General features: G+C 69.4%; 54 protein-coding genes (2 of these 54 only partly in view). 24 read left to right on the top strand and 30 right to left on the bottom strand.

The features are described 5' to 3' along the window. The 7 genes from HDA40_RS22145 to HDA40_RS22175 form a co-directional block, all read right to left on the bottom strand. Positions 1–286, bottom strand: partial view of a flavin reductase family protein gene (locus tag HDA40_RS22145; RefSeq protein WP_253758934.1) — the 5' portion only. The gene continues 227 nt to the left of window position 1, outside the view; only the first 286 of its 513 coding nucleotides appear in the window; it begins with the start codon at positions 284–286; its stop codon lies off the left edge, out of view. Between the two features lie 154 nt (positions 287–440). Next, entirely contained in the window at positions 441–989 is a 549-nt protein-coding gene (locus HDA40_RS22150) for a hypothetical protein (RefSeq protein ID WP_253758936.1), read from the bottom strand. Between the two features lie 29 nt (positions 990–1018). After that, positions 1019–2218: an ABC transporter permease gene (locus tag HDA40_RS22155; protein WP_253758938.1), complete on the bottom strand. Its 1200-nt coding sequence runs from the start codon at positions 2216–2218 to the stop codon at positions 1019–1021. After that, complete coding sequence (locus HDA40_RS22160) at positions 2209–2976, bottom strand: ABC transporter ATP-binding protein (protein WP_253758941.1); 768 nt, start codon at positions 2974–2976, stop codon at positions 2209–2211. Before HDA40_RS22160 ends, HDA40_RS22155 begins: the two co-directional genes overlap by 10 nt. Further along, complete coding sequence (locus HDA40_RS22165; RefSeq protein WP_253758943.1) at positions 2973–4142, bottom strand: efflux RND transporter periplasmic adaptor subunit; 1170 nt, start codon at positions 4140–4142, stop codon at positions 2973–2975. Before HDA40_RS22165 ends, HDA40_RS22160 begins: the two co-directional genes overlap by 4 nt. Before the next feature lie 64 nt (positions 4143–4206). Further along, the gene (locus HDA40_RS22170) at positions 4207–5787 is read right to left on the bottom strand and encodes a sensor histidine kinase (protein WP_253758945.1); all 1581 of its coding nucleotides are present in this window, start codon (positions 5785–5787) and stop codon (positions 4207–4209) included. Between the two features lie 2 nt (positions 5788–5789). Then, positions 5790–6515: a response regulator transcription factor gene (locus HDA40_RS22175; RefSeq protein WP_253758947.1), complete on the bottom strand. Its 726-nt coding sequence runs from the start codon at positions 6513–6515 to the stop codon at positions 5790–5792. Between the two features lie 349 nt (positions 6516–6864). Between HDA40_RS22175 and HDA40_RS22180 the strand changes: the two genes are divergently transcribed. Continuing rightward, the gene (locus tag HDA40_RS22180; RefSeq protein WP_253758949.1) at positions 6865–7596 is read left to right on the top strand and encodes a serine hydrolase; all 732 of its coding nucleotides are present in this window, start codon (positions 6865–6867) and stop codon (positions 7594–7596) included. Positions 7597–7700: 104 nt separating this feature from the next. Here the strand turns inward: HDA40_RS22180 and HDA40_RS22185 are convergent, their stop codons facing one another. After that, positions 7701–8279: a hypothetical protein gene (locus HDA40_RS22185; RefSeq protein WP_253758951.1), complete on the bottom strand. Its 579-nt coding sequence runs from the start codon at positions 8277–8279 to the stop codon at positions 7701–7703. A 176-nt stretch (positions 8280–8455) separates the two neighbouring features. Between HDA40_RS22185 and HDA40_RS22190 the strand changes: the two genes are divergently transcribed. Then, positions 8456–9397 carry an efflux RND transporter periplasmic adaptor subunit gene (locus tag HDA40_RS22190; protein ID WP_253758953.1) on the top strand — a complete coding sequence of 314 codons (942 nt, stop codon included), beginning with the start codon at positions 8456–8458 and terminating at the stop codon, positions 9395–9397. Positions 9398–9512: 115 nt separating this feature from the next. On the opposite strand, the gene HDA40_RS22195 is transcribed toward HDA40_RS22190, so the two are convergent. Beyond that, complete coding sequence (locus HDA40_RS22195; protein ID WP_253763728.1) at positions 9513–10142, bottom strand: TetR/AcrR family transcriptional regulator; 630 nt, start codon at positions 10140–10142, stop codon at positions 9513–9515. Between the two features lie 113 nt (positions 10143–10255). On the opposite strand from HDA40_RS22195, the gene HDA40_RS22200 reads away from it, so the two are divergent. From HDA40_RS22200 to HDA40_RS22210, 3 genes are all read left to right on the top strand, one after another. Continuing rightward, complete coding sequence (locus HDA40_RS22200) at positions 10256–10708, top strand: SCP2 sterol-binding domain-containing protein (protein ID WP_253763729.1); 453 nt, start codon at positions 10256–10258, stop codon at positions 10706–10708. Beyond that, the gene (locus HDA40_RS22205; protein WP_253763730.1) at positions 10708–11922 is read left to right on the top strand and encodes an acyl-CoA dehydrogenase family protein; all 1215 of its coding nucleotides are present in this window, start codon (positions 10708–10710) and stop codon (positions 11920–11922) included. The genes HDA40_RS22200 and HDA40_RS22205 overlap by 1 nt, the downstream gene beginning before the upstream one ends. A 135-nt stretch (positions 11923–12057) precedes the next feature. Next, positions 12058–13572 (top strand): AMP-binding protein, encoded by a 1515-nt coding sequence (locus HDA40_RS22210; RefSeq protein WP_253758954.1) that lies wholly within the window; start codon positions 12058–12060, stop codon positions 13570–13572. A gap of 5 nt (positions 13573–13577) precedes the next feature. On the opposite strand, the gene HDA40_RS22215 is transcribed toward HDA40_RS22210, so the two are convergent. Then, positions 13578–15398: a MinD/ParA family ATP-binding protein gene (locus tag HDA40_RS22215; RefSeq protein ID WP_253758957.1), complete on the bottom strand. Its 1821-nt coding sequence runs from the start codon at positions 15396–15398 to the stop codon at positions 13578–13580. Positions 15399–15823: 425 nt separating this feature from the next. Beyond that, positions 15824–16780, bottom strand: coding sequence for a diacylglycerol kinase family protein (locus tag HDA40_RS22220; RefSeq protein ID WP_253758959.1), 957 nt, complete (start codon positions 16778–16780; stop codon positions 15824–15826). A gap of 168 nt (positions 16781–16948) precedes the next feature. Between HDA40_RS22220 and HDA40_RS22225 the strand changes: the two genes are divergently transcribed. The 3 genes from HDA40_RS22225 to purD all read left to right on the top strand — a co-directional run bounded on the left by HDA40_RS22225 (position 16949) and on the right by purD (position 20756). Continuing rightward, on the top strand, positions 16949–18238 hold the full coding sequence (locus tag HDA40_RS22225; RefSeq protein WP_253758961.1) for an adenylosuccinate synthase: 1290 nt from the start codon (positions 16949–16951) through the stop codon (positions 18236–18238). Between the two features lie 297 nt (positions 18239–18535). Then, positions 18536–19393: a type IV toxin-antitoxin system AbiEi family antitoxin gene (locus tag HDA40_RS42715; protein WP_504928328.1), complete on the top strand. Its 858-nt coding sequence runs from the start codon at positions 18536–18538 to the stop codon at positions 19391–19393. Positions 19394–19529: 136 nt separating this feature from the next. Next, on the top strand, positions 19530–20756 hold the full coding sequence (gene purD, locus HDA40_RS22240) for a phosphoribosylamine--glycine ligase (RefSeq protein ID WP_253758967.1): 1227 nt from the start codon (positions 19530–19532) through the stop codon (positions 20754–20756). Here the strand turns inward: purD and HDA40_RS22245 are convergent. Together HDA40_RS22245 and HDA40_RS22250 are read right to left on the bottom strand one after the other, a co-directional pair. After that, positions 20753–21157: a DUF3151 domain-containing protein gene (locus tag HDA40_RS22245; protein ID WP_253758969.1), complete on the bottom strand. Its 405-nt coding sequence runs from the start codon at positions 21155–21157 to the stop codon at positions 20753–20755. The two genes, purD and HDA40_RS22245, sit on opposite strands and share 4 nt — an antisense overlap. Positions 21158–21201: 44 nt before the next feature. After that, entirely contained in the window at positions 21202–22824 is a 1623-nt protein-coding gene (locus HDA40_RS22250) for a PKD domain-containing protein (protein WP_253758971.1), read from the bottom strand. A gap of 456 nt (positions 22825–23280) precedes the next feature. Between HDA40_RS22250 and HDA40_RS22255 the strand changes: the two genes are divergently transcribed. Together HDA40_RS22255 and HDA40_RS22260 are read left to right on the top strand one after the other, a co-directional pair. After that, on the top strand, positions 23281–24450 hold the full coding sequence (locus HDA40_RS22255; protein WP_253758973.1) for an LOG family protein: 1170 nt from the start codon (positions 23281–23283) through the stop codon (positions 24448–24450). Positions 24451–24480: 30 nt separating this feature from the next. After that, positions 24481–25140: a hypothetical protein gene (locus HDA40_RS22260; RefSeq protein ID WP_253758976.1), complete on the top strand. Its 660-nt coding sequence runs from the start codon at positions 24481–24483 to the stop codon at positions 25138–25140. Here the strand turns inward: HDA40_RS22260 and HDA40_RS22265 are convergent. From HDA40_RS22265 to HDA40_RS22275, 3 genes are all read right to left on the bottom strand, one after another. After that, the gene (locus HDA40_RS22265) at positions 25137–25655 is read right to left on the bottom strand and encodes a hypothetical protein (protein WP_253758978.1); all 519 of its coding nucleotides are present in this window, start codon (positions 25653–25655) and stop codon (positions 25137–25139) included. The two genes, HDA40_RS22260 and HDA40_RS22265, sit on opposite strands and share 4 nt — an antisense overlap. Positions 25656–25765: 110 nt before the next feature. Then, positions 25766–26791 carry a class II fructose-bisphosphate aldolase gene (gene fbaA / locus HDA40_RS22270; RefSeq protein WP_253758980.1) on the bottom strand — a complete coding sequence of 342 codons (1026 nt, stop codon included), beginning with the start codon at positions 26789–26791 and terminating at the stop codon, positions 25766–25768. A gap of 106 nt (positions 26792–26897) precedes the next feature. Further along, positions 26898–27638, bottom strand: a complete 741-nt coding sequence (locus HDA40_RS22275; protein WP_372502912.1) for a DedA family protein — start codon at positions 27636–27638, stop codon at positions 26898–26900. 66 nt (positions 27639–27704) lie between these two features. On the opposite strand from HDA40_RS22275, the gene HDA40_RS22280 reads away from it, so the two are divergent. After that, on the top strand, positions 27705–28205 hold the full coding sequence (locus HDA40_RS22280) for a SigE family RNA polymerase sigma factor (RefSeq protein WP_253758982.1): 501 nt from the start codon (positions 27705–27707) through the stop codon (positions 28203–28205). Further along, positions 28202–29320 carry an LCP family protein gene (locus HDA40_RS22285; protein ID WP_253758984.1) on the top strand — a complete coding sequence of 373 codons (1119 nt, stop codon included), beginning with the start codon at positions 28202–28204 and terminating at the stop codon, positions 29318–29320. The genes HDA40_RS22280 and HDA40_RS22285 overlap by 4 nt, the downstream gene beginning before the upstream one ends. A gap of 36 nt (positions 29321–29356) precedes the next feature. Here HDA40_RS22285 and HDA40_RS22290 read toward each other — a convergent pair whose 3' ends face one another. The 8 genes from HDA40_RS22290 to HDA40_RS22325 form a co-directional block, all read right to left on the bottom strand. Then, positions 29357–31027, bottom strand: a complete 1671-nt coding sequence (locus HDA40_RS22290) for a substrate-binding and VWA domain-containing protein (RefSeq protein ID WP_253758986.1) — start codon at positions 31025–31027, stop codon at positions 29357–29359. A gap of 221 nt (positions 31028–31248) precedes the next feature. After that, complete coding sequence (locus tag HDA40_RS22295; protein ID WP_372503174.1) at positions 31249–31590, bottom strand: ArsR/SmtB family transcription factor; 342 nt, start codon at positions 31588–31590, stop codon at positions 31249–31251. A 94-nt stretch (positions 31591–31684) separates the two neighbouring features. Further along, complete coding sequence (gene pyrE, locus HDA40_RS22300) at positions 31685–32224, bottom strand: orotate phosphoribosyltransferase (RefSeq protein WP_253758990.1); 540 nt, start codon at positions 32222–32224, stop codon at positions 31685–31687. Positions 32225–32257: 33 nt separating this feature from the next. Further along, a complete protein-coding gene (locus HDA40_RS22305) occupies positions 32258–33052 on the bottom strand; it encodes an SDR family NAD(P)-dependent oxidoreductase (protein ID WP_253758992.1) in 795 nt (264 codons plus the stop codon). A gap of 63 nt (positions 33053–33115) precedes the next feature. Next, entirely contained in the window at positions 33116–33745 is a 630-nt protein-coding gene (locus HDA40_RS22310) for a hypothetical protein (RefSeq protein WP_253758994.1), read from the bottom strand. Between the two features lie 76 nt (positions 33746–33821). After that, positions 33822–34448 (bottom strand): hypothetical protein, encoded by a 627-nt coding sequence (locus HDA40_RS22315; protein WP_253758996.1) that lies wholly within the window; start codon positions 34446–34448, stop codon positions 33822–33824. A gap of 43 nt (positions 34449–34491) precedes the next feature. Then, positions 34492–35877, bottom strand: coding sequence for a GTPase (locus HDA40_RS22320; protein ID WP_253758998.1), 1386 nt, complete (start codon positions 35875–35877; stop codon positions 34492–34494). Next, a complete protein-coding gene (locus HDA40_RS22325; RefSeq protein WP_253759000.1) occupies positions 35874–36905 on the bottom strand; it encodes a P-loop NTPase family protein in 1032 nt (343 codons plus the stop codon). The genes HDA40_RS22320 and HDA40_RS22325 overlap by 4 nt, the downstream gene beginning before the upstream one ends. Before the next feature lie 180 nt (positions 36906–37085). Here HDA40_RS22325 and dnaK point away from each other — a divergent pair, with 180 nt between their 5' ends. The 4 genes from dnaK to HDA40_RS22345 all read left to right on the top strand — a co-directional run bounded on the left by dnaK (position 37086) and on the right by HDA40_RS22345 (position 41516). Then, entirely contained in the window at positions 37086–38933 is a 1848-nt protein-coding gene (gene dnaK / locus HDA40_RS22330; RefSeq protein ID WP_253759002.1) for a molecular chaperone DnaK, read from the top strand. Next, the gene (locus tag HDA40_RS22335) at positions 38930–39826 is read left to right on the top strand and encodes a nucleotide exchange factor GrpE (RefSeq protein WP_253759005.1); all 897 of its coding nucleotides are present in this window, start codon (positions 38930–38932) and stop codon (positions 39824–39826) included. Before dnaK ends, HDA40_RS22335 begins: the two co-directional genes overlap by 4 nt. Before the next feature lie 87 nt (positions 39827–39913). Then, a complete protein-coding gene (dnaJ, locus tag HDA40_RS22340) occupies positions 39914–41095 on the top strand; it encodes a molecular chaperone DnaJ (protein WP_253759007.1) in 1182 nt (393 codons plus the stop codon). After that, positions 41088–41516 (top strand): heat shock protein transcriptional repressor HspR, encoded by a 429-nt coding sequence (locus HDA40_RS22345; protein ID WP_253759009.1) that lies wholly within the window; start codon positions 41088–41090, stop codon positions 41514–41516. The genes dnaJ and HDA40_RS22345 overlap by 8 nt, the downstream gene beginning before the upstream one ends. Before the next feature lie 179 nt (positions 41517–41695). Here the strand turns inward: HDA40_RS22345 and HDA40_RS22350 are convergent, their stop codons facing one another. Beyond that, positions 41696–42124, bottom strand: coding sequence for a hypothetical protein (locus HDA40_RS22350; RefSeq protein ID WP_253759011.1), 429 nt, complete (start codon positions 42122–42124; stop codon positions 41696–41698). Positions 42125–42301: 177 nt separating this feature from the next. On the opposite strand from HDA40_RS22350, the gene clpB reads away from it, so the two are divergent. The 3 genes from clpB (at position 42302) to HDA40_RS22365 (ending at position 45875) form a co-directional block, all read left to right on the top strand. Continuing rightward, complete coding sequence (gene clpB / locus HDA40_RS22355) at positions 42302–44884, top strand: ATP-dependent chaperone ClpB (protein WP_253759013.1); 2583 nt, start codon at positions 42302–42304, stop codon at positions 44882–44884. A gap of 80 nt (positions 44885–44964) precedes the next feature. Continuing rightward, positions 44965–45348 carry a hypothetical protein gene (locus HDA40_RS22360; protein ID WP_253759015.1) on the top strand — a complete coding sequence of 128 codons (384 nt, stop codon included), beginning with the start codon at positions 44965–44967 and terminating at the stop codon, positions 45346–45348. Next, entirely contained in the window at positions 45288–45875 is a 588-nt protein-coding gene (locus HDA40_RS22365) for a hypothetical protein (RefSeq protein ID WP_253759017.1), read from the top strand. The genes HDA40_RS22360 and HDA40_RS22365 overlap by 61 nt, the downstream gene beginning before the upstream one ends. Positions 45876–46058: 183 nt before the next feature. On the opposite strand, the gene HDA40_RS22370 is transcribed toward HDA40_RS22365, so the two are convergent. Then, on the bottom strand, positions 46059–46973 hold the full coding sequence (locus HDA40_RS22370) for a hypothetical protein (protein WP_253759019.1): 915 nt from the start codon (positions 46971–46973) through the stop codon (positions 46059–46061). Between the two features lie 335 nt (positions 46974–47308). On the opposite strand from HDA40_RS22370, the gene pdhA reads away from it, so the two are divergent. Genes pdhA through HDA40_RS22385 form a run of 3 tightly spaced genes read left to right on the top strand, consistent with a single transcriptional unit; the run spans position 47309 to position 50879 of the window. Further along, positions 47309–48457 (top strand): pyruvate dehydrogenase (acetyl-transferring) E1 component subunit alpha, encoded by a 1149-nt coding sequence (gene pdhA, locus HDA40_RS22375; RefSeq protein WP_253759020.1) that lies wholly within the window; start codon positions 47309–47311, stop codon positions 48455–48457. Beyond that, on the top strand, positions 48457–49446 hold the full coding sequence (locus tag HDA40_RS22380) for an alpha-ketoacid dehydrogenase subunit beta (RefSeq protein ID WP_253759022.1): 990 nt from the start codon (positions 48457–48459) through the stop codon (positions 49444–49446). Before pdhA ends, HDA40_RS22380 begins: the two co-directional genes overlap by 1 nt. Before the next feature lie 5 nt (positions 49447–49451). Next, positions 49452–50879: a dihydrolipoamide acetyltransferase family protein gene (locus HDA40_RS22385; RefSeq protein ID WP_253759024.1), complete on the top strand. Its 1428-nt coding sequence runs from the start codon at positions 49452–49454 to the stop codon at positions 50877–50879. 56 nt (positions 50880–50935) lie between these two features. Here HDA40_RS22385 and HDA40_RS22390 read toward each other — a convergent pair whose 3' ends face one another. The 3 genes from HDA40_RS22390 to HDA40_RS22400 all read right to left on the bottom strand — a co-directional run bounded on the left by HDA40_RS22390 (position 50936) and on the right by HDA40_RS22400 (position 54055). Then, a complete protein-coding gene (locus HDA40_RS22390; protein ID WP_253759026.1) occupies positions 50936–51877 on the bottom strand; it encodes a hypothetical protein in 942 nt (313 codons plus the stop codon). A gap of 105 nt (positions 51878–51982) precedes the next feature. After that, positions 51983–52693 carry a MaoC family dehydratase gene (locus HDA40_RS22395; RefSeq protein WP_253759028.1) on the bottom strand — a complete coding sequence of 237 codons (711 nt, stop codon included), beginning with the start codon at positions 52691–52693 and terminating at the stop codon, positions 51983–51985. 69 nt (positions 52694–52762) lie between these two features. Further along, positions 52763–54055, bottom strand: coding sequence for a 3-oxoacyl-ACP reductase (locus tag HDA40_RS22400; RefSeq protein WP_253759030.1), 1293 nt, complete (start codon positions 54053–54055; stop codon positions 52763–52765). 47 nt (positions 54056–54102) lie between these two features. Between HDA40_RS22400 and HDA40_RS22405 the strand changes: the two genes are divergently transcribed. Continuing rightward, a complete protein-coding gene (locus HDA40_RS22405) occupies positions 54103–55467 on the top strand; it encodes an acetyl-CoA C-acyltransferase (protein ID WP_253759031.1) in 1365 nt (454 codons plus the stop codon). A 58-nt stretch (positions 55468–55525) separates the two neighbouring features. Beyond that, the gene (locus HDA40_RS22410) at positions 55526–56401 is read left to right on the top strand and encodes a DUF5926 family protein (RefSeq protein WP_253759033.1); all 876 of its coding nucleotides are present in this window, start codon (positions 55526–55528) and stop codon (positions 56399–56401) included. A gap of 99 nt (positions 56402–56500) precedes the next feature. Here HDA40_RS22410 and HDA40_RS22415 read toward each other — a convergent pair whose 3' ends face one another. Next, positions 56501–57192, bottom strand: partial view of an arginine deiminase gene (locus HDA40_RS22415; RefSeq protein WP_253763733.1) — the 3' portion only. 517 nt of this gene lie beyond the right edge of the window; 692 of the gene's 1209 nt are visible here — the last part of the coding sequence; the start codon falls outside the window, past its right edge; the stop codon is at positions 56501–56503.

Consider the following 57192-nt stretch of genomic DNA (forward strand, 5'->3'; position numbering starts at 1 on the left):
CGAACCGGTCGGCGAGCTGCCGATCACTCGGCCCGAGCAGGGTCAGCACGAACCGGCCGGTGTCCTCGGCCGCCGACCAGAACTCCGACTCGTCGTCGACCAGCCCCAGGACGTGGCCGGGATCGCCGTCCGCGATGACAGCCGACGACACGGTGAGCCCTGCCCGGCCCCGGCCCTCGCCGGCCGTCCACAGGGTCACCGTCGACGCCATCCGGCCGCGCAGTCGGCGTACCGGGGAGCGCAGCGCGTCGGGGGTGGCGAACGGGTCCTCCGAGTGGATGGTCACCCGCCCATCTTCCCGCGCCGAACCCTCCCGCCACGCCGCGTCCCGGCTCCCGCCGCGTTGATCATGGAGTTGACTGCGGTCTCGACGGCGTGTCGGCACCGGAAACCCCATGATCAACGCGGCGAAGTGGCCGGCGGCGGCGTGCGTACAAGTGCTATTTGGTGGCGGTGATGGTGCCCGCGGTGATGGTGCCGTCCGAGCCGGTCTGACCCTGGACCGTGACCGAGGCGCCGGCCTTGAGGTCCTTGACCGTGATCGTCGAGGACGACTGCACCTTGGTGCTGTCGCTGACCTTGACGGTGACCACCGTGCCGTCGGTCAGCTCGACGTAGACCGTGTTGCCGTCGATCAGCTTGATCTTGCCGGTGGTGGCGTTGCGGGTGGAGTTGCCCGTGCCCTGCTGGCCGGTGCCGGCGCCCTGCTGGCCGAAGTTGCCGCCGCCCGGGAAGCCGTAGCCGCCGCCGGGGAACCCGTACGCGCCCCGATTGTTGCCGCCGCCCGGCGTGTTCGCGGTCGCCTCGGTGCCGCCGCCGACCTGGAGGCCGCCGATGAATCCGGCGACGACCAGGACCGCTCCCCCGAGGATGAGGGTGCTGCGGGTGAGCCAGGGCTTGCGCTCGGCCTTGGCCAGGCCGACGGCGAGGTCGTCGATCGGCGCGCTGGGGTCGTCGATCCCGGTCGCCTGGTCGCTGTGCTTGCTCATTAGCGCTTTCTCCTATTAATCCCGCGGCGTTACTCGTACCGCAGCGCGTCGATGGGTCGCAGACCGGCCGCCCGGCTGGCGGGGTAGCTGCCGAAGAACAGTCCGATCGCGACGGACACGCCCAGGGCCAGGAAGACCGAGCTGGGCACGATCACCGGGGTGATGCCGGTGATCTGGAAGTTCGCCCCGATGTACGCGCCCGCGACGCCGAGCAGGCCGCCGACCAGGGAGAGCATCGTGGCCTCCAGCAGGAACTGGGTGAGGATGACCCGCCGCGGCGCGCCGAGCGCCTTGCGGATGCCGATCTCCCGGGTCCGCTCGGTGACCGTGACCATCATGATGTTGGTGATGCCGATGCCGCCGACGATCAGCGAGATGCCGGCGACCGCCCCGAGCAGGGTGGTGAAGGTCTCCGCCGTCGCCGTACGCGTCTCCAGCAGCTGCGAGGCCGACCGGATCTGGTAAGGCGTGTTCGATGAGTTGGTGACGTGCATCTTCGTGTTCAGAATGGACGTCGCCTCGGCCTGCGCCGCGCTCACGGCGTCCGCGCTGACCGCCTCGATGACGATCGAGTTGATCGCGCCGTAGCCGGTGAGCGCCTTGCGGACGGAGTTGATCGGGGCGATCGCGGTGTCGTCCGGGTCGTTGAACCCGCTCGACCCCTTCTCCTCCAGTACGCCGATCACGGTGAAGATCTGGCCGCCGACGCTGACCTGTTTGCCGAGCGGATCCTCCGTGCCGAACAGCTCCTCGGCGGTCGTCGACCCGATGACCAGTACGCGATTCGCGTTGGTCAGGTCGTCCTCGGTGAACCACTCGCCCTTGGCGATCGTGGAGTTGTTCGCCTGAAGGTAGTCCCGGCTGGTGCCGGTGACGCTCGTGCTGTGGTCCGTGTCGCCGTAGGTCAGCGTCTGCGATGTGCTCACCACGGGCGAAACGCTCTTGATGTCGGGCGCGGCGTTCTTGTCCTGCAACGCCTCCACGATCGACATCGTCAGATCGGTGCTGTAGGTGGAGCTGCGTACCGCGCGCCCGCTGCTGACCGTCAGCGTGTTGGTGCCGAGGCTCTGCAGGCTCTCCTCGACCGCGACCTTCGAGCCGTTGCCGACCGCGACCAGCAGGATCACCGCGCCGACACCGATCAGGATGCCCAGCATCGTCAGGCCGGAGCGCAGCTTGTTCGCCCCGATGCCGCGCAGGGCGAATTTGAAGATCTCCATCAGGCCCATGGGGCTGCCTCCTGCACCGCGCGTTGCCGCACGTCGCTGATGATCTCGCCGTCCTTCAACCGGATCACCCGGCGGGCGTGGTGCGCGACCTCGTCCTCGTGCGTGATCAGCACGATCGTGCGGCCCTCGCGGTTGATCTCGTCCAGGACGCCCAGGACGTCCGTCGTCGACTTGCTGTCCAGGTTGCCCGTCGGCTCGTCGGCCAACAGCAACGCGGGCTGGCTCACCAACGCGCGGGCCACGGCCACGCGCTGCTGCTGACCACCCGACAACTGGTTCGGGTCATGATCCGCGCGATTGCCCAGACCGACCATCTCCAGCGCCGCCAACGCACGGGTACGCCGCTGGGCCGGCTTGACACCGGCGTACGCGAGCGGCAGTTCCACATTGGCCAGGGCGCTCGTCCGGGGGATGAGGTTGAAGGCCTGGAACACGAAGCCGATCCGCCGGTTGCGTACGAGGGCGAGCTGCTGATCGTTGAGCCGGCTGACGTCCACGCCGTCGAGGTGATAGGTCCCCGACGTCGGAATGTCCAGGCAGCCGAGGATGTGCATCAGGGTCGACTTGCCGGAGCCGGACGACCCCATGATCGCCACGTAGTCGCCGCGCTCGATGACCAGCGACACCCCGGCCAGCGCGTGCACCGTGGCTTCGCCTTCGCCGTACGTCTTGGTCAGGTCGTGCACCTCGATGACGGGCTTGCCGAGCGGGACGTTCCGCAGCCCGTCGAGTACTTGAGTCTGGTCGACGTCGCTCATCGGAAGCCTCCGCCGCCGCCGGCCGCGCCACCGGGGATCTGTCCGCCACCGGGGAACTGACCCCCGCCGGGGAACTGGTTGTTGGTGGTGGAGTTGGTGGTGACGGTCGCGATGACGACCTTCTCGCCCGCGGTCAGCCCCGACTTGATCTCCGTGTACGAGTCGCCCTCGACGCCGATGGTGACCGTCCGGGTCTCCTGGGCGCCGCTGTCGTTCACCACGGTCACGGTCTTGAGGTTGCCAGCCGACTTGACCGCCGCGGCGGGCACGTAGAGCACGTTCTCGACCTTGCTCACCACGACGCTGATCGACACCGACTGGCCGAGCTTGGCCCCGGTCGGCACCGTGTTCAGACTGATCACGATCGGGTAGGAGGTGACGCCGCCGCTCGTCGTGGAGGTCGGCGAGATCGTGGTGACCAGGCCCTCGGCCGTCGTGTTGGCCAGCGCGTTCCAGGTGACCTGCGCGCTCTGCTTCAGCTTGAGCCGGGTGGCGTCGGACTCCGGCACGCTGGCCGAGACCTGCAGCTTGTCCATGTCGGAGAGCACGATGAAGGCGCTGGAACCACTGCTCGACGAGGTCGAGTTGCCGCCGCTGCCGCCCGAGCTGCTCGACGAGCCGGCGGAGGAGCCGCCGACCGTGCCGTTCATCGCCGTGACCGTGCCCGCCATGCCCGCCTTCAAGGTGGTGCCGTCCTGGGCCCGCTTGGCGCTGTCGTACGCGTTCTGCGCGCTGGTCACCGACCGCTGCGCCTGCTCGACCTGATCGGAGTCGTCGTCGAACTCGTCCTTCGCGTCCGCCAGCGCCGACTTGGCGTCGGTGAGGTTGGCCTTGGCCGTGGCGAGGCTCGCCGCCGTCTCGGTGCTGTCGACCGTCGCGAGCACCTGGCCCTTGGTCACCTTGTCGCCGACGGCGACCTTGATCGAAGTGACCGTCCCGGAGGTCACGAAGTTGTGGTTCATGGTGGTCGCACTGGCCACCGTGCCGCTAGCCGTGACGGACGCCGTGACCGTGCCCTGCGCGACGGTGCCGGTACGCGCGGTCGACGTGCCTGTCGAGCCTCCACCGTCCCCGTTGAGCAGCGTGTACGCCCACGCGCCACCACCGACCAGCAACGCGCTGAGCACGCTGTTGACCAGGAAAGTACGCCGTCGCCAGAATCGCATGGCGGCATGCTCGCGGGTCGCGCTCGATGGTGACTCGGCCGAATCTCGGAGCCAGCTCGGAATCCTAGGCGGGCAGGTCCATGAGCGGGAGCAACACCCGGAAGGTCGCACCCTTCCCCGGGCTCGTGTACAACTCCACCCGACCGCCGTGAGCCGCCACGATGGCCGCCACGATCGACAGCCCCAGACCCGATCCGCCCTGCGCCCGCGACCGGCCAGGATCGGCCCGGTAGAGCCGTTCGAAGATCCGCTCGGCGTGCTGCGGCGGTACGCCCGGTCCGCTGTCCTGAACTTCGAGGACGGCGACTCGCGTACCCACCGGCAGGGTCACGCCGACCGTGGCGACCGGCAAGGACGTGACTGCGGCGAGGTTCTCCTCAGCCACCCGGACCTCGACCTTGGCGTGCTCCGGCGTATGCCGGACGGCGTTGCTGATCAGGTTGGTGGCGACCTGGCGCAGCCGATGATCGTCCCCGATCACCGTCACCGGATCGAAGGACGTCAACGCCACGAACCGGGTGGGATTGCGTACGTGGGCGTCGCTGATCGTGTCGGCCGCGACGGCCAGCAGATCGACCGGCTGCGCCCGCAACGGCCGTTCCTCGTCGAGCGCGGCGAGCAGCAGCAGATCCTCGACGAGCAGCCCCATCCGGGCGGCCTCGTGCTCGATCCGCGACATCATCTCGCTCATCTCCGGGCCGCCCTGTGACCCCGTGCGCCGATACAACTCCGCGAAGCCACGGATCGAGGTCAACGGCGTACGCAGTTCGTGCGAGGCGTCGGCGAGGAACTGCCGCAGCTTCTGCTCCGACGCCGCCCGTGCGGCCAGCGCCGACTGGATGCGTTCGAGCATCGTGTTGAGGGCCAGCCCCAGCCGCCCGGCCTCGGTGTGCGGATCGGCGTCCGGTACGCGGCCGGCGACCAGCGAGTCGGCGGCGGTGCCCGACGGCGGATCGGCGCTCGCGATGGAGGTCGCGAGGTTCTCCATGCGAGTCAACGGCCGAAGCCCGATCTTGACCACGTACGCCGACCCGATCGCGAGGATCAGCAGGATCGCTCCGCTGACTCCGATGCCGAGCAGGAGCATCTGGTTGGCGGTGGCGTCGATCTTGTTCAGCGACTCGGCGGACAGGACATACATGGTCTTGTCCTTGCCGGTCGATCGGTCGAACATGGTCGCGTTCTTGACGACGACGCGGTACTTGCCGTCAGTCCCGTCGACGGTGAACGGCTTCCCATCGGCGCGCGCCTTGATCTGCGCGAAGTCTCCCAGCAGCGGAAGCTCGGTGGTGTCGACCGCGCCGAAGCCGCCGCGGCTGTCGCGCGTTCCGTCCTCGGAATACCGGGCCACCACGCGGCCCTCCTCCAGGGGCGGCGGGATCGGAGTGCCGTTGGTCCCGCCAGTGCTGCCATTGGAGCCGTTCGATCCCCAGTTCTGGGAGTTCCCGTAGCCCGGGCCGCCGTTACCGCCGAACTTGCTGAGCTGCTCGTCGAGCTTGTCGGTCAGATAACTCTTGATCAGGGAACTGGCCGCGACGTTGACCACCAGCAGAGCGACCCCCGCCATGAGGACGATCGCGACGACCATGCGCGACCGCAGCGTCCATTGACGCCACCGTCGCGGCCTCAGACGCTGAAGTCGCATGTTCAGGCTGCTTCCGCTCGGGGCAGGCGCAGGGCGTACCCGACGCCTCGGACGGTGTGGATCAGCGGCGGATCGATCTTGTCGATCTTCTTCCGCAGGTAGTAGACGTAGGACTCGACGATCCGGCCGTCGCCGCCGAAGTCGTAGCTCCAGACGCGGTCCAGGATCTGCGCCTTGCTGACGACCCGGCCCGCGTTGACCATCAGGTACCGCAGCAGGTTGAACTCGGTCGGGCTCAGCTCGACGAGCTTGCCGGCCCGGCGTACCTCATGGGCCTCCTCGTCCAGCTCGAGGTCGGCGTAGCGCAGGACGCCGTCGTCGTCGGAGGGCGAGTTGACCTGGCTGCGCCGCAGGATGGCGCGGATCCGCAGGACCACTTCCTCCAGGCTGAACGGCTTGGTCACATAGTCGTCCGCACCGACCGTCAGGCCGGAGATCCGGTCCTCGACGGACTGGCGCGCGGTGAGGAACAGCACGGGCGTGCCTCGGCCGTCGCCGCGCAGCTTGGACGCGATCTGGAAGCCGTCCATGTCCGGCAGCATGACGTCGAGCACGACGAGTTCCGGCTGGAACTCCTCGGCGATGATCAACGCGTCGCGGCCGTTCTCGGCGACCCGGACGTCGAAGCCCGTCAGCCGCAGGGTGGCCTGCAGCAGAGCGCAGATGTTCGGCTCGTCGTCGACGACGAGAACTCGGGTGGACCGAGCGGCCGCCTCTGTGTGTGTCACGTTCCTTCTCCTCACCAGCACCTCGCCTGGATCTCATGGTTGTAGCCGCCTGAGCTTGGAGAAACCTCGGAAGGTGCTGCGAGATTCTCAGCCTTCGCCAAGCTGGGCAAGGCACGTTTCTCGGGTGCAAAGCCGAAAACCCCTCTTATTCGCAGTAGGAGTCGCTTCGCTGGCCGCCGTGGTGGCGCTGGGCGTAGGCGTCGCCACCGCCCACAAGCCGTCCTCAACGGCAGATGTGAGTAGCACCACCTCCACCTCGACGTCGTCTGCGTCACCCTCTTCAGCGCCGGGGACGTCATCCACGTCACCGTCCACCGGGACGTCGTCAGCCGCAGCGGGTCAGGAAGGGGTGATCGACACCGCCGCCGTCGAGACGGCACTCTCGGCATACATCGACGCGCGGGGCGGCGATGCCGCGATCGCCGTGTACGACCGGACGACCGGAACGTCGGTGAGCGTCCGCGGCTCGGCGGAGTTCCAGACCGCGAGCATCGTGAAGGTCGACATCATCGCCGCCCGGATGCTGCAACGGCAGGCCGACGGCGAGAGCCTCAGCAGTCGGGAGAAGGGCTGGGCCGAGGCGGCGATCACCGCGAGCGACAACGACTCGGCCACGGCGCTGTTCAAGGCGATCGGCGGCCGGAGCGGACTGGCCGCGGCCAACACCACGCTGGGCCTGATGGAGACGACGCCGAGCAGCTCCTGGGGGATGACCACGACCACCGTGGACGACCAGGTCCGCCTGCTGAACGCGGTCAGCGACACCGACGGCCCGCTGTCGGCGGCGAACCGCGCGCTGCTTCAGGGCTGGATGGCGAACGTCATCGACGAGCAGCGGTTCGGGGTGACCGTGGGCGCCACGTCGACCGCGAGCGCCGTCTACGTCAAGGTCGGCTGGGTCGATCTGGACGACGAGGGCGGCCTTTACGCCACCAACTCGGTGGGGCGCATCGTCGAGGACGATCACGACTGGGTGATCGCCGTCCTCAGTGATCACAACCAGAGCTTGGGCACCGGCAGGACGCTCATCGACGGAATCGTCACGACGGCGATGGGTCTGCTGCGGTCCTCGGACGGGTGACGCCTGGCCGGAAAATAGCCTGCCCCGGCAGGCGCAGCACGGGGGAACCGGGCCTGTCGGGGCAGGAGCCTAGTGTGTAGCGAAGGGCTGCCGTCGCGCAAGTGTCAGTTTGTCGGACTGGCGCTGGGCTTGAGAACGGCGCAGGCCTTCTCGGCCGCGACCACCTTGGCGTCGGCGGTGTTCAGCGCCTGACCGTCCTGAATGGTCACTCCGTGCTCGGACATGCAGTTGCGGTACGCCGCGTTCCGGCCCTGGCCGCCACCCGGGCCGCCCTGGCCGTTGCCGAAGCCGCCCTGTCCGGTCGGCCGCAGCGACGAGCACTTCTCCTGCGCCTGGGCCCACTTCGTGGGATCGACGCCCTCCGGGACGAACCCGCCGTTGCCGCCGCCGGGGAAACCCTGGCCGCCGCCCGGGAACGCCGTGCCCGACGGGCGTACGGTCGGCCGGTTCGTGGGCATACCCGACGGCATGCCGGAGGGGAAATTCCGGCCGGACGGGCGGGTGCCGCCGCTGGGCAGCGTGACGCCGTTGTCCGACAGGCACTTCTGGTACGACGACATCGAGTCGGTGCCGGTGCTGCCGGAACCTCCGTCGTCGCCGGAACCGCCGCACGCCGCGAGGGCGAGCGCCGCCACCACGAGCGCCACCGAGCCGCCCAGGGTGCGCTTGATGTGTACCTTCATGACCACCTCCGCCCGGCAGCATCGAGAGACGACCTACGGGGATGCTCGGCGCAGCCTCAAACGCACCTCGGAATGTGTGGATCTGATCGGCGCAGAGCTTTGAGGTTGCTCCGAGGTGTCCCCAAGCACCCCCCGAGTACGCCTGGCGAGACTGCGGCACCATGCGAGGACATCGGATGCGTTGGATCGTGGCGGGCGTCGCGGCCGTGGCCGCGATCGGCGTGACGGGGACGATCATGCTCACCGGCGGCAGTACGCCGACGCCCACCGCGAGCGACCAGAAGGTCGAACGGGCCAGTAGCGGCGAGGTGACCGCGAAGGGCACGGTACAGCCGATCACCACGCAGAACCTGAGTTTCTCGGTCAGCGGCACGGTCAGTTCCGTCTCCGTCAAGGCCGGCGACACCGTCACGAAGGGCCAGGAGCTGGCCCGGATCGACCAGTCCGATGCCAAGGAGGCCGTCGCGACGGCCGAGGACGAGCTGGCCGACGCCAAGGCGTCGCTGACGGCGGTACAGGCGTCAGCGAGCGCCAGCCCGTCGGCGTGCGCCACCACTTCGACCGCGCGGCCCAGCACCTCCGGCGGAAGCGGGACGACCGGCTCCTCCAGCACCTCGAGTTCGTCCGCCGGAACCGGTGGCACCGGTGGCGGCGCGGCCGCCGACTGCGGCACCAAGACCGGGCAGACCCAGAACTTCATCTCGTCGATCCTGTCGGCGAAGCAGTCGGTGAACACGAAGTCCGCCGCCTTGGCCAAGGCGGAGCGGGAGCTGGCCGGCACGGTTATCACCGCACCGGTGGCGGGCAAGGTCCTGACCGTCTCCATCAAGGCCGGCGACACCGCGAAGAGCAACGTGATCTCGATCGGCGTCGTCTCCACCATGGTCGTGAAGGCGTCGTTCAGCGAGGCCGACATCGTCTCCCTGACGATGGGGCAGTCCGCGACGGTCACGCTGCCGGGCCACGACGGCGAGTACACCGCGAAGATCACGGAGATCGCACAGACCGGCGTGACGTCGAGCAACCTGGTGACCTACACCGTGGTGCTGACGTTCGACAAGGTCCCGGACGGCATCCTCATCGGACAGAGCGCGAACGTGACCGTCAGCGCGTCGTAGCCCGCTCGGTGCCCTCGGCCTACTCAGCCCACTCGCATCCGGGCCGCCTGACTCCGCGTCAGGCGGCCTGTGTCGTCCTGCCGTGGTCAGCTTTCGTCAGGCAGCCGTTCCTTTGTCAGGCAGCTGTTTCGTTGTCAGGCAGCCGCCCCTGTGTCAGGCGGCCCTCTCCGACGGGCTTCCACACCTCGCCGTCGAGCTGCCGCTCGGCGCCCAGCCAGATCGCGTTCATCAGCCGGGTCGCGGTGCGTTCGGGCTCCTCGTGCGGGGTGTCGACCAGCCGGTCCGCCAGCGCCTCGCCCGCACCGACCAAGGCCAGCGCCATCGCCTGCAGTTCGTCCGCCGGCACGTCCCGGCCGCGGGACCGCAACGCGTCGGCCAGCTTCTCCGCGATCACGGCGACCATCCCGCGCCGCATCCGAGCCAGCTCACCGGCGAACGGCTCACGCGTACGCGCCTGCCGGAACAGGACCGCCCAGCCGTCGCGGTTCGAGCCGACGTAGCTGAAGAAGCCGCGGAGCCCCCGCCACAGCTGCTCGTCCGGGGGGAGCTGCGGATCGACGACCCCGGCGACGGATGCCAGCAGCCGCCCGGCTTCCCGGCGCAGGCATGCCACGAACAACTCGTCCTTCGTGCCCAGGTACGCGTACACCATGGGCTTCGACACGCCGGCGCGCTCGGCGACCTCGTCCATCGTCGCGGCGTGGAATCCACGTTCGGCGAAGACCCGGACGGCGGCCTCGAGCATCTGTTGTTCCCGCACGCTGCGCGGCAGTCGTTTTCCCACGCTTGCCACCCTACCTACTCGCGCGTAAGGTTACGCACGAGTAAGTTATCAAGCTCAGCGTGACGGAGGACATGATGCCCGACTTCGACCTCTCCGACTTCTCGTCGCTCGACCCGAGCGCGTTCGCCCAGCTCGTCAAGTCCGCGCCGGACGCGCAGATCGCCGAGGTCATGAGTGGCGACCTGCGGCCGAAGGTGCTCGACGAGATCTTCCGCCGCATGCCGGCGCTGTTCCGCCCGGACCGGGCCGGCAACACCGAGGCCGTGATCCACTGGAGCATCACCGGGGCCCCTGACGGCGGCGCTGACACGTACGAGCTGGTCATCTCCAAGGGCGCGTGCACCCTGTCGGAGACGCCGCAGCACGACCCGAAGCTCGCCCTGACGGTCGGCCCGGTCGACTTCCTCAAGGTCGTCTCCGGCAACGGCAACCCGGTCATGATGTTCATGACGGGCAAGCTGAAGGCCAAGGGCGACCTCGCGCTGGCCTCCAACATCGCCAACCTGTTCAGCATCCCGAAGGCCTGATCGTGGAGTTCTCGCTCGACCTCAACGAGGAACAGCGCGAGCTGCGCGACTGGGTGCACGGCTTCGCCGCCGAGGTCGTGCGCCCCGCTGCCGCGGAGTGGGACGAACGCGAGGAGACGCCCTGGCCGGTGCTCCAGGAGGCCGCGAAGATCGGGCTCTACGGCTTCGAGTTCCTCGCCAACGCCTGGGCCGATCCCAGCGGACTGTCCATGTGCCTGGCCAACGAGGAGCTGTTCTGGGGCGACGCCGGCATCGCGATGTCCATCATGGGCACTTCGCTGGCGGTCGCGGCGATCTTCGGCAACGGCGATCCCGAGCAGCTGGCCGAGTGGGTTCCCCAGTGCTTCGGCACCGAGTCCGACCCGGCCGTCGCGGCGTTCTGCTCGACCGAGCCGGAGGCCGGCTCCGACGTCGCCGCCATGCGTACGCGCGCGGTGTATGACGAGGCCGCCGACGAGTGGGTGCTCAACGGGCAGAAAGCGTTCGCCACCAACGGCGGGATCGCCGCGGTGCACGTCGTCACCGCGTCCGTCGACCCGTCGCTGGGCAGCCGGGGCCAGGCCGCGTTCGTGGTCCCGCCCGGCACGGCCGGTCTGCACTCGACCCGGAAGCTGAAGAAGCTGGGCCTGCGCGCCTCGCACACCGCCGACGTCTTCCTAGACGACGTCCGCCTCCCCTCGTCCTGCCTGCTCGGCGGGCGCGAGCGGCTGGAGGAGCGGCTGGCACGGGCGCGGTCCGGCGAGCGCACCGGCGGCCAGGCCTCCATGCGTACCTTCGAGTTGTCACGGCCGACCGTCGGCGCACAGGCGCTCGGCATCGCGCGTGCGGCCTACGAGTACGCCCTCGACTACGCCAAGCAGCGGGTCCAGTTCGGCCGGCCGATCATCGAGAACCAGGGAATCGCGTTCGCCCTGGCCGACATGAAGATGGAGATCGACGCCGCGCGCCTGCTGGTCTGGCGGGCGGCCTGGATGGGCCGCAACAACCGCCCGTTCACCGCGGGCGAGGGCTCGATGTCCAAGCTCAAGGCCGGCGAGGTCGCCGTCGACGTAACCTCCAAGGCGGTGCAGATCCTCGGCGGGGCCGGATTCACCCGGGAGCACCCGGTCGAGCGCTGGTACCGCGACGCCAAGATCTACACGATCTTCGAGGGCACCAGCGAGATCCAGCGTCTGGTCATCGCGCGGGCGATCTCGGGCCTGCCCTTGCGCTGAGCCGCGGCACGACAGAATCGGGGCCATTTCTCCGGAAATGGCCCCGATTTTCGTGGGAGACCCCTTGTGATCTCCCGCACCATCCGTCATTTTGTTACCCAGGAGTAACGAGCGGTTCATGGACGGAGGCGTCGGATGCTCTGGGTGCTGGCAAAGCGAGGACTGCTCAACCCGGGTCCCCCCGGCAAGATCGTTTCCCAGCTCGCGACCCTCAAGCGCTGGGGCTTCTCGGTCGCCGGCGAACTGCGAGCCGCGGCGGAGCGGTCTCCCGACCAGGTCGCGGTCATCGATCCCGAGAGCAGCTATACGTACGCCGAACTCTGGGACCGGTCCGAGCGCCTGGCGTTGGCCTTACGCGTACGCCACGGAATCGGCGTCGGCGGCCGCATCGGCGTGCTCGCCCGTAACCACTCCGGCATGATCGCCGCGATGGTCGCCGGCTGCGCGCTCGGCGCCGAAGTCGTGCTGCTGAACCCGTCGCTGTCGGCGGCCGCGATCGACGCCGTCGCCCACGACCAGCGCATCGAACTGGTGATCGCAGACAACGACCTGATGGAGCTGATCCCGGGCGTACCGGCGCTGAACGAAGTGGCCGTGGAGAAGCTCGTCGCCGACACTCCCCCCGGAAAGCTGAGCCCACCGGAACGGGCCGGTCGGCTGATCGTGCTGACCTCCGGCACCACCGCGGCCCCGAAAGGCGCCCGGCGCAAGACCCCGGGCGGACTGGGACCACTGGCGAGCGTGCTCGACCGCATCCCGTTGAAGGTCGGCGACCGGATCTTCGTCGCCGCGCCGCTCTTCCACACCTGGGGACTGGCCGCCCTCCAGATCGCCCTCGGCCTCCGGGCGACCCTCGTGCTCCAGCGCCGGTTCGAGCCGCTCAACACGATCGCCGCCGTACGCGACCTCGGCTGCCAAGGCCTGATCGCGGTGCCGGTGATGCTCCAGCGGCTGCTCGAAGCGACGCCCACCCCCGGCGTGACGCCGAGAGTCGTCGCCGTCAGCGGCTCGGCCCTGCCCGGCGGGCTCGCGACGAAGTTCATGGACGCGTACGGTGACTGCCTCTACAACCTCTACGGCAGCACGGAAGCGTCCTGGGTGTCCATCGCGACCCCCGAGGACATGCGCCACGATCCGCGTACCTCCGGCCGCCCGCCGCTGGGCACGACGGTGGAGATCCGCTCCCGCAGCGGGCAGCCCCTGTCCACCGGGCAGGTCGGCGAGATCCACGTACGCAATGACATGCTCTTCGAGGGGTACACCTCGAACCGTGAGACCACTCCGAACGGGCTGCTCGGCACCGGCGACCTCGGCCACTTCGACGACCAGGGACTGCTCTACGTGGACGGCCGCGCCGACGACATGATCATCTCAGGTGGGGAGAACGTCTTCCCCCGCCCGGTCGAAGAACTGATCAGCCAACTCCCCCAGGTACGCGAAGTCGCCGTCGTCGGCGTACCCGACCCCGAATTCGGCCAGCGGCTCGCGGCGTACGTGGTGCTCCACCCAGGCGAACACCTCGACGCCGACGCCGTACGCGAATACGTCCGGCACTATCTCGCGCGCTTCTGCGTACCGCGGGATGTGCTGTTCCTGCGGGAGTTGCCCCGAACGGCGACCGGCAAAGTCATCCCCCGCCTCCTCCGCTGAGCGGGTTACAGGCCGGCGGCTACGGCGGCGGCTACTTTCAGCCAGGCGTCGGTGGTGGTCGTCGACAGTCGGGTGTACGCGATCGGCTCCCCGGTATCGACGATCCGCTCGTACGGAACACGCAGCACGGCACGCGTACGCGAGGCGAAGTGCCGTTCGATGCTGGGCACGTCGAGTTCGCGCAGGCTCTGCGGCATCGAGATGACCGTGACGGCTTGGCGCACCGCGCGTACGCGGCCGGTCTGCTCCAGGTGGTCGAGCATGCGCGCCGCCGTCTCGGCGGAGTCGTTGCGGGCCGACATGGTCACCACGAGTTGGTCGGTCGCGTCCACGGCGGCCTGCCAATTGGGGGCGCGTACGTTGTTGCCGGTGTCCACCACGATGATCTTGTAGAACCGGCTGACCACGTCTCGGATGTCGCCGAAGGCCAGCTCGGTCAGCATCTCGCCGGCCGTCGCCGACTCGTCCGAGGCGAGCACTTCGAACATGCCTTCGCCCTGGCCGCGTACGTAGTGGGACAGGTCGCCGACCCGGCCTTGGGCGCCCTGGAACAGGTGCAGGTCCCGCAGCAGGTCCCGCACCGTACGCGAGTGGAAGTCCTGCTGCGCCCGCATCCCGAGGGTGCCCTGAGTCTCATTGTTGTCCCAGGCCAGCACGTAGCCGCCGCGGCGCTGGCCGAACGTCATCGCCAGCATCAGGACGGCCACGGTCTTGCCCGCGCCGCCCTTCGGGTTCACCACCGTGATCTGCCGCAGCCCGCCGAAGTTGCGCCGGACGAAGTCCACGTCGGCGAGGTACTCCTGCTCCCGGCGGCCGGGCGGCGGATTGATCAGACCGAACGTCGACTTCCGAAGCGCGCCGCGTAGACCGCGTTCGGCCTGCGGCTCGGGACGCCGTTCAGCGCGCCGCCGCGAGAACTCCTCGGCCGTGATCGGGCGTACGGCGGGGCCGGGTTGCTGGTGCGGGCCGAGTTGGTAGGGCTCCTGCGGCGGATTGTCGGCGGTCCACCCGCTGTCCTGCTCCGATGAACGGTCCGGCAATCGGTCCTGCAACCGATCCAGCGCACGGGACGATGAGCGGTCCGGTAGTCCATCCGCCGACGCGTCATCCGACGCGGACGACGTGTCATACGGCTCATAGGACGGTTCGTATGGCGACTCATAGGACGGCTCGTATGACGGCTCGTAGGACGGCGCGAGGTCCGCGTCGTAGTGGTAGACCGGCTCCTCCGCGGGCGGCTGCGGCCAGTACGCCGGCGGCTCGGCGGACCCCGGCTCCGGCTCGGCCGCAAAAGTCGGCTCCGCCCAGCCCGGCTCGACCAACGGCGAGGAAGCGGATGCTGAGGAAGCCGACGCAGAAGAAGCGGGCGCTGGAGACGCGGATGCTGGCGGAACAGACGAGGGCGAAGCATGGGCCTGCGGAGTGGAAGCAGACGGAGTCGGCGGCAGGAAGATCGGCGGTGGCTGCACCGGATCGGCCGGACGCGGCATAGGCGCCGGCGGCACCTGATGCGGTACGCCGTGCAGCGGCTGGATCTGCCGACGTGGCAGCGCGTCGACGTCGGCTTCGCCGCCCCGGCCGACCATCGGGTACTGCGAACTCGGCGGCTGCGCCCACGCGGACTCCGGGGCCTGCGGGAGATCCTGCGGCATGGGCGGCACGTACTGCGTGGGCAGATTCGGCTTCGAACGCTGCGGCAGGGCGACCGGCAGTCCCGCCCGCGCGACCGTGGCGTCCGGCGGGGCGTAGATCACCGGTTCGTCCAGCGCGGGCTCCGCATCGGCGGAGGAAGCAGACGAAGCGCCGGTCGAGGAAGCGTCAGACAACGAAGCGCCAGACGTCGTCCGGCCGGACGACGAACGGCCGGACGACGAATCGCCAGTCGACCGAGGCCCAGACGACCCAGCGCCAGACGACCCAGGGCCGGACGCCTCAGCGTCCGACGACGAAGACGACGACGACGGCAACGCAGGCTGCGCGGGCGGCAGGGCACGCCGACTGCCTAGGGCCGCCGCCATCGGTCCGCTGCCCGCCTCGGCCGCCTGTTCCGGACCCGGCCACGCCCCATCCGGTCGGGGGGTCCGGTGCGCTGCTTTCGGCGTACCCCTTGGTTTTGCGGACGAGACGGACCCGACGCCGGGCCGCGGGTCCGGAGCCCCGTCGACCTCGTCCTCGGGCCAGAATTCATCATCCACGCAGGCAAGGGTAGCGATCCTTGGCTCGCGCGCCACCCCTCGTGATCATTTCGCGACTAGCTGTACACGGCCCAGGCCTGGCGCTCGATCCACCACGAGCGCTTGCGCGTCAGCTCGCCGGTGACCCCGTCCTCCACGAACGGCAGCGTCTCCTCGGCCGCGAGCCGCGGCGCGATCGAGACCGCACGGCCCCGTGCCCGGCGGACCTCGACCCGATGGGTGTCGCGACCGAACCGGCGCTTGACCAGGGCGGGAACCGCGATGCCGACCTCGACCAAGCCGTCCGCCGGATCGGGCGCGGTCACCAGGTCGATGCCGTCGAGCCGCGCGTAGCCGTCCGCCACGGTCACCGCGCAGGCCAGCACGTCCTCCGCGCCGTCGCTCAGGACCAGGTCGTCCACCTCGATCCGGCCGCGGAACGGCACCGACAGGCCCCGCTGGTCGGCCGCGCCCAGCAGCACGCCGTCGATCACCACCGACCCACCGTCCTGCCGCAGCAGATCCAACCGCCGCACCCGGTCCGCGAGCACTGCTCGCGCGACTTCCGCGGGCTGGCGCGGCAGCCCGAGACGCGCGGCGAGATCACCGCTCTCACCAGCATCAAGCGGCAGTACGCCCACCGCCGGCAGATCGGGGAGCGTCCGGTCAGCGGGCAGGTCCCCGGGTCGCTTCGACGGCGGCGGGGCGTAACGGCGAACCAGCCGCCGGACCACATGCCGGAGCTGAGAGTCGGACGCCACCGCCACGACCAGCCGAGACTTGGTCTCGGGGTCCGGCCGGCGCAGCCCGTCCGGCTGCTCGGGCGCGTCGAACCGCGCCAGCACCTCGTCGATCGCCTCGTCGTGGTACGCCGTCACGGTCTCCACCCGGGCGCCGGCCTGCTTGAGGGCGTCGGCGCAGTGCAGAACGGGCGTCCGGACGGCCGGCTTCGGGGCGTCGTGGCCGCAGGCGCCGCAGTCGCCGCCGCACCCGGATGGGGGCTCCTCCAGCGTGAGGATGACCACGTCATACACGACGGCGCTCTCCTTCGTGGGCGATGACGCACCTTCGCGCGCCGATCCTGATCGACTTGTTAGCCTGACACCCCGGGTAGACGTGATCGCGTCTCACCTGGGTACCGGCCGACTCCGGCGGCGTCGCCGCCGTACGGGGAAGACCATATCGCCGAGGAGGCGACAGCGATGCCAGCGATAGTGCTGATCGGCGCGCAATGGGGCGACGAGGGCAAAGGCAAGGTTACCGACCTGCTCGGGGACCGTGTTCAGTACGTCGTCCGCTACTCCGGCGGCAACAACGCCGGGCACACCATCGTCACGCCGGACGGCCAGAAGTACGCCCTGCACCTGATGCCTTCGGGCGTACTCTCCCCGACCGCCCAGATCGTCATCGGCAACGGTGTGGTGATCGACCCGAAGGTGCTGCTCGCCGAGGTCGACGGACTCACCGAACGGGGCATCGACTGCGAGCGCCTGCTCATCTCGGCCGACGCGCACCTGATCATGCCGCACCACCGGGCCCTCGACCGGGTCGTCGAGCGCTACCTGGGCTCCGGCCGCATCGGCACCACCGGACGCGGCATCGGCCCGGCGTACGGGGACAAGGTGTCGCGCATGGGCATCCGCGCGCAGGACCTCCTCGACCCCGGCATCCTCCGGAAGAAGCTCGAACTCGTCCTCCGGGAGAAGAACCAGGTCCTGGTCAAGGTCTACAACCGCAAGGCCATCGACGTCGAGGCGGTCTACCAGGAATACCTCGGGTACGCCGAGCGCATGGGCCCGTGGATCACCGACACCCGGTCGGTCCTCTGGGAGGCGCTCGACCGGGGCGACACGGTCTTCATGGAAGGCGCCCAGGCCACCATGCTCGACCTCGACCACGGCACGTATCCGTTCGTCACCTCGTCGAACCCGATCGCCGCCGGGGCCTGCGTCGGCACCGGCATCCCGCCGACCCGGCTCAACCGCGTCATCGCTGTGGCCAAGGCGTACCTGACCCGGGTGGGCTCCGGCCCGTTCCCCACCGAACTGCACGACGAGGTCGGCGAACGCATCCGCAAACTCGGCCAGGAATACGGCACGACCACCGGCCGCCCCCGGCGTACCGGCTGGTTCGACGCCGTCCTCGCCCGGTACGCCGTCCGCCTCAACGGCGTCACCGACCTGGTCGTCACCAAGCTCGACATCCTCAGCGGCCTCGACCAGGTACCCGTCTGCGTCGGCTACGAGATCGACGGCAAGCGCGTCGAGGACATCCCGATGACGCAGACCGACTTCCACCACGCCACCCCCGTCTACGAATACCTGCCGGGGTGGTGGGAAGACATCTCCACGATGCGTAGCTTCGACGAGCTGCCGGCGAACGCACAGAGCTACATCCTTCGACTCGAAGAGCTGTGCGGTACGCGGATCTCGATGATCGGAGTCGGACCGGGTCGCGACGCGAACATCATCCGCCACGACCTGCTTACCTGACCGGTACGCTCGCCGCTCGCCTCGCCGACCTCCGGCTTTCTGCGCGATCATGAACTAATGGTCGTGATCGACCGGCGTGTCGCGTCCGTAGCACCCTGATCAATCCCGCAACTCAATGATCGACAGCGACGCGAAGCCGTCGTTGTCCACAGGCGGCTTGACCTCGCCGTCCGAGTGCAGACGGCCCGGCTTATCCACAGGGATGGCCGGGCCGATCTCGTCGGAGAACCATCGCCGGACGTGAGAGATCCCATCGCGCTTCAAAAGGTCGCGGCGACGCAGCAGGGTCTGGTGACGATGCGCCAGTGCGCGGCTGTGGGCTATGCGCCCGATGACGTCAAGAAGCATGTACGCAGCAAATTCTGGGCTCGGCTGGCTCGGGGCGTTTACCTGCTGGACGCCGATCTCCAACCGGAGCCGTGGCCGAGCCGCATCGTCGCGCGAGCCGCCCAACTGGCTGCGGGTTCCCAGGCAGCCGTCGTCCTTCACGACGCGGCCGAGCTTCACGGCATCAAGGGCGTACGCGAGACCCGTCGCGTCCACTTGTCGTTACCCGGCAACGCCGCAGTACCGCGTCGACTCGGCCATCGCGAGGTGGTGCCACACCAGTTCGTCATCCGCCCAGTCGACCTCACTGTGGTGGACGGCATGCTCACCACCACCGTCGTACGCACCCTCGCCGATCTTCTTCTTCACGTCGATCGAATGAGCGCCGTCTCCGCCTTAGACTCTGCACTTTTCCAGGGATTGGTCACTCCGGCTGAGCTGGACTCGGTTGAGGGACTGATCCGGGGACGGCGAAATGCTGTCGTCTCGCGTACGTGGCTGGGCCTGGCCGATGGACGCGCCGAATCGCCGCTGGAGACCCGCGGTCGCCTCGTCTGCGTCGATGCTCGAGTCGCACCGGACAGCCTGCAGGCGGAGATCCGGCGTGCCGACGGGACCGTCGTCGCACGCGCCGACATGCTGTGGTCGAAATCGCGCCTCATCGGTGAAGCGGACGGGGCGGAGTTCCATGATCGACCGGACGCGCTCTACCGAGACCGCGAACGGCAGAACGAACTGGTTGCCCTCGGATACACCGTCATTCGCTTCACCTGGCAGGACACGCTCGACCCAGAACGGTTGCCGGCGATCATCCGCCGTTTCCTGTGAGCGCTAGTTGATCAGTCTGGGCGGGAGTTGATCAGGACCCCGTGGACACGACACGCCGGTCGATCACGACCGATAGTTCATGATCACGCGGACAGCCCGCGGGGGGTGGGGAGGCGGGCACCGGTAGGGTCGGGGGATGCGCGTACTCGTCATCGGGACCGGGGGCCGGGAGCATGCCCTCGCTGCTGCTCTCGCCAAGGATCCGGCGGTCACGGAGGTGGTGGCCGCGCCGGGGAATCCGGGGATCGCCCAGGTCGCCCGGCTGGCCGAGGTGGATCCGATGGATCCGGCGGCGGTGGCTGAGCTCGCCGTACGCGAGGGCGCCGAGCTGGTGGTGATCGGGCCCGAGGCGCCGCTGGTCGCCGGGGTGGCCGATGCCGTACGCGAGCGCGGGATTCCGACGTTCGGCCCGTCGAAGCAGGCCGCGCAGTTGGAGGGGTCGAAGACGTTCGCCAAGGACGTCATGGTGGCCGCGAATGTACCGACCGCAGGTGCGGTGACGGCCGAGACCGACGACCAGGTGGCTGCCGCGCTGGACGCCTTCGGAAAGCCGTACGTGGTCAAGAACGACGGTTTGGCCGCCGGTAAGGGCGTCGTCGTCACCGATGATCGCGACCACGCGATTCAGCATGCCCGGGAGTGCGGCCGGGTGGTGATCGAGGAGTACCTCGACGGCCCCGAGGTCTCACTGTTCGTGGTGACCGATGGCGAGGCCGCCGTACCGCTGATCCCGGCGCAGGACTTCAAGCGCATCGGCGACGGCGACACCGGCCCGAACACCGGTGGGATGGGGGCGTACGCCCCGCTGCCGTGGGCCGACGCCGACCTGGTGCCGACGGTCATGCGTACCGTGGTCGAGCCGACGCTCGCCGAGATGCGCCGCCGGGGCACGCCGTTCGCCGGCCTGCTCTACGTCGGCCTCGCGATCACCTCGGCCGGCCCCAAGGTCATCGAGTTCAATGCCCGCTTCGGCGACCCCGAGACGCAGGCCGTGCTCAGCCTGCTTGAGACGCCGCTCGCCGGCCTGCTGCTGGCCGCCGCGTCCGGCTCGCTCGCCGCGCATCCCCCGTTGTCCTGGTCCGCGGGCAGCGCGGTCACCGTCGTGGTCGCTTCCGCGGGCTACCCCGGCCGGCCACGCCTGGGTGACGTGATCACCGGCGCCGAGGCCCCGGGGGTCTTTCACGCAGGCACAGGGGTACGCGACGGAGCACTGGTCTCGACGGGCGGCCGAGTTCTGGCGTGCACTGCGACCGGACGTGACCTGGCCGAGGCACGGCTCAACGCGTACCACTTGGTTGATCAGATCAAGATGGACGGTCAGCAGTTCCGCACGGACATCGCCCTGACGGCAGCCGGGGTTTAGCCCGCGAGGGCGTCGGCGGCGGCCGGGTCGCAGTCGCGCACGAATTGGGCGCAGCGGGCGGCCTCGTCGGCCTCGCCGATGGCGTCGGCCGCCACGGCCAGCAGGTGCAGGCAGCGCAGGAAGCCGCGGTTGGGCTCGTGCGACCACGGAACCGGTCCCGAGCCGCGCCAGCCGGCCTTGCGAAGCTGGTCGAGCCCACGGTGATACCCCGTACGCGCGAAGGCGTAGCCGGCGACGGCCTCGCCGTTCGTCAGCGCCCGTGCGGCCAGGGCGGCCCATGCGGCGGAGGAGGCGGGATGGTTCGCCGCCACCGTGACCGGGTCGAGGTCGGCCGCGAGATCGGCGGTGGCCGGGTCAGTGGGGAGCAGCGTGGCGGGCGGCTCGGGCAGGAGGTTTTGCATGATCTCCAACCTACCCGAGCCGCCGACGCCGGCTCAGCGAGTGGTTACCTTCGCGGCAGCACCGCACCGCAGGTCGTGCGGGAGGGAAGAACGCCGCCAGTCGTGGTGACCGGAAGCTCGGCGATGATCCCAGAATTGTTCAGCGAGTCCAGGGCCTTGACAGTGATCGTCCAGGACCCCGCGGTCGTGTACTGGTGCCGGATATAAGGGCTGCTCTGGGTCGTGGCCACACCGTCGCCGAAGTCGAAGTAGTAGGCCGAGATCGGCAGCGTGCCGGTTGTCGAGTTGCTCGCGTCGACGCACACCGCCAAACCGGACCGCGTCGCGACCGCCCGCGTCGTCGGTTTCTCGTAGGCCTCGCCGGCCCCACGGTCCGCGTAGGTCACCGGCCCCGCGCCCGTGTTCGCGTACCGCATGTCGTCGATGCGCGGCTGGAACGTGATGTCGGTGTTCTGCCACCCGGGAGCCGCGGAGTTCGCACTGTCGGCCGACAACGGCACCCAGGACGCGGACCCGCCGTACGCGATCTCGTGCGCCCCTTGCCCGGATGCCTGCTGGAACGCGGCGACCGTCTCATGGGCTCGATCGCCCCAGAAGTACGCGGTATTGACGCTGAAGGTATTGAGCAGGTTGTAGTCGACGGTCGTACTCGCGGCGGCGTCGCCCAGGACGCTGATCTGCCCGCGGTCCGGCGTAGCCGCGCATTCGTCGGCGCTGCCGCTGGCGCGGGCGAGATTGTTCTGCACCGAGACGTCACGTGAGCCCGCGGCGACTCGGATGCCGACGCAGGCGTACGTCACCGTGTTGTTGGTGATCGCTGTCCCGGCTGCTCCGGCATTGTCGATGCCGACGCCCGTCAAGTGGCTCAGGCTGTTGTTCGCCACCGTGGTCCGAAGGGCGGTCGCGGCGATCTCGATCCCGCTGCCGGTAAAGGCGGAGAGCACACCACCGATCACGGCGTTGTCGGGCCCGCGTACCACGACCCCGGGGCCGATGCCGTTCAGAAAGGCGGGCCGCACGATCCGCACGTCGTGCGTCGTCTCATCGAGCAGCACGCCCGGGTTCACGTTGCTGCCGCCGGCGATGTACCGCAACTCGCTGTTCGCGACGTTCGTGAGGACGACGCCGCGCGCGGTTCCGGTCGAGCCGACCTTCCGGCTGACGTTCGCCTTGCCGACGCTGATCGCAGTGGAATCGGCGAACTCGATGGCCGTGGCACCCCCGGCCGGGGTCGTCGTCACCACCGGAAGGGAGACGTCGTGCGAATTCGCCACGCGGATCGCGGCTCCGGTCGTGGTGCCCGTGACACTGATTCCGGTCACCACGACGTCATGCTGCCCCTCGACGGTCAGGCGAGCGTCGGCGCCGGCGAGGGTTCCTCCGAAGATGGTGATCGGCGAGCCTGGCTCGCCGGACTTCTGGAGGCGGACGTTCTCGTCGTAGCTCCCGTGAATCTGGATCGTCTGACCAGCCGCGACGGCGGCGACGGCCGCGCCGACCGTGCAATACGGCTCGCTCAGCGTGCCGCCTCCGGCGTCCGAGCACGACGTCGCGGCGTTGTTGACGTACAGGACCGCCGAGGCGGCCGAGGCGCCCTCCGCCGGAACGGTGACAAGACCCGCGACGAGCACCAGGCCGGCGACGCGGGAAAGGATGGATCTGGTCACACTCGTCCCCCGAGGAGTGGAAGGGATCGGTAAGGACCTCACCTTATATTCTCCAATCAGGACTGCGTGACCCGTTTCGCGACCCCGGCGGCCCGCCGCAACTGCGACCATGGGCATGACCTCGGTGGCCCCCGTTCGGCGCGATCTCGCCACGCGTTCGGATGAGCGGCCCGTCCCGCGAGCGGCCGGTATTCCTGATCGCTCAAGCCGCGTATAACTGGAGGTCCGGAGCCTCCCCAGGACCCGGTAAGCGAGGCCCGGCGGTTGACCGCCGGGCCTCGTCCGCATCTCGCCCCGCCCGGGGACCCTGCAGATCAGGGATATGCGGGCTGAACCCGCTCATGATCACCGGCATATCCATGATCTACCGCGAAACCGCCCGAAGCGACCGAACGAAGCGGAACGCGCGAAGCGACCGAACGAAGCCGATCGCGCGAAGCGGCTAGGATTCGGCGCGTGTCACCGACGCCACGGCCCGAGGTCATCACGCCGATCGACCACAGCCCCGACGAGATCGAGTCCTATGAGGAGCTGCGGCTCCACCTCGACCGGGGGACGCTGACGCGGCTGACGGTGCAGGGACTGGACCTGAGCCAGGTCGACCTGGCCGATGTGGAGGTCGCCGACGCCTTGTTCGTCGGATGCGCCTTGGGGGATCGCCAGGTCCTAGAGCTGATCCAGCGCGGCGCGCATGTCGTGCCCGTGTTCCCGGACACGCCGTTCCCGACCCAGCCGTCGCATTTGTACACACCGGACGAATTGGCCGCCGGGTTCGCCGCGGGCGGGTTCGACGCGATGTACAACACCGTCGTCTACCGGCATTATCTGGATCGCGGCGGGGCCAACCCGGACCTCCGGGAGGCCCTGGCCCAGCGCATCCACGACCACGGCATCGAGAACGCCCTCGCCGGGTTGTCCGCCGAGTGGCTCGACCGGCACGGCGCGGCGAGCGTCGTCGGGATCATGGGCGGTCACGCCGAGCATCGGGGCTCGCCGGGCTACCGGGACGCGGCGGCCCTGGCCTGGCGGTTGGCACAGGCCGATCGGCTGGTGCTGACCGGGGGCGGGCCGGGCGTCATGGAGGCGGCCAACCTGGGGGCGTACCTGGCTGGGCGGTCGCTGGACGAGCTGACGGCGGCGATCGACGAACTCGCGGTCGAGCCGGACTTCCACGAGACGCAGGCCTATACGGCCGCGGCGTTGCGCGTACGGGACGCCTATGCGCCGCCGCCGTCGGCGAGTTGGGAGCAAGCCGGCGGCTTGGCCATCCCCACCTGGTTCTTCGGGCACGAACCGGCCAACCTGTTCGCGGCCCGGATCGCCAAGCTGTTCAGCAACGCCGCTCGCGAGGAGGTCATCCTCAAGCTGTCACGCGGCGGGATCGTGTTCGCGCCCGGTCGCGCCGGGACGGTGCAGGAGGTCTTCCAGGCCACCACGATGACGTTCTACGGCACCGTCAGCCCGTCCGGACCGTACGTGTTCCTCGGCCGTCGTTTCTGGACGGAGGAACTGCCCGTCAGCTCGCTGCTCGCGCCGCTGCTCCGGTGTTCGCCGCTAGGTGACCTGAGCGATCTCATCCACATCACCGACGACGTCGACGAGGCCGCCGAGCTCTTGCTCGGCTGAGGGTCGCACCGAATGGGTATGCTCGCCCCCGTGACGACGCCCGAGCCCGCCCCACGTTCCCGGCTGGTGCCGTGGGTGGTGCTGCCGCTCGTCGTGGTCCTGCTCAGCTGCCTGGGCGCGGCCGCGGGCGTACTGCTGGCCCGTCAGGACGCACGGCCCGATGGCCCGTCCGCGCTCGACGTGACGGCCACGCCGTCCGGTTCCGCTTCGCCGAGCACGCGATCCGCGCGCTCTTCGGTGGTACGCCTTCCGAAGACCCTGCTCGGGTTGGCGAAGACGACCGACAAGACGTTGCTGGAGTCCGCCGAGAAGGCCGCGAAGACGCAGCGCGCCTCCGAGGCTGCCACGAGCCAGGTCCTCGCCGCCTACTACGGGTCCTTCGCCAAGAAGAACCTCGTCTTCGTGCTGGCGGTGCAGGGTGAGGTGGTCGACGCCGACCACCTGTTCGAGACCGTCACGGCGGCGCTGGAGACTCAGCGCAAGGGTCTGAAGCTGGTCGAGGTCGCCCCCGGACCGCTCGGCGGCCGGGCCGCCTGCGGCGACTCGACGGTCTCCGGCGGCACGATCGCCGAGTGCGTGTGGGTGGACTCGGGGTCCTACGCGTTCGTCGAGTTCTTCGGGGCCAAGGCGGCTGCCGTGCAGGACAAGTTCGTCAAGGCACGCGGTCAGTTGGAGACGGCGGCCTACTAGGCGATCGGGATCCGCGTCCACCGGCCGACCGGGAGGACCACTTCGGGTTCGCCGGAGATCCCGTTCTCGTCCATCGCGTTGAACAGCTCTAGGCGCAGCCCGTCGAAGATCAGCTCCACCGCGTGCAACGCGGTCGGCCGCCAGTGCGCCGGCATCACCCGTTCGATGAGGTTGACCGCACGCAGTTCCCGCCCACGCGCCGAGACGACGGTGGGGTGGGTGTCGCTCCACCAGTCCAGGCGCAGTCCGGGCCACTCGACCGGTGCCTGCATGTCGATGGTGTCCCAGCTGATCGCACACTCGTCGAACTTGCGATGGGTGATTTCGATGTTGGCGTCCGGGAAACCGAGGACGACCGGGCCGCCGGTGAACCAGGCGTGCGCGTCGAGGTCCCACATCAGCCAGGAGCCGACCAGCGGCTGGCCGATGACCTGCTGGAACCGCGCCCGATGGGCGGCTGCCAGCGCTTGGGCGTCATGCTGCCAGATCGGCTCGTATCCCTCGATACCCAGCACGACCGACCCTCCCCAACCAAACGATGGACCGGACGATATTACCCAATCGGGCACAAAAAACGGGGGCGCACGCCTGGTGGCGCGGCCCCCGTTATACAACGATCAAGCAATCACTTGCCGAGCGAGGTTCCCACCGAGCGGAGCTGCTGGCAGGCCTCGACGACACGGGCGGCCAGACCGGCCTCGGCCGACTTGCCCCACGCGCGCGGGTCGTACAGCTTCTTGTTGCCGACCTCGCCCTCGACCTTCAGCACGCCGTCGTAGTTCTTGAACATGTGGTCCACGACCGGGCGGGTGTACGCGTACTGCGTGTCGGTATCGATGTTCATCTTCACCACGCCGTAGTCCACCGCGTCGCTGATCTCCTGCGGCAGGGATCCCGAGCCGCCGTGGAAGACCAGGTCGAACGGCTTGTCCTTGCCGTACTTGGCACCGACCGCGTCCTGGATCTCCTTGAGGATCTCCGGCCGCAGCTTCACGTTGCCCGGCTTGTAGACGCCGTGCACGTTGCCGAAGGTGAGCGCAGCCATGTAGCGGCCCTTCTCGCCCAGGCCCAGCGCTGCCGCGGTGGCCAGGCCGTCCCCGATCGTGGTGTACAGCTTCTCGTCGATCGCACCGACGACGCCGTCCTCCTCGCCGCCGACGACGCCGATCTCGACCTCGAGGACCACCTTGGCGGCCGCGGTCAGGGCGAGCAACTCCTCCGCGATCTCCAGGTTCTCGGCCAGCGGAACCGCCGAGCCGTCCCACATGTGGGACTGGAACAGCGGGTTCTCGCCCTTCTGGACCCGCTCGGTGGAGATCGCCAGCAGCGGCCGGACGAACTTGTCGAGCTTGTCCTTCGGGCAGTGGTCGGTGTGCAGCGCGATGTTCACGCCATAGTTCTTCGCCACCTCGTGGGCGAAGGCGGCGAGCGCGACCGAGCCGGTCACCATGTCCTTGACGGTCGGGCCGGACAGGTACTCACCGCCACCGGTCGAGACCTGGATGATGCCGTCGCTCTCCGCCTCGGCGAAGCCCCGAATCGCCGCGTTGAGGGTCTGGGAAGACGTCACGTTGATCGCCGGGTACGCGAAGGCGCCGGCCTTGGCGCGATCGAGCATCTCGGCGTAGATCTCGGGTGAGGCAATAGGCATCTCTGCTGCTCCTAGCCTGTGCTGAACTGCGGGGACCGCGCTGTCCTTCGTTATCTGGAGTATCTCGCATGCAGCCCTGCCGCACGCAGCCGGGCTGTGGAACGGGTCAGGCCGAGACGCGCTCGTGCTTGCCGCGCTGCCGGTTGCGCTTCTTCTCTTTGCGCGTACGCCACATCTCGATGAAGACCGGGATGAGGGAGACGAAGACGATGAGGAAGACGAACGGCAGGATGTACTTGTCGATCTTGTCCGGCCCGCCGATGGCATCGATGATCTGCTGGGCGAAGAAGTACGCCGCGAGCAGGATGCCGTCGGTCCAGAGGATCGCGCCGACGCAGTTCCAGATGAAGAACTGCCGAGTCGGGACTTCGAGGACGCCTGCGACGGGGTTCATGAAGGTCCGCACGATCGGGATGAACCGGGCGAGGACGATCGCCTTGCGCGGGCCGAACTTCTGGAAGTAGTGCTCGGCCTTCTCGACGTACTCCCGCTTGAAGAGCTTCGAATCCGGCTTGTCGAACATCTTGCGCCCGTAGCGTGCCCCGAGGAAGTGCCCGAACTGGGCGCCCGCGATGGCACAGAGCGGCGCGAAGATCAGCAATGGGACGATCGGGATCTGCCAGCCGATCACCTCCGGGGCGGCCGACGAGGCGGCGACGCCGGTCAGGAACAGCAGCGAGTCCCCAGGGAAGAAGAAGCCCACCATGAGGCCGGTCTCGGCGAAGATGATCGCCAGTACGCCGACGAGCGCCCAGTTGGGGCCCATCCACTCCAGGTAGTCCATCGGATTGAGCGGATTGAATCCCATGGACTCACCGGCCGCCAGCACGCTCTCACTCGTCTTCACGCCGACCAAGGGTACCGGGCAAGCTTTCACCGTGTGCGCACGTCTACTGAGGCGAAGGAGGTGGATGTGACCTACGAGGAGTTCGCGGCCACGCGTCTGGCGTCATTTGCCCGGTATGCCGTGATGCTGACCGGCGACGCCCACAGCGCTCAGGATCTCGTGCAAGAAACCATGGTGCGGGCTCAACTGCACTGGCGGAAGGTCAGCCGAGCCGAATCGCCCGAGGGCTACGTCAAACGCATGATGGTCAACCTGTACATCGACTGGCGGCGGGGTCCCTGGTGGCGGCGTGTCCTGTTGCGCTCGGACGCGGGCGCGGAGGTACGCGTACCAGTCGATCTCGCCGAAGGCGCGGCGGATCGGGACCTGGTCTGGCAGGCCCTGGCCCGATTGCCCCGGCAGCAGCGCGCAGCGCTCGTCCTGCGGTTCTACGAGGATCTGCCGGACGCCGAGATCGCCGAGGCGCTCGGCTGCACCGTCGGCACCGCGCGCGGCTACATCTCGAAGGCTCTCGCCACACTCCGCACCCGGATGAACCCGGGTCTCGTCTCAGGAGGATCACGGTGAACGAGGAGGACATCCGGGCCACGTTCGCCCGCCACGAAGCGGAGGCACCTGACGTGCAGGATTTGCAAGAGTCGATCGACAAGGAGGTGCGCCGGAGACGGCGGCGCCGCACGCGTGCGCTCAGCGGCGGCCTCGCCGCCGCGGTGGCGCTGGCCATCGCGGTGCCGGTGTGGCTGGCGCAGCGGGCCGGAGTCACCCCGGCGGACGCGGTGAACGTCGCCGCCTCCGCGACGGGCGGCACGCCCCGGAAAGCCCTGAACCTGCTGGTGCTCGGCTCCGACAAGCGGGCCGGTTGGGGCGAGAACCAATCCCGGAGCGACACCGTTTTGATCGTGCACATCCCGGCCGATCGGAAGAAGATCTACACAGTCTCGATCGACCGGAACACGATCGTGAACATCCCGGCGGACGCCGCGGCGGACTACAAAGGCGGCCTGGAGAAAGTCAACGCCGCGTTCTATTACGGATCGCAGGGCAGCGCCGGATGGCGAGGCGGACTCCGGCTCAGCGAGAAGACGCTGCAACAGTCCACCGGCACGGCCTTCGACGGCGGCGCCGTGCTGGAGTACGCCTCGGTGAAGCAGGTCGTCGACGCGCTGGGCGGCGTCCAGGTCTGCCTGCCGGCGGCGATCGATCTCCGTCTGACGGAGAAGAAGCAGCCGGGCGACAAGGTTCTCGGCGCGGGGTGCCACACCGTGTCCGGCGCGGACGCGCTGCTGCTGATGCGGACCCGCTACGGGCTGCCGAACGGGTCCTACGACCGGGACCGCAACCAGCAGCGCGTACTCGTCGGCATCGCGGCGAAGATCGCCACGCTGAACGTGCTCACCGACGCCGCCCGGCTCGCGAACCTGCTCAAGGTCCAGGGCCTGCGGCTCGACCTCAGCGACGTCAGCCCGATCGCGCTGGCCGGCGAGCTGAGCGGCCTGACGGCGGCTGACGTCGTGCCGATGTCGTTGGCCAACACCTATGTCGCGTACCACGGGCCGGGGGCGGACAACGGGCTCTCGGGCGAGGGCATCACGCCCGAGGGCAAGGAGTTGCTCGCGGCGGTCGGGACCGGCACGCTGCCGGAGTTCGCGGCCGCACACCCCGACCTCGTGCTCCAGCGCTGACCGTCCGGCGGCCGGGGGCACACCCCGGCCGCCGGCTCACGCCAGCAGCGCCTTCAGGAAGATCTGGTCCAGCTGGTTCGCGTCGGTCAAGGGGAAGGCTCCGCCGCCGGTGATCTCCGCGATCTGCGTCAGTTCGGTCAGGTCCGCGGTCCCGATGCCCAGCAGGATCACGCGGATCGGTCGCGCCACGTCGGCGAGCGCCTCCAGCTCCAGCTTCACCTTCGCCAGCGTCAGGCCGCCGGACAGGTTGCTGCGGCCGTCGGTGAAGACCACGATCGTGTTCGAACGTTCGGGGTCATAAGACGCCTTCAACGACTTGTACGCCGAAAGCAGCGCCTCGAACAGCGGACACTCGTCGGTGCCGGCCAGATGCGCCGCGCGCATGGTCTGGTCGAGCTTCTGGCGCTGAACCTTGTCCAGCGTGCCCATCTGGACGAGGGGTTGGGTGCCCCGCCCGGCGAAACCCCACAGCGCGAGCTGACTGTCCGAGGTGAACAGGGTCAGCCCGTGGGTCGCCGATTCCTGCATCAGCTTCAGCCGGGTCTTCCCGGAGGCGTTGAGCGGCAGGCTCATCGACGACGTCACGTCGGCCAGGGTGATGACCTTCGACGGCGTCTTGGCCGCCACCCAGATGCTGAGCGCGGTGCGTACGGAGGTCAGGTCGGTCACCGGCTGGACGTGCGCCTGCGTCGCGGTGACTCCGTGGCCGACGGTGAAGCCCGGACCGGCCACGCCCGACGGCGTACGCAGACCGTGGCGGCCCAGCACGTCGGCGTACGCCTCACTGCTGAGCGCCGACCGGAACGCCTCGGCCGCAGACCGCACCTTCGGCGTCTTCTGAGTGAGGACGGCGTACGGGAAGTCCAATGTGGGTTCGACGGCGAGCGGGACGGCGGCCGCCTTCACCGTCGGATTGCTCGCGTTGTACTGGATCACCGACTGTTCGCTCATCGGCGCCGCGCCGAGCCCGGTCGCGAATCCGGCGAACAGGTCCTTCGTGTCCGCGTACGCCTTGTCCGTGTTGACCCGCAGGCGGAACGCGCCGACGAGTTTGGGCAGATCCGACTCCTGGGTGACGACGACGTCCTTGAGGAGCATCGCGCCGACGAGGCCGGCGGTGTCCCGCCGAGGATCGGTCATGCCGAGCTTCACCTTGCCGTCGGCCAGGAGCGCGCCCATGGCCTTGGCGTCGAGCGGTCCGGTGCCGAGTTGTCGGGCTACCGCTTCGGGCATGCCGACGACGACCGGGCTGATCGCCACCGACGGCGTCGTCAGATCGAAGGCGTCCCGGTCGACCGCGCGTACGCGACCGAGCCAGGCCGACGAGTCGGGGATCCAGACAGCCGGCAGATCCGCTTCGGTCGGAGTGGGCACCGGGCTGCGCCCGATGTCCACCGTGCCACCGGAGTACGTACCGAGCGCGTTGGCCATCTCGGCCGACGACCGCGGCTGCACCTCGACGTTGACGCACGAGGCGGCGTCCTTGGCCGCGGTCTGCTGCCAGGAGTTGGCGATCTCGATGAGCGCCGGAGCGATCGCCGGATCAGCCGCGACGACGAGCCGCGTACCGGTGCTGGTCCCGCACCCGTCCGCGTCCGCCGTCACTGTCTTCACGAGTACGCCCAGGCTCAGCAGGAGCACGGTGGCTCCGGCTACCGCCAGGGTGAGCTGCCCCGGTCCACGCCGGGGGCGATGCCGCCCTGCCATCTCTCACCTCGTCGCGCGGCCCGGGCCGGCTCGGTGCCGGTGGGGAGACCGGTCGCGCTCGAAGCCCACAGCTTAGAGGCGAATGAATTTCGTGCAACACCCAGATCTCAGCCGGGTGAAGTAGTCATCTGAATACGACGAAGGGAGCGCCTCGCTCGCAGGCGCTCCCTTCGGTGATGCCGTAGTTCGTCGGAATCGTTTGCGCGATTCGCCGACGAAGTTCAGCGAGCCTTCTTCGTGGCGCGCTTACGCGGCGGCGTCAACAGCTCCGCCACAGTCGCGATCGCCGACGGAACAAGGCTGTAGTAGGCCCAGACACCGCGCTTGTCCCGGTTGAGCAGACCGGCCTCGGTCAGGATGCGCAGGTGGTGGCTAACAGTGGGCTGAGACAGACCGAGCGGAGCGGTCAGGTCGCAGACGCAGGCCTCACCCTCCGGAGCGGACTGGATGAGGCTCAGCAGGCGCAGGCGGGCCGGGTCGGCCAGAGCCTTGAGGACCCCGGCGAGGCGCTCCGCGTCCGCCTTCTCGATGGGCTCACCGGCGAGCGGCGAGACGGGGGGCAATGGGTTATCCACCAGGGCAGTTCCCACTTACTCCATCCTTCCAAGTGAACAATTGACTTGTCTGCATATTAGCAGGTCCAAGTCTAAAGATGTGCTACCGACTCAATCCGAGGTCGGACAGGGTGAAAGCGGCGCGGTACGGCAGACCAGCTGCTCGAACCGCATCGCCGGCGCCTCGATCGACAATAACCGCAACGCCGATGACTTCCGCACCGGCCTCCCGCAAGGCGTCGACAGCGGTGAGGACGCTACTCCCCGTAGTCGAGGTGTCCTCCACAGCGACGACCCGGCGACCGGCGACGTCTGGTCCCTCGATCCGGCGCTGCAGCCCGTGAGCCTTGCCCGCCTTGCGGACGACGAACGCGTCGACCGGGCGATCGGTGCCCGCACTGGCGTGCAGCATGGCCGCCGCGACCGGGTCCGCGCCGAGCGTCAGCCCGCCGACCGCGTCGTAGTCCCAGTCGGCGACCAGGTCCAGCAGAACCCGCCCCACCAGGGGCGCACTCGCATGGTGCAGGGCGATGCGGCGCAGATCGAGGTAGTAGTCGGCCTCCGCTCCGGAGGAGAGGATCACCCGTCCATGCACCACTGCTAGGTCAGTGATGAATTTACGGAGGTCTTCGCGATCCGACATGCTGCCGACTGTACCGCATGCCACCTGGGAGTCTTACTGGGAGTCACCGACAGTCCGCCCCATACTCTTCGCGCCGCGCGGCATGATGCGGTGCAACAGGGCCCGCGGCGTGATCTTCAAGGCTCCCACGGCGACCTTGTAGCGCACGCTCGGCACGCTGACGAGCTTGCCTTTTCGCAGGTCACGCATACCCTGCCGGACGACGTCCGGAGCCTGCAGCCAAACGAAGCCCGGCATCTGGTGAGCGGCGATCCCGGCGCGCTGATGAAATTCGGTACGCGTGAATCCCGGGCACAGCGCCATCACGCGTACGCCCCGGTGTTTGACGAGCATGCCGACCGCCTCACTGAAGCTGGTCACCCATGCCTTGCTGGCCGGATAGGTCGAACCCGGCATTGTCGCGGCGAATCCGGCGACCGAGGAGACGTTCACGATCGCGCCTTTTCCTCGCTCCACCATCTTCGGGAGCGCGGAATGAGTGAGACGCATCACTGCGACGATGTTCAGGTTCAGCAGATGAAGTTCATCCTCTACATCGGACTTAAGGAACGACTTGTTGAGTCCGAGTCCCGCATTGTTCACGAGCAGGTCGATCGGCTCCGTCGTGAGCACCTTTTCGACCGCGGCCAGCCCCTCCGGTCTCGTCAGGTCGGCCGGGACCGGCGTCGCGCGTACCCCATGTTCTTGAGCGAGTTGCGCGCAGAAGGCGTCGAGCCGCTCAGCGTCCCGGGCGACGAGGATCAGGTCCATGCCCGCGGCCGCACGGTCGCGGGCGAACTGGGCGCCGATGCCGGCCGTGGCACCAGTGATCAGAGCGGTCGGTGCCATCGCGACATCCTCTACGTCGTGGAAACGGTCGGCTGCTGCGTCCGTCCCCCGCTCGATCCGGCGTCAGCCGGGAGGACGGTGGGACGGACCCAGGATTACCGGCGGCGCGACCTTGCGGAAGAAGGCGTTCGCCACCGGCATCGCGAGCAGTATGGCTACCGCGAGATAGCCGAGCAACTGGAGAATCGCGGCCGTTCCGCCGAGCCCGACCTGCCAACCGGGCACCGCGTCCGCCATCGCGCGAGCCAGATCCACTTGTTCCTGGGCCTGCTGATCGCCTTCGACGGTGATCCGGTCGAGATTCTTGAGGAAGATGAGCCCGGCTCCGCCGCAGCACGCGCACAGCGCGCCGATGCCGCACAGCACCCAGGTGGTGATCCGGGCGGCGTTGCTGCCCTTGACGAGGAAGTACGCCAGCACCAGCAGCACGATGGCGATCAGCAGGCCGATCACCGCGCCCAGAACAGTCTGCAGGCGCAGCTGCGTGACCTGATCGTCGATCTTCTGCGGGGACACCCCCACCCGCAGCGCCAGTACGCGGAACCGGTCGACGGTGGACCCGAGCGACGCGAGGCTGACGATCGCGTTGAGCAGGCCGATGACCCCCAAGACGACGAGGATGACCGCGGCGGTGACGACGACCGCGGGCGCCTTGCGGGCCGGCTGCACCGCCGGTGGGCCGTAGCTCGACATGAAGCATCCCCCCGAATTAGTTCTAACAGGACGAAACTAACCCGGGGGGATGCGACGGCGCAGACGTTTCAGCCGGTCAGGTAGTCGGATAGGTCGGGTAAGGCGGGGTCCACCCGGCGTTCGGGGCAGGCTTGCGGAAGTACGCGTTCGCCGCCGGCAGGACCAGCAGGATGATGACCGCGAGCGCGATCAGCGCCTGCAGCGCGCTCAGGGAGACGGAGACGGGGTGGACCCAGCCGGGGGTGGCCGCTTCGAGCCGCCGCTGAAGTTCCTCCGCGTCGACGCCATTGGTGCTCGACGAACCGCTGAACGACATCCCGGTTCCGTTGGTGGCGGTCCCGGCCCCGGCGCAGCAGAGCAGCAGACCGGCCATGACCCAGGTGACGATCCGGGCGGGCTGCTTGCCCTTGAGGTCCAGGACGCCCAGGGTGATGAAGCCGACGGCGAAGATCACGACGAAGAGGGCCGCGACGCCGATGCTGACGGCCATGATCACGCCGGCGGAGTCCTCCATCGGCGTGCCCTTGTAGACCTCGGGGAACACGTCGCCCATCGCCTGGTAGGTCGGGATGCTGACGAGCAGCCCGATGACCTGGAGCGCGGCGAGCAGATAGAGCAGGAAGCCGGCGGTGGTCACCACGGCCGGACGAGGGGGCCGCTCCGGTTCCACCACGGCGACCGGGGGTGGGGGTGGCATGGTCATGCGCCACACCGTACCCAACCCGGGCTATTTTCTCAGGCCCAGGTCACAGGTCCATGAGAGCGGCCCGAGCGGCGCTGTACGCCGTGACGACGTCCCGGACCGGTGCCATCACATAGGACTCGGCGACGCGGGCGTACTCGGCCTTCGTCCGGCGGTCCTTCTCGTCCTGCGCCTTGCGGCCCAGCCCGGGAACCACCGCGCCGACCGCCCGGCGCCAGCCGCCGCCTTTGTCGAAGGCGTTGACCCGTTCGGACGCGCGCTCCAACGCGGCGGGCAACTCGGCGGCCCGCAGGGTCGCGGCCTCCGAGATCGCCTCGAACCACACCTTCGGCAACCCGTAGGCCGCGTGCTCCGCGTACTGCTCGGCCGCCTCGACCAGCCGATCCTTCGAGCCTTTGGCTCGGTGGAAGCCGTCGGCCAGGACGGACGGGCTGACCATCGGGGCAGGCCCGCCGAACAGTTCGGCGAGATCCTCGAGGACGACCACGAGGTCGGTGTCGAGCCGCTCCAGCACCGCCCGGCGACCGACGACCGACGGTTCGAGCATCTCCCGGAGCTGGCGGATGCCGGCGAAGCCGGCGATCCCGGCACCGGTCGCGGCGAGCGGCGACTTCGACGGATCGGGCTTGCGGAAGGTCGACCGGGGCCGCGCCGGCGGACCGGGCACCTCGTCGGTCGCGGAGGTCGCCACGAGCGGCACGTCGGTCAGGCCGCCCTCGTCGAGCAGCCGTCGCAGGTCACCTGCCACCTGCGGCAGGTTGGCCGGGAGCAGCCGGTCGGTCTGGTTCAGGGCGACGACGAAGCCGCCCCGGCTGGTGGCCAGCCGGCGCAGGTAGCCGTCGTGGACCACGAGATCGGAGTACTTCTGCGGGTCGGTCACCCAGACCACCACGTCGACCAGTTCCAGCAACCGGTCGACCTCGGCCCGGTGCGCGGGCTGGATGGAGTCCACGTCGGGCAGATCCAGCAGGACCATGCCCCGCAGGCCCACCTCGTCGTCGCCGTCCAGCGCGGACTCCCGGGTGAACCGGCGACGGGGCTGCACCCCGAGCCAGTCGAGCAGCGCCTCGCCGCCGTCGCGATCGCCCCAGACACACGCGTACGCCTCGGCGGTGGTCGGCCGCAGCACCCCGACCGGCGACCGGTCGAGCGAGGTGAAGGCGTTGAACATGCTGGACTTGCCGCTGCCGGTCGTCCCGGCCAGCGCCACCGTCGTGTGGGAGAGGGACAGCTCCAAGCGCGCCGAGGCGCGAGCCGCCGCCGCGCGGGCGATCGCCAGGCGGTCAGCGGGCAGGTAAGGGCCCGCCACGTCGAGGACGGCTCGGAGGGTGTCGACCTTCGCGTGCACCGACGACGGAGTCGGTGCGCCGTCGGCCCGCTGGGCGCCCCCCGCGCGATCCGGCGTCAGCCGGGCGGTCTTCCTGCTCATAGTGTGACAGTCTCCCCGACGTCTGAACCTTGCGGAATGTCAGCCGCAGGCCGTTCCGGTCGCCCGTTCGGCTGACCGTTAGACGTCGAGGATTGGACCACATCCGCCGGGTCCGTGTCGGCGGGGTCGGCCTCCGCCGAGGTGGCATCGGCGGTTTCCGCCTCAGGTTCCGCCTCTTCCCACGTTCCGGGCTCGTCGTGCGCGTCCTGCTTTTCGCGCAGAACGACCGTTTCCCGCACCTCGGCGGGTTCTGCCGGCTCGTCGGCCGGCTCCGGGGCAGGTTCGGAGGCTAGCGGCCGGGCCGGTTCCGGCGCTGGTCCTGAAGCCAGTAGCCGGGCCGGTTCGGAGGCTAGCGGCCGGGCCGGTTCCTGGGCTGGTCCTGAAGCCAGTAGCCGAGCCGGTTCCGGTGCCGGATCCGCGGCCGGTTGGGCCGGGGCCGGCGGGCCGGCGACGACCGCGGCGAGCCAGCCGCGCAGCGGGGCCACCAGATCGTCGGGCAGCATGCCCTGCCGGTCGAGCCGGGTCTCCGGAATCAGGAACAGCGGCGGCTCGGGCGGGCCGAGCAGCTCCCGCATGTGGTCCACGATGTCGTACGCGAACCCGGCGGGCACCCGGTCGAGGATGATCCCGAGCGCGACCTGCCGCTCCCGCGCGGCCCGCAGCCGCGCCCAGGCGGCCGCGTCGGCATAGCGGGACGCGGTGGTGACGAAGAGCCAGAGGTCGGCCGCGGCGAGCACGCGATCCGCGGCGGCCCGGTCGACGTCGCCGACCGAGTCGGAGTCGGGCGCGTCGATCAGGGCGATGCCCTCGGGCATCACGGGGGCACAGATGGGACGCAGGCCGTGGCGGCGGACTGTCGCCCAGTCGCGGGGATTGCAGACCAGCACCGGCTGGCGGGTGGTCGGGCGAAGCACCCCGGCTGCGCTGACGGGCGCCCTGACCAGGCTGTTGAGCAGCGTCGACTTACCCGCGCCGGTGGGTCCGCCGACCACCGCGAGCAGGGGAGCCTGGGCCGCGCCATGAGTCACGCAGACCAGACTAGACTGCCGTACGCCGATGTGACTTGACTGTGAAAGACTCAACCCTCGGCTTGACGATGGGCGCGCATGTGTCAGTATTGAGTCCGATCCACTCAACTTAGGCTCAGTACAGCTTCAGTACCGGCTTGAAACCGGCTTGAACCTGCTTGATACCTGGAGGAATACGACATGGCACGTGCGGTCGGCATCGACCTGGGGACGACCAACTCGGTGGTCAGCGTCCTGGAGGGTGGCGAGCCCACCGTCATCGCGAACGCCGAGGGCTCCCGCACGACCCCCTCGATCGTGGCGTTCGCCAAGAACGGCGAGGTGCTCGTCGGCGAGGTGGCCAAGCGTCAGGCCGTCACCAACCCGGACCGGACGATCCGGTCGGTCAAGCGTGAGATGGGCACCAACTGGACCATCGACATCGACGGCAAGAAGTACACCCCGCAGGAGATCTCCGCGCGGGTGCTCATGAAGCTCAAGCGCGACGCCGAGGCGTACCTGGGCGAGAACATCACCGACGCGGTCATCACGGTCCCGGCGTACTTCAACGACGCCCAGCGCACCGCCACCAAGGAGGCGGGCGAGATCGCGGGCTTCAACGTCCTGCGGATCGTCAACGAGCCGACCGCGGCCGCTCTCGCGTACGGGCTGGACAAGGGCACCAAGGAGCAGACCGTCCTCGTCTTCGACCTCGGTGGCGGCACCTTCGACGTCTCCCTGCTGGAGCTGGGCGAGGGCGTCATCGAGGTCAAGTCGACCGCCGGTGACAACCACCTCGGCGGCGACGACTGGGACGACCGGGTCATCGACCACCTGATCAAGACCTTCCGCGGGCAGTACGGCATCGACCTGAGCGCCGACAAGATGGCCATGCAGCGCCTCAAGGAGGCGGCGGAGAAGGCCAAGATCGAGCTCTCGGCGGCCCAGACCACCAGCATCAACCTGCCCTACATCACGGCCGGCCCGGACGGCCCGCTGCACCTGGACACCTCGCTCACCCGGGCCGAGTTCCAGCGGATCACCCAGGACCTCCTGGACCGCTGCAAGACCCCGTTCGAGCAGGCGATCAAGGACGGCGGCGTCAAGGTCGCCGACATCGACCACGTGATCCTGGTCGGCGGCTCGACCCGGATGCCCGCCGTCTCCGAGCTGGTCAAGCAGCTGACCGGCGGTCGTGAGGCCAACAAGGGCGTCAACCCGGACGAGGTCGTCGCGGTCGGCGCGGCCCTGCAGGCCGGTGTGCTCAAGGGTGAGGTCAAGGACGTCCTGCTGCTCGACGTGACCCCGCTCAGCCTGGGCATCGAGACCAAGGGCGGCATCTTCACCAAGCTCATCGAGCGGAACACGACGATCCCGACCAAGCGCTCGGAGATCTTCACGACCGCCGACGACAACCAGCCCTCGGTGCTCATCCAGGTCTTCCAGGGCGAGCGCGAGATCGCGGCGTACAACAAGAAGCTCGGCACCTTCGAGCTGACCGGCCTGCCGCCGGCGCCTCGGGGCGTACCGCAGATCGAGGTCACCTTCGACATCGACGCCAACGGCATCGTCCACGTCAACGCCAAGGACCTGGGCACCGGCAAGGAGCAGTCGATGACGATCACCGGCGGCTCGGCGCTGCCGAAGGACGACATCGACCGCATGATGCGCGACGCCCAGGAGCACGCCGACGAGGACAAGCGTCGCCGGGACGAGGCCGAGACGCGCAACGTCGCCGAGCAGCTCCAGTGGCAGACCGAGAAGTTCCTCGCCGAGAGCGGTGACAAGCTCCCCGCCGACGCGAAGGACAAGCTGAACGACGCTCTCACCGAGGTGCGTTCGGCGCTGGGCGGCACCGACCTGGAGAAGATCAAGACGGCGCACGAGAACCTGGCCCGCGTCTCCTCGGAGGCCGGTTCGCTGCTCTACGGCCAGAACGCCCAGGGCGCGGCGGCCGGCGGCGAGTCCACCGACGGCCCGGGTGCGGCCAAGGGCGGCCCGGAGGACGTAGTCGACGCCGAGATCATCGACGAAGACGGGAAGAAGTGACCGACAGCAACGGCAAGACCCCGGCGGAGCAGTCCGCCGGGGCTGCCGAGCGAATCGTGATCCGGGACAAGCGGAAGATCACTCCGATGGGAGACGCGGCGGGGAAGGACAAGCCCGCGTCGCAGAAGGACGGAGCGACCATGCCTACGCCTGAAGACTCGGCCGCCAAGAGCACCGAGCCGGCGGAGACCGCCGAGACCGTCACCGAACCGGCCGCGGACGCGGCGACGTCGGAGGCTGCCGCGGAGTCGGAGGCGACGACGGCCGCTGATGCGGAGACGCCGGCGGCTGAGGCCGCTCCGGCTGCGGACACCTCGGCGGACGAATCCGCCGAGGCCGCACCGGAGACCGAAGCGGCAGAGGTGCCGAAGGCGGAGACCCCGCCCGCTGAGCCCGAGGAGGCGCCGGCCAAGAAGGCGGCCACCACCGAGGAGGAGGACGACTCGGGACCGCTCGGGGCGGAGCTGGAGATGCTGCGCAAGCAGCTCGACGAGGCTCAGGTCGACATCAAGCGGGTGGCCGCGGAGTACAAGAACTACCGCGACCGCGTCAAGCGCGATCAGGCCACCGCGTCCGAGGTGGCCGTGGCCGGCGTGCTCGCGGCGTTGCTGCCGGTGCTCGACGACCTCGACCGGGCGCGCGACCACGGCGACCTGACCGGCCCGTTCGGCTCGGTCGCCGAGCAGCTGCTGACGGTGGTCGGCAAGTTCAACCTGACCGCGTTCGGGGCCAAGGGCGACCCGTTCGACCCGAACCTGCACGAAGCGGTCGCGCACCTGCCGTCGCCGGACGTCACCGAGGAAACCTGCATCGACGTCATGCGCCGCGGCTACATGTTGGGTGACCGGCTGCTGCGACCGGCCATGGTCGCGGTCGCCGCGCCACCGGAGTAAAGAACTAGCACGGGGATCGTGCGGGTCCCGTCGGCGACGGCGGGACCCGCACGCACAGGTCGGGGCGAGAAGGGAGGACGGGCACCGGTGACCTCGAAGGACTGGCTGGAGAAGGACTTCTACGCCGTGCTCGGGGTGGCGAAGAACGCCACCGCCGACGAGATCAAGCGGGCGTACCGAAGGCTGGCCCGCGAGCTCCACCCGGACCACAACCCCGGCAATCCGCAGGCCGAGGAGCGCTTCAAGAGCGTGTCCGAGGCGTACGCCGTGCTGTCGGACGACAAGCAGCGTCGTGAGTACGACGAGATGCGCTCGCTCTTCGAGGCCGGGGCGTTCCGGCGGGGTGCCCGCACGGGCGGCTACACCGCGCCCGGCGGCTTCGAGGACGTGTTCGGCGGCGACTCCCGATTCGGTGGAGCGGGCTTCTCCGACCTGTTCAGCACGATCTTCTCCGGCGGCAACGCGCCCGGCGCGACCCGTCGGGGGCCCGCCCGCGGCCGGGACGTCGAGACCGACGTGATCCTGGAGTTCCGCGAGGCGGTCAAGGGCACCACCAAGCCCGTCACCGTACGCTCGCCGGGCGTCTGCGACGTGTGCCACGGCAACGGTGCCCGTCCTGGGACACTCCCCCGCACCTGCCCGGTCTGCCAGGGCAGCGGCTTCGTGCCCCGGGCTCAGGGCGCGTTCAGCTTCTCCGAGCCCTGCCGCGAATGCCAGGGCGTCGGCACGGTCGTCGACGAGAAATGCCACGAGTGCCACGGCACCGGCGGCGTCACCAAGACGCGTACGCTCAACGTCCGCATCCCGGCGGGCGTCGCCGACGGGCAGCGCATCCGGCTGGCCGGACGCGGCGAACCCGGCGAACGCGGCGGGTCGGCCGGCGACCTCTACGTCCTGGCGCGCGTACGCCCGGATCCGATCTTCGGCCGCTCGGGCGACGATCTGACGCTGACCGTTCCGATCGGCTACTGGGAGGCGGCGTTCGGCGTCGACCTCCGCGTGCCGACCCTCGACGGCCCGGTGACCCTCCGCGTCCCGGCCGGTACGCCGAGCGGCCGCACGCTCCGCGTACGCGGGAAGGGCGTGGCCCGCAAGGACGGCCGGACCGGCGATCTGCTGGTCACCGTGGAGATCGAGGTCCCGAAGGACCTCACCGCCGACGCCCGGGCGGCGTTGGAGAACTACGCGCACTTCGCGCCGCGTCCGTCCCGTCAGCACCTCGACGTGCACCTGCGGGAGCCGAGCGAGGGAGAGGTCCACTATGGATGACCCTGGTTGGCGGGAGACCGAGATCCAGATCGACGCCAAGGTGCTCATCATCTCCGTGGCGGCGCAGATGGCCGGGATGCACCCGCAGACGCTGCGGCAGTACGACCGGCTCGGACTCGTCCAGCCGGGCCGCGCGGCCGGCGGCGGCCGCCGTTACAGCCTCCGCGACGTGCAACTGCTGCGCGAGGTGCAGCGGCTCAGCCAGGATGAGGGCGTCAACCTGGCCGGGATCAAGCGGATCATCGACCTCGAGAACCTCGTGGCGCACTTGGAGGAGCAGGTCAACGAGCTGCGGGAGATCGCCCAGGCGGCCCTGCAGCGGGTGGCCGAGTTGGAGGCGATGTCGCCGTTCCCCCGCCGCGACCTCCTACCCTCACCCCGCCAGACGAACGCCTTGGTCGTCTGGAAGCCCCAAAGGTAGATCTCGATCTTGCTCTTGTTTTTGATCTAGCCCCGGTGGCACCCGACATTCGGTTCCTGGCAAGGCGCACGCCACCGCCGTTGGCTTGAGCGCAGTTGGCCCGTAGGGCCTCTTCGTCAGGGGCGGGTGGGTGGGAAGGTGGCGAGCAACGCCGCCAGGGGCCGAATGACGGGTGCCCCTCAGAGCCGACGGCCGGAGCGGACTAGGCCCCCCTCGCACCATTCGTGGTATTCGAAGAGTTCTTGGCGCGCCATGAGCATCCGCGTGTTGTGCGCCCAGGTCACCATCAGCTCGTCGCCTTCTTCCTCGGCGATCTCGACCAGCTTGCGCAGCTTCTTGCGCGGGTGTGCCCGGAAGCTCGTGCGGATGCCGTCGGCGGCGTAGATGTAGACGCAGTGCAGGGCGAATCGGCGAGCGGGGCAGCTCGGGTCCATGGCCAGGTCGAACAGCGGATCGATGAGCCGATCGTTGGACACCAGCAGGTCCCAGTCTGGGGGCAGCGTCTGCAACGGGACCGAGTCCGGCGAGTACGCCCACGCGCGCAACTCCGCCGGCCGTGGATCGACCGGATTCACGAAACCGCGGAACACCGCCTGTTGGACGCTCACCATGTGCTCCCGAGGAAGGGCCTTCCTGGCTCAGCCGCGATGCTGCGGCGACACCGTAGCGTGCTGGCTCGGTGACACGGCATTTCCGATGCCAAGCCGTTATATGTCATTCACGAACCCATTCCAGGGACCCGCGATGTAGCGCCCTGAAGTTGAGTCGACTAGACTCAACCCACGATGGACACTCAACGCCTCACCACCAAATCCCGGGAAGTCATCGCCGGTGCGGTAGCCATCGCCGGGCAGCGCGGACACGCCGTCGTCGAGGCCTGGCACCTGCTGCTCGCCCTCCTCGACACGGGCGGTTCGACCGCCGCCGGGCTACTCCGCGCCGTGGGGGCCAACCCCGCCGACGTACGCCGTGCTGCCGCCCGCGCGGTCGAGCAGATGCCCACGGCCCGGGGCTCCAGCGTCGCCGAGCCGACGCTGTCCCGGGAGTTCCTGAACTCCCTCAACGCCGCCGAGCAGATCGCCCGGCCGCTCGGCGACGAATACGTCTCGACCGAGCACCTGCTGGCCGGGCTCGCCCAGGTCGGCGGGGCCGTCGGCGACCTGCTCAAGCAGCACGGCGCGACGGAGCAGCAGCTGGTCGCCGCCTTCCCGACGATCCGCGGCGGCGAGCGCCGGGTCACCAGTCCCGATCCCGAGCAGCAGTACCAGGCGCTCGAGAAGTACGGCATGGACCTGACCGCCCGCGCCCGAGAGGGCAAGGTCGACCCGGTCATCGGGCGCGACGCCGAGATCCGGCGGGTCATCCAGGTGCTCTCGCGGCGTACCAAGAACAATCCGGTGCTCATCGGCGAGCCCGGCGTCGGCAAGACCGCCATCGTCGAGGGCCTCGCCCAGCGCATCGTCGCCGGCGACGTCCCCGAGTCGTTGCGCGACAAGCGGCTGGTCAGCCTCGACCTGGGGGCCATGGTCGCCGGCGCGCAGTACCGGGGGCAGTTCGAGGAGCGGCTGAAGAGCGTCCTCGAGGAGATCACCGGCAGCGACGGCCAGATCATCACCTTCATCGACGAGCTGCACACGGTGGTCGGCGCGGGCAAGGGCGAAGGCTCGATGGACGCCGGCAACATGCTCAAGCCCATGCTCGCCCGGGGCGAGCTGCGGATGGTCGGCGCGACCACGCTCGACGAATACCGTGAGCACATCGAGGCGGACCCGGCCCTCGAACGGCGCTTCCAGCCCGTCCTGGTCGGCGAGCCATCCATCGAGGACACCATCGGCATCCTGCGCGGGCTCAAGGAACGCTACGAGGTGCACCACGGCGTACGGATCACCGACGCCGCGCTCGTCGCCGCGGCCTCGCTCAGCGACCGCTACATCGCCGACCGCTTCCTGCCGGACAAGGCCATCGACCTCGTGGACGAGGCCGCGTCGCGGTTGCGCATGGAGATCGACTCGCGTCCCGTCGAGGTCGACGTGATCGAGCGAGCGGTACGCCGCCTGGAGATCGAGGAGATGGCGCTGGCGAAGGAGAGCGACCCGGCTTCGGCCGAGCGCCTCGATCGGCTCCGCGCCGAACTGGCCGACAAGCGGGAACAGCTCACCGCCCTGAGCGAGCGGTGGCAGACCGAGAAGTCGCACATCCAGGCGATCTCAGCCGCCAAGGAGGAGCTGGAGGCGCTGCGCGGCGAGGCGGACCGGGCCGAACGCGACTCCGACCTCGGCCGCGCCTCCGAGCTGCGCTACGGCCGCATCCCGGAGCTGGAACGCAAGCTGACCGAGGCCGAGACCGAGCTGGCCGGACTGCAGGACCACGGCGCGATGCTCAAGGAAGAGGTCGGCCCGGACGACATCGCCGAGGTGGTGGCGTCGTGGACCGGCATCCCCGCCGGCCGGATGCTCGAAGGCGAGACGGCCAAGCTGCTGCGGATGGAGGATTCGCTCGGCTCCCGGGTCATCGGGCAGCCCGAGGCGGTCGCCGCGGTGAGCGACGCCGTACGCCGGGCGCGAGCCGGCGTCGCCGACCCCGACCGGCCCACCGGATCCTTCCTGTTCCTCGGCCCGACCGGGGTCGGCAAGACCGAGCTGGCCAAGGCTCTCGCCGAGTTCCTCTTCGACGACGAGCGCGCCATGGTACGCATCGACATGAGTGAGTACGCCGAACGCCACTCGGTCGCCCGGCTGGTCGGCGCCCCGCCCGGTTATGTCGGGTACGACGAGGGCGGTCAGCTCACCGAGGCGGTCCGGCGGCGGCCGTACTCCGTCGTGCTCCTCGACGAGGTGGAGAAGGCCCATCCCGACGTCTTCGACGTGCTGTTGCAGGTGCTCGACGACGGACGGCTCACCGACGGCCAGGGGCGTACGGTCGACTTCCGGAACACCATCCTGATCCTGACCTCGAACCTGGGATCACATGCGATCGCCGATCCGGCGTTGAGCGAACAGCAGCGGCAGGACTCGGTGATGGCGACCGTCCGGGCGCACTTCAAGCCCGAGTTCCTCAACCGGCTCGACGACATCGTGGTGTTCCACGCGTTGAGCGAGAACGAGCTGTCGGCCATTGTGGAGATCCAGATCGACCGGCTGCGGCGGCGCCTCGCCGAGCGCCGGCTCACCCTGGAGGTCACCGCCGACGCGCTGGGCTGGTTGTCCGGGCACGGCTATGACCCCGTGTACGGCGCTCGCCCGTTGCGACGGCTGGTGCAGACGGCGATCGGCGACAAACTCGCCCGCGCCCTGCTCGCCGGGGAGATCCACGACGGCGACACCGTACGCGTCGACCGAGAGAATGACGGCCTCATCCTCAAACAGTGACAGAGTTCCCTCGAACAGTGGGATCGTCCTGCTGAAACAGCGGAAGTGGGGACGGTCTAGATCGGATAGCGTCGCCGGTCATGACCGCCCCCGCCGCCGTCACCGGTGACTTCCTGCCGACCGTGTCGCAGCGTGGCCCGCGACCGGCCACCGTCACCATCGGAGCCGCGTTCCAGGCCGCGTCGGTGGTGGTCTTCCTGCTGCTGATCGCGGCGGCCTGGATCGCCCGGGCGCAATACGACGCGTACGCCGACGAGGCCGCCCGGCTCGTCTCGACCCGGCCGGGCGAACTCGACGCCGAACATTCGAGCAACCTGGCCATGGCGATCGCGATCAGCGTCCTGGCAGGGCTGCCCGCAGGGTGGTTCGCCGCGACCCTGTGGCCGCTGTTCCGCGGGCCAACGTGGCTCGCATCCTGGCCGCGATCGGCGCCTTCGCCATCCCCGGGCTCGGCCTGCTCATGATCATCGGCAGCTGCCTCAGCGGGATGTTCCTGCTGGCCCTCCTCACCGGTATGCCGTTCGACGAGGAGCCGATCACGATCGACGACTCCGGCGGGGACTACCCCGACGACTTCTCGGACGACTTCCCCGGGTCGCCGTTCCAGGAGAAGCTCTGGGACCTGCAGTCGTCGGCGCCGTTCGACATCGCCGGGCTGATTCCGCTCGCCTTGTTCGCCGTCGTCTGCGTCCTCGCCGTGACCGCGATCATGTACGTCCTGCCGTCGACCAACCGCTGGTACAACCCGGCTCGGGCGATCCCACGTGGACGGCCGTATCCGGTCTACTACCCCGTGTACTACCCGTATCCGAGTGCGTACCCGCCGCCTGGCGCTCCGACGATGCCTCTCCCGCCGACTACGGCTACGCCTCCCCCGCCGGCCGCCGAGCCCCCGAAACTTCAGCCCCCAGCTGCCGAGCCCGCAGCCGCCGAGTCGCCAGTCGTCGAGCCCGCAGCCGTCGAGTCGCCAGCTGACCCGCCGCAGTCCTGATCCGGCTCCCGCCCGATCCCGATCCCGGTCCCGGCTCCGGCTCCGGCTCCGGCTCCGGCTCCGGCTCCGGCTCCGGCTCCGGCTCCGGCTCCGGCTCCGGCTCCGGCTCCGGCTCCGGCTCCGGCTCCGGCTCCGGCTCCGGCTCCGGCTCCGGCTCCGGTGATCATGCTCGCCGGGAGTTGATCAGGGTGCTGGGAACACGACACGCCGGTTGATCACGACCGAAAGTTCATGATCAACGGGACGGGGCGGGCGCACAGCGCGGGCGGGGTGGGAGGCGGTGGGGTGGGAGGCGGTGAGGCGGGAGGCGGTGGAGCGGGTGGGGCGGGTGACGGCGGCGCGTTCCACCACGACTCGTGCGGGGCGGGGTGAGCGGAGGGCCGGTCGGCGCACGATCGGGCGGCCGATGGGTGCCAGCTTCGCCGAGGCGAGCGCTACGACGGCGGGTGTGAGCGCGGCCGACAGGTCCACCACCGGCTGCAGCACGACCGGCCGCACGAAGGGCTGCTCCGGCCGAACCTGGACCACCACTGGGCGTACGGCGGGCTTCGGGGGCTTGGCGGCCACCGGGCGCACCGCCGGGGCCTTCGCGGGGATCGTCCGCTCCGGTACGCGTACCCCTTGGTGGGGAGTGAGCACCGTGGTCTGGTGTGGGTGTGCCGGGGTGATCCGCGCGGGCTCCACCCGGAGCGTGAGCGGGCCCTGGCCGTGTGCGCGGACCCGGACCGGCGCGGGGGCCGCGGGTTCGGTGAGCAGTACGCCGGCCGGTTCCCGGAAGGTCGGTGCGAGGTCGTCGAGGCCGGTACGCATGACGACGAAGGTGGGCAGCGAGGTCAGCCCGACCATGGTGGCGACGAGGAGCCCGAATCGGCCCTGACCCCCGCGCAGGGCGGCCCGGATGCGTTGCCCGACCACGGTCGGCAGGTACGCCTCCGCGGCCTGGTCCTCCTCGCCGGTCTCGCCGGTCTCGTCGTCGGAGTCGGCCGGGGCGGCCGGGGCGGGCCACCGCCGGTCGCCGCTTCGGGCCTGCTTGTGGCGGTTCTTCTCCAGGACGGAATCCAGGAATCCCTCGGAGGTCGATTCCGCATCCTGCGCCATAAACGCCTCCAAACCTCAGATCCCGGGGAATTTCCACAGAATGCCGCATAGCTCCATAGAAACCGCGGATTCCACGCCGAAGCCGGCTGGACTAAAGCGACACTGGGTATCAGTGGGGTCATAAGCGGCCGCATGATATCGGCCACGCTGTGAGCGCGGCCACGGATGCGGCAGGATATGGGGGTAAGGCGGCAACGGTGCCGCGGGTCTTCCGTGACTGCACCTGCCGGCGAACTCCCGTCGCGCGACAGCCCCCACCTGGGCGAGGCGCGACGCCGACCGCTCCGACGGCAGGCCAACCCCGCCGCCGAGCACATCAGAACAGGGAGATACGGATGACCAAGGGCGCAACCGCCCCGCGCCGTTCCGGCGGCAGCCGGGGCCGCGGTGGCACTCCCCCCGAGCCCGACTACGTACAGCTGCTCACCCCGGATGGCGAGCGGGTGAGCCACCCCGACTACTCGGTCGACTTCTCCGACGAGGAACTGCGCGGGCTCTACCGCGACCTCGTCACGGTCCGCAAGCTCGACGCCGAGGCCACCGCCCTGCAGCGGCAGGGCGAGCTGGGCATCTGGGCCAGCCTGCTCGGGCAGGAGGCGGCTCAGGTCGGTTCGGGGCGCGCGATGCGCAGCCAGGACATGGCCTTCCCGACCTATCGCGAACACGGCGTGCTCTACTGCCGGGGCATCGACCCGATCATGCCGCTGAGCCTGTTCCGCGGCGTCGACCAGGGCGGCTGGGACCCGGTGGCGAACAAGTTCAACCTGTACACGATCGTGATCGGCGCGCAGACGCTGCACGCGACCGGTTATGCCATGGGAATCGCGAAGGACGGCAAGGTCGGCACCGACGACGGCGAGGCCGTCATCGCGTACTTCGGCGACGGCGCGACCAGCCAGGGCGACGTCAACGAGGCCTTCATCTGGTCCTCGGTCTTCCACGCCCCGGTCGTCTTCTTCTGCCAGAACAACCAGTACGCGATCAGCGAGCCGCTGGAGCGCCAGACCCGCATCCCGCTGTTCCAGCGGGCGGCCGGCTTCGGCTTCCCCGGCGTCCGGGTCGACGGCAACGACGTGCTGGCCTGCTACGCGGTCACGCGGGCGGCGCTCGACAACGCCCGGCTGGGCCAGGGCCCGACGCTGATCGAGGCTTACACCTACCGGATGGGCGCGCACACCACCTCCGACGACCCGACGCGCTACCGGGTCTCCTCCGAAGTGGAGGCTTGGCAGGCGAAGGACCCGATCGCCCGGGTCCGGGCGCTGCTCACCAAGGAGAAGATCGCCGACGACGCGTTCTTCGATTCCGTCGACGCCGACGCCAAGGCGGAGGCCGTCCAGTTGCGGGAACGGGTGCTGACCATGCCCGACCCCGACCCGGCCCAGATCTTCGAGCACGTCTACGTCGAGGGCTCGCCGCTGGTCGAGGCCGAGCGCAAGCAGTTCGAGGCGTACGCCGCGTCCTTCGAGGGGAGTGCGCACTGATGGCGGTCGAGACCCTGACCCTGGGCAAGGCGCTCAACACCGGCCTGCGCCGCGCCATGGAGCGCGACGACAAGGTCATCCTCATGGGCGAGGACATCGGCAAGCTCGGCGGCGTCTTCCGCATCACCGACGGCCTGCAGAAGGACTTCGGCGAGGAGCGGGTCATCGACACCCCGCTCGCCGAGTCCGGCATCATCGGCACCGCGATCGGCCTGGCCCTGCGCGGCTACCGGCCGGTCTGCGAGATCCAGTTCGACGGGTTCGTCTACCCGGCGTACGACCAGATCGTGTCGCAGGTGGCGAAGTTCCGCTACCGCTCGCGGGGCCACGTCAACCTGCCGATGGTCATCCGCATCCCGTTCGGCGGCGGCATCGGCGCGGTCGAGCACCACAGCGAGTCGCCGGAGGCGTACTTCTCGCACACGGCCGGGCTCAAGGTCGTCGCGTGCGCCAACCCGGAGGACGCGTACTTCATGATCCAGCAGGCGATCGCGTCCGAGGACCCGATCATCTTCCTGGAGCCCAAGCGCCGCTACTGGGAGAAGGGCGCCGTCGACACCGCGCTCGGTCTCGACGCCGTCACCCCGCTGCACAACAGCCGCGTGGTCCGGCCCGGCACCGACGCCACCGTCCTCGCGTACGGCCCGATGGTCAAGACCGCGCTCGACGCGGCCACCGCCGCCCAGGAGGACGGCCGGTCGCTCGAGGTCATCGACCTCCGCTCGCTCTCGCCGATGGACCTGACTCCGGTCTTCGATTCGGTACGCCGAACGGGGCGACTGGTCGTCGTGCACGAGGCGGCGGGGAACCTGGGGATGGGCTCGGAGATCGCCGCCCGGGTGACCGAGGAGTGCTTCTACTCCTTGGAGTCGCCCGTTCTGCGGGTGACCGGATACAACACCCCCTACCCGGCCTCGCGCCTGGAGGAGGAGTACCTGCCGGACCTGGATCGCGTCCTGGACGCCGTCGACCGTTCGTTCGGCTGGTGATCGGCGTGACCGTCAAGGAATTCAACCTGCCTGACCTCGGTGAGGGTCTGACCGAGGGCGAGATCCTGAAGTGGCTCGTCAGCGTCGGTGACGTGATCGAGCTGAACCAGCCGATCGTGGAGGTCGAGACGGCGAAGGCGGCCGTCGAGATCCCCGCGAAGTGGGCCGGCAAGGTCGTCGAGATCCACCATCCGGAAGGGACTGTCGTCGAGGTCGGCGCGCCCATCATCGCGATCGACACCGACCCGTCCGGTTCCTCGAAGGCCCCGGCGACCCCCTCCTCAGCTCCGGCCGACGACATGTCGTCGCAGGCCGCGGCGGGCGCGGAGAAGGCTGCCGAGGCAGGTGCCGGGCTCATCGGCGGACCCGCGCCCGGTGGGCGTACGGCGGTGCTGGTCGGATACGGGCCGCGCACGACGGAGGCGAAGCGGCGTCCCCGGATCGGTGCTTCTTCTCCGGCGGCACCCGCTGCTGCTCCGGTTGCCGCTGCTCCGGCGGCCCCGGCTCCGGCTCCGGTTGCTCCGCGTCCGGTTGCTCCGGCGCCGGCTCCGGTCAACGGGGGCGCTTCGGTGCTGGCCAAGCCGCCGGTCCGCAAGCTCGCCCGTGACCTCGGCGTCGACCTGACGACGATCACGGGCACCGGTCCGCAGGGTTCGATCACCCGCTCCGATATCGAAGCGGCCCGGTCGGCCCCGGTCTCGGCTCCAGCGCGCGTCGTCGTCACCGGCGAACGCGAGCAGCGGATCCCGGTCAAGGGCGTACGCAAGCTGACGGCGGCCAACATGGTGGCGTCGGCCTTCACCGCACCGCATGTCACGGAGTTCCTGACCGTCGACATGACCCGGTCGATGAAAGCGCTGGACCGGTTGCGGGCCCAGCGCGACTGGCGCGACGTACGCATCTCGCCCCTGCTCATGGTGGCCAAGGCGGTGCTGCTCGCAGTCCAGCGGCACCCGATGGTCAACTCGACGTGGGACGAGGCCGCCCAGGAGATCGTGGTGAAGAACTACGTGAACCTCGGCATCGCCGCCGCGACCGATCGCGGGCTGATCGTGCCCAACATCGCCGACGCCCAGGCGCTCTCGCTGCGCGAGCTGGCGGACGCGATGACCGACCTGGTGACCGTGGCGAAGTCGGGCAAGACGCCGCCCGCCGCGATGACTGGGGGCACGTTCACCATCACCAACGTCGGCGTCTTCGGCGTCGACACCGGTACGCCCATCCTGCCCCCCGGCGAAGCGGCGATCCTCGCCTTCGGTGCCGTACGCGAGCAGCCGTGGGCGTACAAGGGGAAGGTCAAGCTGCGTCAGGTGACGACGCTCGGCCTCTCCTTCGACCACCGCATCATCGACGGGGAGCTGGGTTCCCGCTTCCTCGCCGACATCGGCGCGTTCCTCGCCGACCCCGAGGCAGCCCTGCTCGCCTGGACGTAACACCCCTTGATCAGCGGAGTTTTCGCGGGGCCATGACCCCACGAAAACTCCGCTGATCATGAAACGAATCGAATTCCGGGCCGGACGCCGGCCCGAAGACGCTCCACATAGGCGCGCTCGATCTCCGCGAGCACGGACTGCGGCGATTCCCTGATTTGCCTCGGCGTGAAGTGCAGCACCAGGATCCCCGCCGCGGCGAGCAGATTGTGATGCCGCAGCGCCGCTTCCCAGCCCTGTGCGTTGAGGTGGAACTCGCGAGAGTCGACCTCCAGTGCGATGCCTGCCTCCTCCAGATAGCCGTCAGGGGTCGGCAGCCGATCGCCCGTCGGGCCCGCCAGTTGCGGGTTCCAGCGGATCGCGGGCAGCAGCAGGCTGTGCTGGGTCAATGCCCGGAGTTCGGCTTCGGGTGCCGAGCGCACTCCGTCGGCCACCTCGTCCAGCACCGCCCTGAGCACGGCCGTCCCATTGCGGCGCGCCGACTCCAGTTCCTCCCGGAGCGCTCGCACAGTGGTGATCTCGTTCTGAACCGCCTCGGCCACGACGGCACGGGCGGTCCGGGAGTCGTATCCGGTTCGCATCGCGTCGACGACGGCGCGGGCCGGCGAGCAGACGCGTACGCACCCCGCATACGGCCGGTAGGTCGGGTCGAGGCGATCAGTGCGATGAACCTGCACTCGGGGGACGCGAGCCAGCCGACGACGTTCCGGCAGGAGCACATGGACGACGGACTCCCGGGGTGCGTACCGGAAGCCGTGGATCTCCAGCGCGCTCAGCCCGGCGAGTTGCGCCCGCTCACCGGCGTACAGCCCGGCGGCGATGAACTGCTGCCGTCGAGTCAGCGTGCCGGAGAAGGTCGCCACCACCCTAGGCAGTACGCGCTGCCAGGTCCCCCGCCGGACCCGCCAGCGGATGGCCTCCTGGGTGAATCCGACGTCACGGAGTTGGCCATAGGTAGCCAACTGCTCCTGCCGATGAAGCAGCTTCGCCAATGCGTCCACACCAGCATTTCATCGAGGCTCACCGTTGTTGGACACCCCCTGTGGACGAACCCCGTTGATCAACGGAAGTATCGAGGGGTCATGGCACCGCGAGACTTCCGCTGATCAAGAAAACTCGACGAAAAGGTGCGACCTGTCGCCCGAACGAGCCGAGCGAAGCTCGGCGGCCGCCGAGCTGGAGCGAAGCTCGGCAGAGCTGCGCAAGAAGATGGGCGAGCGAAAGCGAGCCGTAACAGCGGAGGCGGAAGGCCGAGTAGCGGCGAGGACACGAGCGAGCGTGTACATACCATGAGCGATGGGCCGAGCGAAGCCGAAGGCGCGAGCGCCCAGAAGCGAAGTGTGAATGGGGTTGTGGTCGCCGGAAACGGCGGCGTAGCGCCGTCCCGCGTCAGCGGCGAACCGCAGGACCGCCGAAGGCGGCCCTTCCAAGTGCTCTTCCGGCGTTGCCGGAAGATCCGACGGCGCCCCGCGACGCAAATAGGTAGACGTCTCCTCCCAGACCACACCCCCATTCAGGGATGCCGTGGTGACCACGTCGAACTGCCGCCCCCGCCGATGAGCCCGCAGATCCCGCGCCACCACCGTGAATTCGAGCGACGCGCCCAACGGCAGCGGCCCGTGCACGATGTGCGAGTTGGCGATGTGCACCAGCCCGACGACCGGGAACGGGAAGTCTCCGCCGGACATGAGCCGCATGGTCGGCCCGAACGCCATGATGTGCGGGTACGTCGGCGGCAGTTCGTCACGCAGCGCGTACCCGCACACCGCGTTGTAGGCGGCCACCGAGGGGACCGACGAGGCGGCGGCGAACTCCACCACAGTGGACGGGAGCACCGCCGGCCGGGGTCGCGGAAGGAGCGAAGCAGCCGCGCGCAGCAGCATGAATCACGCCCCCAGCATCTGCTGGCCGCAGACCCGCAGCACGTTGCCGGTCACGCCGGCCGAGCCGGGTTCGGCGAAGTAGCCGATGGTCTCGGCGACGTCGATCGGCAGCCCGGCCTGCGCCAGCGAGTTCATCCGGCGGCCGCCTTCGCGTACCACGAGGGGCAGGTGGGCGGTCATGGCCGTCTCGATGAAGCCGGGCGCGACCGCGTTGACCGTGATGCCGCGGTCGGCCAGTACCGGCGCGAGCGCCCGGACCCAGCCGGCCACGCCCGCTTTCGAGGTCGCGTAGTTCGTCTGGCCGCGATTGCCCGAGAGGCCCACGACCGACGACACGCCGATGATCCGCCCGCCGGCCGGGATCAGGCCGGCCTCGACCAGCGCGTCGGTCACGCGTACCGGTGCGGCCAGGTTCACCGCCAAGACCTGGTCCCATTGGTCCGGGCGCATGTTGGCCAGCGTCTTGTCCCGCGTGATGCCCGCGTTGTGCACGACCACGTCCACTCGGCCATGGCGGTCCTTCAGATGGTCGACGAGGCGCGCGGCCGCGTTCTCCACCGCCAGATCCGACTGGTACGCCGTACCGCCGAGCGAGTTGGCCACAGCGGCGAGGGAGTCCCCGGCGGCGGGAACGTCCAGGCAGACCACGTGGGCTCCGTTGCGCGCGAGCACCCGGGCGATGTCCGCCCCGATCCCCCGGGCCGCCCCGGTCACCAGTGCGATCTTGTCCGCGAGGGTGTCCTGCGACAGCGGTCCCACCGGAGCGCCCAGGGTCACCACCTGACCGTCCACGTAGGCCGATCGACCCGACAGGAAGAAGTCCAGCGTGGAGCGCAGGGTTTCCGGCTCGGTGGCCTCCGCTGTGCGTACAAGTTGAACGGTTGTGCCGCGACCCACCTCCTTGGCGAGGCTGCGGGTGAACCCCTCGACGGCCTGGCGCACCGCCGCGACCTCGACCGACGCGGCCTCGGCAGGCAGTCCGGCCAGCACGATCACGCGGCCGGCGGGAGTGAGGCCGCGCGCGATCGGGTGGACGGTGTCGTAGAGATCGCGCAGGTCCTCGACGGTGGCGAGGGTCGTCGCGTCGAGGACGAGCCCGCCGAGCTTCTCGCCGTCGCCCGGGTACCAGCCCTCGATGCCGGCGGCGAACCTGCCCTCCCCCGCGATCCGCACCGGGCCGGCGAGCGGATGATCCGCGTCGTAGCGGCGGAGATTGGGCGGGTTGGGCAGGCCGAGTCGCTTGACCAGGACACTCCCACCGGCGCTGCGTGCGAACGACGCGTAACGGTCCGACATAAGGTTGACTGTACCCACAAGACCTACTCGCGAGTAAGTTATACGCCATGAGAAACGTACGACGGGTCGGCGTCCTGGGCGGGAATCGGATTCCGTTCGCCCGCTCCAACGGCCGCTACGCGAAGGCGTCGAACTCCGACATGCTCGGCGCGGCCCTGGACGGGCTGGTCGCCCGGTTCGGGCTGGCCGGCGAGCGGATCGGCGAGGTCGCCGCCGGTGCGGTCCTCAAGCACAGCCGCGATTTCAACCTCACCCGAGAGGTCGTCCTGGGCTCGACCCTCGACGGGCGTACGCCGGCCGTCGACCTCCAGCAGGCTTGCGGAACCGGTCTGCAGAGCGTGATCTACCTGGCCAACAAGGTCGCGCTGGGCCAGATCGACTCCGGCATCGGCGGCGGCGTCGACACGACGAGCGACGCGCCGCTGGCCCTGAACGAGAGCTTCCGCAAGGCGCTGCTCGAACTGAGCCAGGCCCGTACGCTCGGCGGCCGGATGCAGGCCGCGCTGAAGTTGCGGCCGTTGCAGCCGTTCCAGCCCGAGATCCCGCGCAACGCCGAACCGCGTACGGGGATGTCGATGGGCGAGCACGCGGCGCTCACCACGCTGAAGTGGGGGATCACCCGGGAGGCGCAGGACGAGCTGGCCCTGGATTCGCACCGCAACCTCGCCGCGGCGTACGACGAGGGGTTCCTCGACGATCTGCTCACGCCGTATCTGGGGCTGTCGCGGGATCAGAACCTGCGGGGCGACAGCACGCTCGACAAACTGGCCAGGTTGAAGCCGGTGTTCGGCGCACGCGGCGACAACCCGACGATGCTGCTGGGGTCGGACCAGGCCGACCTCCCGGACTCCGATCGTCGCCGGATCGAGCGACCCGGCCCGACGATGACGGCGGGCAACTCGACGCCGCTGACCGATGGTGCGGCCTTGGTGTTGCTGGGCACGGACGAGTGGGCTGCCGACCACCATCTGCCCGTGCAGGCGTACTTCGTCGACGCGCAGACCGCCGCCGTGGACTTCACGCCGCGCAATCCGGACCCGGAGGGGCTGCTCACCGCGCCCGTGTACGCCGTACCCGAGCTGCTGGCCCGCAACGGGCTGACGTTGCAGGACTTCGACTTCTACGAGATCCACGAGGCGTTCGCCTCGCAGGTGCTGGCCACGCTGGCCGCCTGGGAGTCGGAGGAGTTCTGCCGCGAGAAGCTGGGTCTGGAGAAGGCGCTCGGCCCGATCGACCGGACGAAGCTCAACGTACGCGGCGGCTCGCTGGCGGCGGGGCATCCGTTCGCGGCGACCGGCGGCCGCATCGTGGCGACCTTGGCAAAGCTGCTGGCCACCAGGGGCAGCGGACGGGGTCTGATCTCCATCTGCGCCGCTGGTGGGCAGGGCGTCGTCGCCATCCTCGAACGCTGACGGCCCGGCCGGGGGCGGCGTACCCGCCCCGGCCGGTCAGCTCGGCTAGGCTTCGCGGGTGAGCAAGCGAGCCCGTGTCGCGGCCAAGTCCGCCGCGCCCAAGAAAGCCAAGGTCCGCGACGTCTTCGTGGCGGTTCCGTTCGCCGGTCTGACCGACGAGACGGAGTGGATCGCCCTGCGTGAGCTGGTTCCGGCGGCGACCGCGCCCCTGAAGCTGAACGCCGAACTGACCGAGAAGTACGGCGACCGCGACATCACCCTGGCCACCATCCTGCCGATGGCCTGGCCGGCGATGGTCAAGGCGGACGGCCGCATCCTGCTCGGGCTCCAGCGGCATGTGCAGTCCGGCGACGTCAACCGCGACCTGGCGGTGGCGCTGCTGAACGCGCTGGAGACCACGCCCGGCCAGTCGGTCGCCGTGCCGGCGCTGCCGGGCCAGGGTGAGCGCCTCGGCGACCTGCTCGCCGACGGCCCGCTCGACCTCACCATGCACGAGACGTTCGGCTTCTGGCTGGACGAGGGCCAGGACGACGACCCCGGGGTCGCGGCGTCGTTGGAGTCCGCCAACGGGGCCATCGCGCCGACCGCGAAGATGGCAGCCGTCAAGGCGGCTTATTGGACGCGGATGGGGGAGAAGTCGCACATCCGCTGGGTTCTGCCGCACGCCGAGAGCGAGGCGCTCGACGCGCTGGCCACCCTGGGTGCGGCGGGCGAGCTGACGCTGGGCGAGCAGACCCGGTTCGCCGGGATGTTCCGCGCGCACGGTCGGCTCGTCCCGGTGTGGGACCTGCCGGTCGACAGCGAGGCGGCCGAGTGGGAGGACGCGCTGGCCCAGTTCGCCACGCGTTTCGAGGCCGCGCTCGGCAAGGAGCTGACGCCGGAGGCCCGCAAGGCCAAGCAGGGCCTGATCGGCCGCCAGCTCACGCTGCGCTAACCCGCCGCCCCCGGGTTTTCCGCGCGATCATGAACTAACGGGCATGATCGACCGGCGTGTCGCGTCCGCGCGGCCCTGATCAACTCCGCGCGAGACTGATCAACGCAGCGCGGAGTCGCCCAATGGTTCCCGGGAGATCGGGCAGGACATGCATCTCGGACCACCCCGGCCGGAGCCCAGCTCCGAGCCGGGGATCCGGATCACCTCGATGCCGGCCCGTTCCAGCTGAGCGTTCGTCTCCACGTTGCGCTCGTACGCCACGCACAGCCGAGGCGCGATGGCCAGGGTGTTGTTGCCGTCGTCCCACTGTTCCCGTTCGGCGGTCACCGAGTCCAGTCCAGTGTGGATCATCCGCAGCCGGTCCAGGCCCATCGCCTTGGCCGCCGCGTCGAGGAACGGTTCAGGCCCGCTCACCGCGGGTTCGGCCGCGCCCGGCGTCAGCGTGTACGCGACCAGGTCGTCGGCGACGTTCGGGTACATGAGAACCGTGTCGACGTCGACCATCGTGCACACCGTGTCGAGGTGCATGGTGGCTCGCGTCTGCGCGATCGGCACGGCCAGCACGGTGTGCGCCAACGGATCGGGGTGCGCGAAGAGCGCACGGGCGAGTCGTTCCGCGCCCGCCGGCGCAGTCCGTTCGCCGACGCCGACAGCGATGACCCCGGGCGCGAGGAGCAAGACGTCCCCGCCCTCCAACGGTTCCAGCCACGGGTCGTACGCCGTCGCCACCCCCGCGAACCGCGGATGGTGCTCGTAGACGGCGTGCGTGATGCTGGTCTCCCGGCGCCGGG

Source organism: Hamadaea flava, assembly GCF_024172085.1.
In the GTDB taxonomy this organism is placed as follows: domain Bacteria; phylum Actinomycetota; class Actinomycetes; order Mycobacteriales; family Micromonosporaceae; genus Hamadaea; species Hamadaea flava.

Excerpts from the sequence above, each read along its gene's own strand:
- HDA40_RS22150 (WP_253758936.1), bottom strand. The coding sequence starts at position 989 with ATGAGCAAGCACAGCGACCAGGCGACCGGGATCGACGACCCCAGCGCG.
- HDA40_RS22155 (WP_253758938.1), bottom strand. The coding sequence starts at position 2,218 with ATGGGCCTGATGGAGATCTTCAAATTCGCCCTGCGCGGCATCGGGGCG.
- HDA40_RS22160 (WP_253758941.1), bottom strand. The coding sequence starts at position 2,976 with ATGAGCGACGTCGACCAGACTCAAGTACTCGACGGGCTGCGGAACGTC.
- HDA40_RS22165 (WP_253758943.1), bottom strand. The coding sequence starts at position 4,142 with ATGCGATTCTGGCGACGGCGTACTTTCCTGGTCAACAGCGTGCTCAGC.
- HDA40_RS22170 (WP_253758945.1), bottom strand. The coding sequence starts at position 5,787 with ATGCGACTTCAGCGTCTGAGGCCGCGACGGTGGCGTCAATGGACGCTG.
- HDA40_RS22185 (WP_253758951.1), bottom strand. The coding sequence starts at position 8,279 with ATGAAGGTACACATCAAGCGCACCCTGGGCGGCTCGGTGGCGCTCGTG.
- HDA40_RS22190 (WP_253758953.1), top strand. The coding sequence starts at position 8,456 with ATGCGTTGGATCGTGGCGGGCGTCGCGGCCGTGGCCGCGATCGGCGTG.
- HDA40_RS22195 (WP_253763728.1), bottom strand. The coding sequence starts at position 10,142 with ATGCTCGAGGCCGCCGTCCGGGTCTTCGCCGAACGTGGATTCCACGCC.
- HDA40_RS22200 (WP_253763729.1), top strand. The coding sequence starts at position 10,256 with ATGCCCGACTTCGACCTCTCCGACTTCTCGTCGCTCGACCCGAGCGCG.
- HDA40_RS22210 (WP_253758954.1), top strand. The coding sequence starts at position 12,058 with ATGCTCTGGGTGCTGGCAAAGCGAGGACTGCTCAACCCGGGTCCCCCC.
- HDA40_RS22225 (WP_253758961.1), top strand. The coding sequence starts at position 16,949 with ATGCCAGCGATAGTGCTGATCGGCGCGCAATGGGGCGACGAGGGCAAA.
- HDA40_RS42715 (WP_504928328.1), top strand. The coding sequence starts at position 18,536 with ATGCGCCAGTGCGCGGCTGTGGGCTATGCGCCCGATGACGTCAAGAAG.
- purD (WP_253758967.1), top strand. The coding sequence starts at position 19,530 with ATGCGCGTACTCGTCATCGGGACCGGGGGCCGGGAGCATGCCCTCGCT.
- HDA40_RS22245 (WP_253758969.1), bottom strand. The coding sequence starts at position 21,157 with ATGCAAAACCTCCTGCCCGAGCCGCCCGCCACGCTGCTCCCCACTGAC.
- fbaA (WP_253758980.1), bottom strand. The coding sequence starts at position 26,791 with ATGCCTATTGCCTCACCCGAGATCTACGCCGAGATGCTCGATCGCGCC.
- HDA40_RS22290 (WP_253758986.1), bottom strand. The coding sequence starts at position 31,027 with ATGGCAGGGCGGCATCGCCCCCGGCGTGGACCGGGGCAGCTCACCCTG.
- pyrE (WP_253758990.1), bottom strand. The coding sequence starts at position 32,224 with ATGTCGGATCGCGAAGACCTCCGTAAATTCATCACTGACCTAGCAGTG.
- HDA40_RS22305 (WP_253758992.1), bottom strand. The coding sequence starts at position 33,052 with ATGGCACCGACCGCTCTGATCACTGGTGCCACGGCCGGCATCGGCGCC.
- HDA40_RS22310 (WP_253758994.1), bottom strand. The coding sequence starts at position 33,745 with ATGTCGAGCTACGGCCCACCGGCGGTGCAGCCGGCCCGCAAGGCGCCC.
- HDA40_RS22315 (WP_253758996.1), bottom strand. The coding sequence starts at position 34,448 with ATGACCATGCCACCCCCACCCCCGGTCGCCGTGGTGGAACCGGAGCGG.
- HDA40_RS22320 (WP_253758998.1), bottom strand. The coding sequence starts at position 35,877 with ATGAGCAGGAAGACCGCCCGGCTGACGCCGGATCGCGCGGGGGGCGCC.
- dnaK (WP_253759002.1), top strand. The coding sequence starts at position 37,086 with ATGGCACGTGCGGTCGGCATCGACCTGGGGACGACCAACTCGGTGGTC.
- HDA40_RS22345 (WP_253759009.1), top strand. The coding sequence starts at position 41,088 with ATGGATGACCCTGGTTGGCGGGAGACCGAGATCCAGATCGACGCCAAG.
- clpB (WP_253759013.1), top strand. The coding sequence starts at position 42,302 with ATGGACACTCAACGCCTCACCACCAAATCCCGGGAAGTCATCGCCGGT.
- HDA40_RS22360 (WP_253759015.1), top strand. The coding sequence starts at position 44,965 with ATGACCGCCCCCGCCGCCGTCACCGGTGACTTCCTGCCGACCGTGTCG.
- HDA40_RS22370 (WP_253759019.1), bottom strand. The coding sequence starts at position 46,973 with ATGGCGCAGGATGCGGAATCGACCTCCGAGGGATTCCTGGATTCCGTC.
- pdhA (WP_253759020.1), top strand. The coding sequence starts at position 47,309 with ATGACCAAGGGCGCAACCGCCCCGCGCCGTTCCGGCGGCAGCCGGGGC.
- HDA40_RS22380 (WP_253759022.1), top strand. The coding sequence starts at position 48,457 with ATGGCGGTCGAGACCCTGACCCTGGGCAAGGCGCTCAACACCGGCCTG.
- HDA40_RS22400 (WP_253759030.1), bottom strand. The coding sequence starts at position 54,055 with ATGTCGGACCGTTACGCGTCGTTCGCACGCAGCGCCGGTGGGAGTGTC.
- HDA40_RS22405 (WP_253759031.1), top strand. The coding sequence starts at position 54,103 with ATGAGAAACGTACGACGGGTCGGCGTCCTGGGCGGGAATCGGATTCCG.